The sequence below is a fragment of the Ruegeria sp. AA3 genome (assembly GCF_056542905.1).
Map to the genome: position 1 here is coordinate 167,476 of NZ_JBQGAQ010000005.1, position 55,410 is coordinate 222,885.

Annotated in this window: 57 protein-coding genes (2 of these 57 cut by a window edge); 25 read left to right on the top strand and 32 right to left on the bottom strand. The window is 56.4% G+C overall.

The genetic code is table 11. The features are described from left to right. Nucleotides 1-498, top strand: the 3' portion of a protein-coding gene (locus tag ACR0JR_RS10980) for a lysophospholipid acyltransferase family protein (protein WP_480456168.1). 243 nt of this gene lie to the left of the window's left edge; the window shows 498 of its 741 coding nt (coding positions 244-741); its start codon lies beyond the left edge, outside the window; its stop codon occupies nucleotides 496-498. After that, nucleotides 485-1,090, top strand: a complete 606-nt coding sequence (locus ACR0JR_RS10985) for a pyridoxamine 5'-phosphate oxidase family protein (protein ID WP_480456169.1) — start codon at nucleotides 485-487, stop codon at nucleotides 1,088-1,090. The genes ACR0JR_RS10980 and ACR0JR_RS10985 overlap by 14 nt, the downstream gene beginning before the upstream one ends. 21 nt (nucleotides 1,091-1,111) lie before the next feature. On the opposite strand, the gene ACR0JR_RS10990 is transcribed toward ACR0JR_RS10985, so the two are convergent. Next, nucleotides 1,112-1,705: an NAD(P)H-dependent oxidoreductase gene (locus tag ACR0JR_RS10990; protein WP_480456171.1), complete on the bottom strand. Its 594-nt coding sequence runs from the start codon at nucleotides 1,703-1,705 to the stop codon at nucleotides 1,112-1,114. Between the two features lie 102 nt (nucleotides 1,706-1,807). Between ACR0JR_RS10990 and ACR0JR_RS10995 the strand changes: the two genes are divergently transcribed. Further along, nucleotides 1,808-2,386: a TetR/AcrR family transcriptional regulator gene (locus ACR0JR_RS10995; RefSeq protein ID WP_170781239.1), complete on the top strand. Its 579-nt coding sequence runs from the start codon at nucleotides 1,808-1,810 to the stop codon at nucleotides 2,384-2,386. Nucleotides 2,387-2,403: 17 nt separating this feature from the next. Here ACR0JR_RS10995 and lpdA read toward each other — a convergent pair whose 3' ends face one another. From lpdA to mdh, 8 genes are all read right to left on the bottom strand, one after another. Next, nucleotides 2,404-3,792 (bottom strand): dihydrolipoyl dehydrogenase, encoded by a 1,389-nt coding sequence (gene lpdA / locus ACR0JR_RS11000; RefSeq protein WP_170474220.1) that lies wholly within the window; start codon nucleotides 3,790-3,792, stop codon nucleotides 2,404-2,406. 71 nt (nucleotides 3,793-3,863) lie between these two features. Continuing rightward, on the bottom strand, nucleotides 3,864-4,133 hold the full coding sequence (locus ACR0JR_RS11005) for a hypothetical protein (protein ID WP_010443693.1): 270 nt from the start codon (nucleotides 4,131-4,133) through the stop codon (nucleotides 3,864-3,866). A gap of 1 nt (nucleotide 4,134) precedes the next feature. Then, nucleotides 4,135-5,652, bottom strand: a complete 1,518-nt coding sequence (odhB, locus tag ACR0JR_RS11010) for a 2-oxoglutarate dehydrogenase complex dihydrolipoyllysine-residue succinyltransferase (protein ID WP_480456172.1) — start codon at nucleotides 5,650-5,652, stop codon at nucleotides 4,135-4,137. 3 nt (nucleotides 5,653-5,655) lie between these two features. Next, a complete protein-coding gene (locus tag ACR0JR_RS11015; protein ID WP_480456173.1) occupies nucleotides 5,656-8,613 on the bottom strand; it encodes a 2-oxoglutarate dehydrogenase E1 component in 2,958 nt (985 codons plus the stop codon). After that, nucleotides 8,610-9,149, bottom strand: a complete 540-nt coding sequence (locus ACR0JR_RS11020) for a DUF805 domain-containing protein (protein ID WP_480456174.1) — start codon at nucleotides 9,147-9,149, stop codon at nucleotides 8,610-8,612. Before ACR0JR_RS11020 ends, ACR0JR_RS11015 begins: the two co-directional genes overlap by 4 nt. A 34-nt stretch (nucleotides 9,150-9,183) precedes the next feature. Next, a complete protein-coding gene (sucD, locus tag ACR0JR_RS11025) occupies nucleotides 9,184-10,065 on the bottom strand; it encodes a succinate--CoA ligase subunit alpha (protein WP_480456175.1) in 882 nt (293 codons plus the stop codon). A gap of 83 nt (nucleotides 10,066-10,148) precedes the next feature. After that, a complete protein-coding gene (gene sucC, locus ACR0JR_RS11030; RefSeq protein ID WP_480456176.1) occupies nucleotides 10,149-11,342 on the bottom strand; it encodes an ADP-forming succinate--CoA ligase subunit beta in 1,194 nt (397 codons plus the stop codon). 307 nt (nucleotides 11,343-11,649) lie between these two features. Continuing rightward, nucleotides 11,650-12,612 carry a malate dehydrogenase gene (gene mdh / locus ACR0JR_RS11035; protein WP_480456177.1) on the bottom strand — a complete coding sequence of 321 codons (963 nt, stop codon included), beginning with the start codon at nucleotides 12,610-12,612 and terminating at the stop codon, nucleotides 11,650-11,652. A gap of 161 nt (nucleotides 12,613-12,773) precedes the next feature. On the opposite strand from mdh, the gene ACR0JR_RS11040 reads away from it, so the two are divergent. Beyond that, complete coding sequence (locus ACR0JR_RS11040) at nucleotides 12,774-13,529, top strand: sulfite exporter TauE/SafE family protein (protein ID WP_170474238.1); 756 nt, start codon at nucleotides 12,774-12,776, stop codon at nucleotides 13,527-13,529. Here ACR0JR_RS11040 and ACR0JR_RS11045 read toward each other — a convergent pair. Continuing rightward, nucleotides 13,526-13,825 (bottom strand): hypothetical protein, encoded by a 300-nt coding sequence (locus ACR0JR_RS11045; RefSeq protein ID WP_480456178.1) that lies wholly within the window; start codon nucleotides 13,823-13,825, stop codon nucleotides 13,526-13,528. The two genes, ACR0JR_RS11040 and ACR0JR_RS11045, sit on opposite strands and share 4 nt — an antisense overlap. 177 nt (nucleotides 13,826-14,002) lie before the next feature. Here ACR0JR_RS11045 and ACR0JR_RS11050 point away from each other — a divergent pair, with 177 nt between their 5' ends. The 10 genes from ACR0JR_RS11050 (at nucleotide 14,003) to ACR0JR_RS11095 (ending at nucleotide 22,433) form a co-directional block, all read left to right on the top strand. Continuing rightward, nucleotides 14,003-14,860: an HpcH/HpaI aldolase/citrate lyase family protein gene (locus ACR0JR_RS11050; protein WP_480456179.1), complete on the top strand. Its 858-nt coding sequence runs from the start codon at nucleotides 14,003-14,005 to the stop codon at nucleotides 14,858-14,860. A gap of 6 nt (nucleotides 14,861-14,866) precedes the next feature. Beyond that, complete coding sequence (locus tag ACR0JR_RS11055; protein WP_480456180.1) at nucleotides 14,867-15,421, top strand: NnrU family protein; 555 nt, start codon at nucleotides 14,867-14,869, stop codon at nucleotides 15,419-15,421. A gap of 12 nt (nucleotides 15,422-15,433) precedes the next feature. Then, nucleotides 15,434-15,640: a DUF1737 domain-containing protein gene (locus ACR0JR_RS11060; protein WP_480456181.1), complete on the top strand. Its 207-nt coding sequence runs from the start codon at nucleotides 15,434-15,436 to the stop codon at nucleotides 15,638-15,640. Next, nucleotides 15,640-16,668, top strand: coding sequence for a MaoC family dehydratase (locus tag ACR0JR_RS11065; RefSeq protein WP_480456182.1), 1,029 nt, complete (start codon nucleotides 15,640-15,642; stop codon nucleotides 16,666-16,668). The genes ACR0JR_RS11060 and ACR0JR_RS11065 overlap by 1 nt, the downstream gene beginning before the upstream one ends. 66 nt (nucleotides 16,669-16,734) lie before the next feature. Continuing rightward, nucleotides 16,735-17,409, top strand: coding sequence for a DUF1194 domain-containing protein (locus ACR0JR_RS11070; protein WP_480456183.1), 675 nt, complete (start codon nucleotides 16,735-16,737; stop codon nucleotides 17,407-17,409). 204 nt (nucleotides 17,410-17,613) lie between these two features. Then, a complete protein-coding gene (sdhC, locus tag ACR0JR_RS11075) occupies nucleotides 17,614-17,997 on the top strand; it encodes a succinate dehydrogenase, cytochrome b556 subunit (protein ID WP_010442835.1) in 384 nt (127 codons plus the stop codon). Between the two features lie 12 nt (nucleotides 17,998-18,009). Next, on the top strand, nucleotides 18,010-18,393 hold the full coding sequence (locus ACR0JR_RS11080; protein ID WP_480456184.1) for a succinate dehydrogenase, hydrophobic membrane anchor protein: 384 nt from the start codon (nucleotides 18,010-18,012) through the stop codon (nucleotides 18,391-18,393). 12 nt (nucleotides 18,394-18,405) lie between these two features. Then, nucleotides 18,406-20,214, top strand: a complete 1,809-nt coding sequence (gene sdhA / locus ACR0JR_RS11085; RefSeq protein ID WP_170771937.1) for a succinate dehydrogenase flavoprotein subunit — start codon at nucleotides 18,406-18,408, stop codon at nucleotides 20,212-20,214. A gap of 12 nt (nucleotides 20,215-20,226) precedes the next feature. Beyond that, nucleotides 20,227-21,006 (top strand): succinate dehydrogenase iron-sulfur subunit, encoded by a 780-nt coding sequence (locus tag ACR0JR_RS11090; RefSeq protein WP_480456185.1) that lies wholly within the window; start codon nucleotides 20,227-20,229, stop codon nucleotides 21,004-21,006. A gap of 563 nt (nucleotides 21,007-21,569) precedes the next feature. Next, entirely contained in the window at nucleotides 21,570-22,433 is an 864-nt protein-coding gene (locus ACR0JR_RS11095) for an urea carboxylase-associated family protein (protein ID WP_480456186.1), read from the top strand. Between the two features lie 13 nt (nucleotides 22,434-22,446). Here ACR0JR_RS11095 and deoD read toward each other — a convergent pair whose 3' ends face one another. The 3 genes from deoD to ACR0JR_RS11110 all read right to left on the bottom strand — a co-directional run bounded on the left by deoD (nucleotide 22,447) and on the right by ACR0JR_RS11110 (nucleotide 25,571). Further along, nucleotides 22,447-23,157, bottom strand: coding sequence for a purine-nucleoside phosphorylase (gene deoD, locus ACR0JR_RS11100; RefSeq protein ID WP_480456187.1), 711 nt, complete (start codon nucleotides 23,155-23,157; stop codon nucleotides 22,447-22,449). Between the two features lie 17 nt (nucleotides 23,158-23,174). Next, nucleotides 23,175-23,492, bottom strand: coding sequence for an H-NS histone family protein (locus ACR0JR_RS11105; protein ID WP_480456188.1), 318 nt, complete (start codon nucleotides 23,490-23,492; stop codon nucleotides 23,175-23,177). Between the two features lie 111 nt (nucleotides 23,493-23,603). Further along, nucleotides 23,604-25,571, bottom strand: a complete 1,968-nt coding sequence (locus ACR0JR_RS11110) for a methylmalonyl-CoA mutase family protein (protein ID WP_480456190.1) — start codon at nucleotides 25,569-25,571, stop codon at nucleotides 23,604-23,606. Nucleotides 25,572-25,716: 145 nt separating this feature from the next. On the opposite strand from ACR0JR_RS11110, the gene ACR0JR_RS11115 reads away from it, so the two are divergent. From ACR0JR_RS11115 to ACR0JR_RS11140, 6 genes are all read left to right on the top strand, one after another. Beyond that, nucleotides 25,717-27,099, top strand: a complete 1,383-nt coding sequence (locus tag ACR0JR_RS11115; RefSeq protein ID WP_480456192.1) for a 1-acyl-sn-glycerol-3-phosphate acyltransferase — start codon at nucleotides 25,717-25,719, stop codon at nucleotides 27,097-27,099. Nucleotides 27,100-27,211: 112 nt separating this feature from the next. Then, a complete protein-coding gene (gene ccrA, locus ACR0JR_RS11120) occupies nucleotides 27,212-28,498 on the top strand; it encodes a crotonyl-CoA carboxylase/reductase (RefSeq protein WP_010442845.1) in 1,287 nt (428 codons plus the stop codon). 367 nt (nucleotides 28,499-28,865) lie between these two features. Then, on the top strand, nucleotides 28,866-29,585 hold the full coding sequence (locus tag ACR0JR_RS11125; RefSeq protein ID WP_170544573.1) for a helix-turn-helix transcriptional regulator: 720 nt from the start codon (nucleotides 28,866-28,868) through the stop codon (nucleotides 29,583-29,585). Between the two features lie 83 nt (nucleotides 29,586-29,668). After that, nucleotides 29,669-30,307: an acyl-homoserine-lactone synthase gene (locus ACR0JR_RS11130; RefSeq protein WP_480456193.1), complete on the top strand. Its 639-nt coding sequence runs from the start codon at nucleotides 29,669-29,671 to the stop codon at nucleotides 30,305-30,307. Nucleotides 30,308-30,367: 60 nt separating this feature from the next. Continuing rightward, entirely contained in the window at nucleotides 30,368-31,900 is a 1,533-nt protein-coding gene (locus ACR0JR_RS11135; RefSeq protein ID WP_480456194.1) for an ATP-dependent DNA helicase, read from the top strand. Further along, complete coding sequence (locus tag ACR0JR_RS11140; RefSeq protein ID WP_480456195.1) at nucleotides 31,897-32,625, top strand: SDR family oxidoreductase; 729 nt, start codon at nucleotides 31,897-31,899, stop codon at nucleotides 32,623-32,625. The genes ACR0JR_RS11135 and ACR0JR_RS11140 overlap by 4 nt, the downstream gene beginning before the upstream one ends. Before the next feature lie 2 nt (nucleotides 32,626-32,627). Here ACR0JR_RS11140 and ACR0JR_RS11145 read toward each other — a convergent pair whose 3' ends face one another. The 14 genes from ACR0JR_RS11145 to ACR0JR_RS11210 all read right to left on the bottom strand — a co-directional run bounded on the left by ACR0JR_RS11145 (nucleotide 32,628) and on the right by ACR0JR_RS11210 (nucleotide 44,393). Continuing rightward, nucleotides 32,628-33,392 (bottom strand): TIGR02186 family protein, encoded by a 765-nt coding sequence (locus tag ACR0JR_RS11145; RefSeq protein ID WP_170544560.1) that lies wholly within the window; start codon nucleotides 33,390-33,392, stop codon nucleotides 32,628-32,630. Between the two features lies 1 nt (nucleotide 33,393). Continuing rightward, nucleotides 33,394-34,314: a sulfite exporter TauE/SafE family protein gene (locus tag ACR0JR_RS11150; RefSeq protein WP_010442851.1), complete on the bottom strand. Its 921-nt coding sequence runs from the start codon at nucleotides 34,312-34,314 to the stop codon at nucleotides 33,394-33,396. Between the two features lie 91 nt (nucleotides 34,315-34,405). Further along, nucleotides 34,406-35,329 (bottom strand): sulfite exporter TauE/SafE family protein, encoded by a 924-nt coding sequence (locus ACR0JR_RS11155; RefSeq protein ID WP_480456196.1) that lies wholly within the window; start codon nucleotides 35,327-35,329, stop codon nucleotides 34,406-34,408. Nucleotides 35,330-35,419: 90 nt separating this feature from the next. Next, the gene (locus ACR0JR_RS11160; RefSeq protein ID WP_010442853.1) at nucleotides 35,420-36,388 is read right to left on the bottom strand and encodes an ABC transporter permease; all 969 of its coding nucleotides are present in this window, start codon (nucleotides 36,386-36,388) and stop codon (nucleotides 35,420-35,422) included. Further along, nucleotides 36,388-37,482: an ABC transporter permease gene (locus ACR0JR_RS11165; RefSeq protein WP_010442854.1), complete on the bottom strand. Its 1,095-nt coding sequence runs from the start codon at nucleotides 37,480-37,482 to the stop codon at nucleotides 36,388-36,390. The genes ACR0JR_RS11160 and ACR0JR_RS11165 overlap by 1 nt, the downstream gene beginning before the upstream one ends. A 3-nt stretch (nucleotides 37,483-37,485) precedes the next feature. Next, nucleotides 37,486-39,015 (bottom strand): ABC transporter ATP-binding protein, encoded by a 1,530-nt coding sequence (locus ACR0JR_RS11170; RefSeq protein WP_170474311.1) that lies wholly within the window; start codon nucleotides 39,013-39,015, stop codon nucleotides 37,486-37,488. A gap of 88 nt (nucleotides 39,016-39,103) precedes the next feature. Next, nucleotides 39,104-40,102, bottom strand: coding sequence for a BMP family lipoprotein (locus tag ACR0JR_RS11175; protein ID WP_010442856.1), 999 nt, complete (start codon nucleotides 40,100-40,102; stop codon nucleotides 39,104-39,106). A gap of 147 nt (nucleotides 40,103-40,249) precedes the next feature. After that, entirely contained in the window at nucleotides 40,250-40,669 is a 420-nt protein-coding gene (locus ACR0JR_RS11180) for a GNAT family N-acetyltransferase (protein WP_480456197.1), read from the bottom strand. Next, nucleotides 40,666-41,256 carry a tRNA (adenosine(37)-N6)-threonylcarbamoyltransferase complex dimerization subunit type 1 TsaB gene (gene tsaB / locus ACR0JR_RS11185; RefSeq protein WP_480456198.1) on the bottom strand — a complete coding sequence of 197 codons (591 nt, stop codon included), beginning with the start codon at nucleotides 41,254-41,256 and terminating at the stop codon, nucleotides 40,666-40,668. Before tsaB ends, ACR0JR_RS11180 begins: the two co-directional genes overlap by 4 nt. Then, complete coding sequence (locus ACR0JR_RS11190; RefSeq protein ID WP_170474317.1) at nucleotides 41,246-41,809, bottom strand: NifU family protein; 564 nt, start codon at nucleotides 41,807-41,809, stop codon at nucleotides 41,246-41,248. The genes tsaB and ACR0JR_RS11190 overlap by 11 nt, the downstream gene beginning before the upstream one ends. Before the next feature lie 69 nt (nucleotides 41,810-41,878). Then, nucleotides 41,879-42,472: a DsbA family protein gene (locus ACR0JR_RS11195; RefSeq protein ID WP_480456199.1), complete on the bottom strand. Its 594-nt coding sequence runs from the start codon at nucleotides 42,470-42,472 to the stop codon at nucleotides 41,879-41,881. Nucleotides 42,473-42,480: 8 nt separating this feature from the next. Next, complete coding sequence (locus tag ACR0JR_RS11200) at nucleotides 42,481-42,936, bottom strand: universal stress protein (protein WP_010442861.1); 456 nt, start codon at nucleotides 42,934-42,936, stop codon at nucleotides 42,481-42,483. 73 nt (nucleotides 42,937-43,009) lie between these two features. Then, nucleotides 43,010-43,873 (bottom strand): branched-chain amino acid aminotransferase, encoded by an 864-nt coding sequence (locus ACR0JR_RS11205; RefSeq protein ID WP_480456200.1) that lies wholly within the window; start codon nucleotides 43,871-43,873, stop codon nucleotides 43,010-43,012. 67 nt (nucleotides 43,874-43,940) lie between these two features. Further along, nucleotides 43,941-44,393: an Lrp/AsnC family transcriptional regulator gene (locus ACR0JR_RS11210; RefSeq protein WP_010442863.1), complete on the bottom strand. Its 453-nt coding sequence runs from the start codon at nucleotides 44,391-44,393 to the stop codon at nucleotides 43,941-43,943. Nucleotides 44,394-44,522: 129 nt separating this feature from the next. Between ACR0JR_RS11210 and ACR0JR_RS11215 the strand changes: the two genes are divergently transcribed. Further along, the gene (locus ACR0JR_RS11215) at nucleotides 44,523-45,572 is read left to right on the top strand and encodes a Leu/Phe/Val dehydrogenase (RefSeq protein WP_480456201.1); all 1,050 of its coding nucleotides are present in this window, start codon (nucleotides 44,523-44,525) and stop codon (nucleotides 45,570-45,572) included. A 62-nt stretch (nucleotides 45,573-45,634) separates the two neighbouring features. On the opposite strand, the gene trpS is transcribed toward ACR0JR_RS11215, so the two are convergent. Continuing rightward, nucleotides 45,635-46,663, bottom strand: a complete 1,029-nt coding sequence (gene trpS / locus ACR0JR_RS11220; protein WP_170474329.1) for a tryptophan--tRNA ligase — start codon at nucleotides 46,661-46,663, stop codon at nucleotides 45,635-45,637. A gap of 86 nt (nucleotides 46,664-46,749) precedes the next feature. Here trpS and ACR0JR_RS11225 point away from each other — a divergent pair, with 86 nt between their 5' ends. After that, on the top strand, nucleotides 46,750-47,436 hold the full coding sequence (locus ACR0JR_RS11225; protein ID WP_480456202.1) for a rhomboid family intramembrane serine protease: 687 nt from the start codon (nucleotides 46,750-46,752) through the stop codon (nucleotides 47,434-47,436). 7 nt (nucleotides 47,437-47,443) lie between these two features. Here ACR0JR_RS11225 and murJ read toward each other — a convergent pair whose 3' ends face one another. Genes murJ through ACR0JR_RS11240 form a run of 3 tightly spaced genes read right to left on the bottom strand, consistent with a single transcriptional unit; the run spans nucleotide 47,444 to nucleotide 52,933 of the window. Beyond that, complete coding sequence (murJ, locus tag ACR0JR_RS11230; protein ID WP_480456203.1) at nucleotides 47,444-48,985, bottom strand: murein biosynthesis integral membrane protein MurJ; 1,542 nt, start codon at nucleotides 48,983-48,985, stop codon at nucleotides 47,444-47,446. Beyond that, nucleotides 48,982-51,801, bottom strand: a complete 2,820-nt coding sequence (locus ACR0JR_RS11235) for a [protein-PII] uridylyltransferase (protein WP_480456204.1) — start codon at nucleotides 51,799-51,801, stop codon at nucleotides 48,982-48,984. The genes murJ and ACR0JR_RS11235 overlap by 4 nt, the downstream gene beginning before the upstream one ends. Then, nucleotides 51,761-52,933: a penicillin-binding protein activator gene (locus tag ACR0JR_RS11240; RefSeq protein ID WP_010442869.1), complete on the bottom strand. Its 1,173-nt coding sequence runs from the start codon at nucleotides 52,931-52,933 to the stop codon at nucleotides 51,761-51,763. Before ACR0JR_RS11240 ends, ACR0JR_RS11235 begins: the two co-directional genes overlap by 41 nt. Nucleotides 52,934-53,020: 87 nt before the next feature. Here ACR0JR_RS11240 and rsmI point away from each other — a divergent pair, with 87 nt between their 5' ends. From rsmI to gshB, 3 genes are all read left to right on the top strand, one after another. After that, nucleotides 53,021-53,878: a 16S rRNA (cytidine(1402)-2'-O)-methyltransferase gene (rsmI, locus tag ACR0JR_RS11245; protein WP_010442870.1), complete on the top strand. Its 858-nt coding sequence runs from the start codon at nucleotides 53,021-53,023 to the stop codon at nucleotides 53,876-53,878. 4 nt (nucleotides 53,879-53,882) lie between these two features. Continuing rightward, nucleotides 53,883-54,251, top strand: coding sequence for a YraN family protein (locus tag ACR0JR_RS11250; protein ID WP_480456205.1), 369 nt, complete (start codon nucleotides 53,883-53,885; stop codon nucleotides 54,249-54,251). Between the two features lie 61 nt (nucleotides 54,252-54,312). After that, nucleotides 54,313-55,245, top strand: coding sequence for a glutathione synthase (gene gshB / locus ACR0JR_RS11255; RefSeq protein ID WP_480456206.1), 933 nt, complete (start codon nucleotides 54,313-54,315; stop codon nucleotides 55,243-55,245). On the opposite strand, the gene ACR0JR_RS11260 is transcribed toward gshB, so the two are convergent. Next, on the bottom strand, nucleotides 55,242-55,410 hold the 3' portion of the coding sequence (locus ACR0JR_RS11260) for a YifB family Mg chelatase-like AAA ATPase (protein ID WP_480456207.1). The gene runs 1,346 nt beyond the window's last position; the window shows 169 of its 1,515 coding nt (coding positions 1,347-1,515); its start codon lies beyond the right edge, outside the window; the stop codon is at nucleotides 55,242-55,244. The two genes, gshB and ACR0JR_RS11260, sit on opposite strands and share 4 nt — an antisense overlap.

Consider the following 55,410-nt stretch of genomic DNA (forward strand, 5'->3'; position numbering starts at 1 on the left):
TTTCTGGACATCATCATAATCTTCGACGCCATCCCGCACGGCAAATTCATCATGAAGCGCGAGCTTTTGTGGACGCCGGTCATTGGCATGTATGCGCGCCGTCTGGGCTGTATCCCGGTCAATCGCGGCAAACGAGGGGCGGCGGTGGCTAAGATGGTCAAAGATGTTGCGCGCGAGTTCAGCGAACCCGGACAGTTGGTGATCTACCCGCAGGGAACGCGCGTCGCGCCGGGTGTGCACAAGCCCTACAAGGTCGGAACGGCGGTTCTGTATGAAGGCCTCGGGTTCCCGTGCGTGCCCGTTGCCACCAATGCGGGCGTCTTCTGGCCCAGAACCGGTGTCATGCGCAAGCCGGGTAACGCGATTGTCGATTTCCTTAATCCAATCGAGCCCGGCGTCGCACGAAATGACTTTCTTGAGCGGCTGGAAAACGTGATCGAGACTCGGTCGAACGAATTGATGCAGGAAGTGGGATTTGATCCGGATGGAGTTCATTAAGGACATCGCTACGCTCGAGGCGCTCTACGGGACGCCCGGTGCGCCATCTATACGCAAGGTGGCGCGGCAAATTACTCCGCTCTATCGCAAGTGGATCATGGCCTCGCGCCTGTGCATTCTTAGCACCGTCGGCCCCGAAGGTGTCGATGGCAGCCCGCGCGGAGACGACGGATCAGTCGTATTGGAACTGAATCCGGGCACTTTGGCCCTGCCGGATTGGCGAGGAAACAACCGTCTGGATTCACTGCGAAACATCGTTCAGGACCCCCGAGTGTCGCTGATGTTTTTGGTGCCCGGCTCGAACAACGTGGTTCGGGTAAATGGGAATGCTCAGTTGACCGATGACGACGACCTGCGCGCCCGTTTCGAGAAAAACGGAAAGCGCCCTGCGACCGTGATTTTGATTGAGTTATCCGAGGTCTACACCCAATGCGCCCGCGCCCTGATCCGAGCCGGAACCTGGAGCGGTCGCGATGAAACCGATGGCCTTCCGAGTGTTGGCGAGATTCTGTCTGAAATGACATCGGGTGAAGAGGGCGGCGCACAATATGATCAGGAATGGGGTGCCCGCGCCGCAAAGACTATGTGGTAGCAGCTTTGCCGCATAGTAACTTCAAAGCGCGGCGGCTCCCATTCTGGCCACTTTGCCGATCCAACGTTCAACGCTTCCGGGTTTCGGATAGCTTGCGCTGGCAAAATAGGTAAAGCGGGTAGGCTTGAACCCAACAAAGCCTAGAACCTGATCGCGAAGCTGCCGCAGCAGCGCCTGCCGATAGATTATACGCATGAACCAGCCTGGCGTATCTGACGTCAGGATCACCCTTGCGGTGCGTCCGCTCAGCATCGGTGCTGGCAAACCGATCATTGTTGTGTTCCGCGTATCGAACGTCCGTCCTGGGATGAATGTCCGGTCGATCAGGCCCTTCAGCTTGGCTGGCAGACCGCCCCACCACATCGGTGTCGTCAGGACCAGGTGCTCGCTCCACTCGATGTCCTGCAATACCTGTTCAAGCACGGGCTCAAGCGGTTTGAAATCTTCATAATTTCCCTGACCAAAGTCGTGATCGAACTGCAGATCACTCAGATGCACCATGCGAACCTCGTGACCTTTGGCAATGGCTGCGTCTGCATAGGTTTGTGCAAAGGTGCGCGACAGGCTGCTTTCGGCAGGGTGCCCATTGAGGACGAGTATCTTCTTAGCTGGCATTGCGAATCTCCTAAAATTGACCGTGGTCACTTTGTAAGCGCAGAAAATGACCGCGGTCAATAATAAATTTGACCATGGTCAAAAAATATGCAAACAAGCACTATGCAGAGACCAATTCAAAAACGAACTCTTAAAACCCGAGCACGCCTGATCTCAGCCGCCGAGGACGTGATTCAGAAGGGCGGGTACGAAGCTCTGCGCGTGGAAGAGGTGGTTCAGGCTGCAGGCGTGGCCAAGGGGACATTCTTTGCGCATTTTCGCGACAAAGACGCGCTAATGGAAATCCTGCTGGCGGAAAAACTGAATGCCTGCCTTGATCAGGCAGAGGCCGGAAAGCCCCCAAAATCAGTGCCACAAATCATCGCGGCCCTAGAGCCCGTGCACAACTTCATGACGGTTGAACGCTATGTATTCGACCTGCTCATCAGGTATTCCGGCGCAACGGCAATAGCCGAGATTGGTCCAATCGCATATTTCTTTGAACGATACTTCCGTGTCGTGATGATGTGGCTCGAAGATGCGAATGTTCGCCAGGACGTTCCTTCGGAGCTTTTGGCCGAAGGAGTGCAGGCATTTGCAATTCAGGCCATGTCGCTAAAGTTCTGTGCGCTGCATGCCTCAAAAAGCTTCAGCGAAAGGCTTAAGGTTTATCTTGAGGCGTGGTTGACCCCGGCGAGATAACCACCGGGGTCGTTTATTCAGCTATGAATTGGTCCGTCACCACAGGCTAGAGCGGCCTCGCGCACCGCTTCGGAATAGGTCGGGTGCGCATGGCAGGTCAGGGCTAGATCTTCGGCCGAGGCGCCGAACTCCATCGCCACGCAGACCTCGTGGATCAGGTCGCCGGCCGCAGGGCCGATGATATGTGCGCCCAGAATGCGATCAGTATCTTTGTCTGCCAGAATCTTGACGAATCCGTCGGCCGCAAAATTTGCCTTGGCTCGGCCATTGCCCATGAACATGAACTTGCCGACCTTGTAGGCGCGGCCCTGTTCCTTGAGTGTCGCTTCGGTCTCACCCACATTGGCCACCTCGGGCCAGGTGTAGATGACCCCCGGAATGACGCCATAGTTTACGTGACCGTGTTTGCCAGCGACCTGTTCAGCTGCGGCCATGCCCTCGTCTTCAGCCTTGTGCGCCAGCATTGGGCCTTCGGTCACGTCGCCGATGGCGTAGATACCCGGCACATTGGTCTGCCAATCGGCCCCAACCTTGATCTGGCCGCGCGGGGTCATCTCGATGCCCAGAGCGTCCAGCCCCAGACCATCCGAGTACGGCTTGCGCCCGGTTGCCACCAGCACGGTATCGGCGTCGATCACATGCTCACTGTCGTCTTTGAGCAGCTTGTAGGTCACCTTGGCCTTGGTCTTGGTCGCCTCGGTCTTTTGCACGGCAGCGCCCATGACGAATTTCAAGCCCTGTTTCTTCAGGATGCGCTGGAAGGTCTTCTGCACCTCCGGGTCCATGCCCGGCGTGATTTCCTTGAGGAATTCGATTACCGTCACCTCGGCGCCCAAACGACTGTAGACCGAACCCAGCTCAAGCCCGATCACACCGGCACCGATCACAATCATTTTCTTGGGAACTTTGCCCAGAGACAGCGCTCCGGTCGAAGTCACTACGACCTTTTCGTCAACCTCGACGCCGGGCAGCGCCGACGGCTCAGAGCCCGACGCGATGATGATGTTCTTGGCCTCATGCACCTCATCGCCAACCTTGACCTTGCCCGCAGCGGGGATCGAGCCCCAACCTTTCAGCCAATCGATCTTGTTCTTCTTGAACAAGAACTCGATGCCCTTGGTGTTGCCATCGATGACTTCATCCTTATAGGCCTGCATCTGCTTCCAATCGACCGAAGGCGATTTCCCCTTCAGACCCATCTTGGCAAAGTTATGTTCAGCTTCGTGCAACTGGTGACTGGCATGCAGCAAAGCTTTCGAGGGGATGCAGCCCACGTTAAGGCATGTCCCGCCCAGCGTCTCGCGCCCTTCGACCACAGCGGTCTTTAGACCCAGTTGAGCGCAGCGAATTGCGCAGACATAGCCGCCGGGCCCGGCGCCGATTACGATGACGTCATAATTTGCCATTACATTCTCCTAAATCGACCGGTCGCCCGGTACTTCCCCGACCCGATTTCGTGGGTCAGAAATATCTTTTGTCAAACGGGTTCCAGCAGCTTGATCGAGATATGCGCAATCCCACCACGCTCGTGATGCATCGCCAGTTCCTCGGACCCGAAAAAGGCACGGGCCTTGTCTAGGTTCACGACCTCGAACATTGCAATCGCATGGTCCTTCTGATCGGGATCACGCCAGACATGCAGGTCGCGGATACCCGCGGCCTTACGCATCGGCATATCCTCGCGGAACACTTTTAGCCAGGCGTCGAAATCGGCCACATCGGCCTGCCAGAGTACATGTGTTGCCATCTTATAGATCCATCAACAGGCGGCGTGGGTCTTCAAGCGCTTCTTTCACGCGAACCAGGAAGGTCACCGCACCCTTGCCGTCAACAATACGGTGGTCATAGGACAGAGCCAGATACATCATCGGGCGGATCTTGATCTCGCCATTGATGACCATCGGGCGGTCCTGAATCTTGTGCATTCCCAGAATACCTGATTGCGGCGGGTTCAGGATCGGTGAAGACATCAACGAGCCATAGACGCCACCGTTCGAGATCGTGAACGTACCGCCCTGCATTTCAGCCATCGAAAGCTTGCCGTCGCGGGCGCGCTTGCCCTTTTCAGCAATGGCTTTCTCGATCGCTGCGAAGGACATGCTGTCGGCGTCGCGGATCACCGGAACCACCAGTCCCTGAGGCGTACCAGCGGCGACGCCCATATGCACAAAGTTCTTGTAGACGATGTCATTGCCGTCGATCTCGGCATTCACTTCGGGCACTTCTTTCAGCGCATGACAGCAGGCCTTGGTGAAGAAGGACATAAAGCCCAGACGCACGCCGTGCTTTTTCTCGAACTGGTCTTTGTATTGATTACGCAGGGCCATCACCTCGGTCATGTCCACCTCGTTATAGGTGGTCAGGATGGCCGCTGTGTTCTGCGCGTCCTTCAGGCGCTTGGCGATGGTCTGGCGCAGACGGGTCATGCGCACGCGCTCTTCGCGGCTTGCATCCTCGGCAGCCACAGGAGCGCGTGGAGCTTGGGCAGCGGGGGCGGGCGCAGCCGCCGTAGGCGCTGGGGCTGTAGCTGCTGCAGCAACTGCCTTTGCCACGTCTTCTTTCATGATACGCCCATCGCGACCGGTGCCGGTGACCTGATCGGCGGTCAGACCGGCTTCGGCCATCGCTTTCTCAGCTGATGGTGCGTTGGCCACGTCTTTACCTGTGCTGGCTGCAGTCGGAGCGGCAGCGGCCGCAACCGGAGCGCTTGCCACACCTGCGGTCGAGCCCGAGATCACCGCCAGCTTGGCAGACGCATCGACCGTGCTGCCTTCGGGCGCAACGATCTCAGCCAGAACGCCTGCCGCCGGGGCCGGAACTTCGACCGAGACCTTGTCGGTTTCCAGCTCGCACAGCATTTCGTCCTGCGCGACGTTGTCACCAACCTGTTTGAACCATGTCGAAACAGTTGCCTCGGTCACGGATTCGCCCAGCGTCGGCACCATGACGTCCACGCTGCCACCTGCCGCAGCCGGCGCTGCTGCAGCTGGGGCCGGGGCCGCCGCTGCCGGAGCAGGCGCTGCCCCTTCGCCAGCGGTGATGGTGGCCAGCAATGCATCGACACCCACCGTCTCACCTTCGGTAGCGACAATCTCGCCCATCACACCTGCGGTAGGCGAGGGCACTTCGACCGTCACCTTGTCAGTTTCCAGCTCACACAGCATTTCATCAACTGCAACGGCGTCGCCGGGTTTCTTGAACCATGTCGCAACGGTGGCTTCGGTGACAGACTCGCCCAGCGTGGGAACACGAACTTCAATCGTCATCGTTTACTTTCCTTCAATGCTCAGCGCTTCGTTCACCAGCGCTTCTTGTTGGGCTTTGTGTTGGCTGGCCAGACCCGTTGCAGGCGAGGCCGAGGTTGCGCGACCGGCATAGACCGGACGGGTGTGTTTTGCGCCAATGCGGGTCAGAACCCATTCGATATTGGGTTCGATAAAGGTCCAGGCCCCCTGGTTCTTGGGCTCTTCCTGACACCAGACCATCTCGGCACCTTTGAAACGCTCAAGTTCGTTGATCAGCGAATGCGCAGGGAAGGGATAGTATTGCTCGATTCGCATCAGGTAGATGTCATCGATGCCGCGCGCATCGCGTTCTTCCAGCAAGTCAAAGTAAACCTTGCCCGAACACATCACCACACGCTTGATCTTGTCATCCGCCACCAGCTTGGTGTCTGAATTTCCCTTCTGCGCGTCATCCCACAGCACCCGGTGGAAGCTGGAGCCTGTGGTGAAGTCATCCGCCGTGCTGACCGCCAGTTTATGACGCAGCAGCGACTTTGGCGTCACCAGGATCAGAGGCTTGCGGAAAGTCCGGTGCAACTGACGGCGCAGGATGTGGAAATAGTTCGCGGGCGTTGTACAGTTCGCCACGATCCAGTTGTCCTGACCGCACATCTGCAGGAACCGTTCCAGGCGCGCGGATGAGTGTTCCGGGCCCTGCCCCTCGAAACCATGCGGCAGCAGCGTGACCAAACCGGACATCCGCAGCCACTTGCTCTCACCCGAGCTGATGAACTGATCGAACATGATCTGCGCCCCGTTGGCGAAGTCGCCAAACTGTGCTTCCCAAAGGACCAGCGCGTTTGGCTCGGCCAGAGAGTATCCGTACTCGAAACCCAAGACCGCATACTCGCTGAGCATCGAGTCAATCACGTCATAATGAGATTGACCCTTGCGGATGTTGTTCAGCGGGTAGTAGCGCTCTTCGGTTTCCTGATGGACAAATCCGGAATGGCGTTGGCTGAATGTACCTCGCGTCGCGTCCTGTCCGGCCAGACGCACTGGGTAGCCCTCGGTCAGCAGCGAGCCAAACGCCAGAGCCTCGCCAGTTGCCCAGTCAAATCCGGTCCCGTTTTCGAACATCTGTTTCTTGTGTTCCAGCAATCGTCCGACGGTTTTATGCATCGCAAAACCTTCGGGTGCTGTGGTCAGGGCGGTCCCGATCTCGGCCAGCGTATCCGCTGAGATCGCGGTTTCGCCGCGCATGTATTCTTCTTTGTTCTTGTCCAGATGCGACCAGCGCCCATCCAGCCAATCGGCTTTGTTGGGCTTATAGTCTCTCCCGGCGTCGAACTCTTCGTTCAGATGGGCCTGAAAGGCGGCCTTCATATCCTCGATCTCGCCTTCGGGGATCAGGCCGTCTTTGACCAGACGTTCCGTGTACAGCGACAGCGTAGTCTTATGCGTCTTGATTTTCTTGTACATGATTGGGTTGGTGAACATGGGCTCATCGCCCTCGTTATGACCAAACCGGCGGTAGCAGAAGATATCAAGCACCACGTCCTTGTGGAACTTCTGACGGAATTCGGTCGCCACCTTGGCGGCATGCACCACCGCCTCGGGGTCGTCACCGTTCACATGGAAGATCGGCGCTTCAACCATCAGCGCGATATCCGTCGGATAAGGGCTGGAGCGCGAGAAATGCGGTGCGGTGGTAAAGCCGATCTGGTTGTTCACCACAATATGCATGGTGCCGCCGGTCTTGTGCCCTTTCAGACCCGACAGGCCGAACCCTTCAGCCACCACACCTTGTCCGGCAAAGGCCGCATCGCCGTGCAGCAGAATGCCCATCACCTTGGTGCGGTCTTCGTCGTTCAGCTGATCCTGCTTGGCGCGGACCTTGCCCAGAACCACCGGGTTCACTGCCTCAAGGTGCGAGGGGTTGGCGGTCAGCGATAGGTGCACTGAGTTGCCGTCAAACTCCCGGTCACTGGAGGCGCCGAGGTGATACTTTACGTCACCCGATCCATCCACATCCTCAGGCTTGAAGCTGCCGCCCTGGAATTCATTGAATATGGCGCGATAGGGTTTGCCCATCACATTGGCCAAAATGTTCAGACGCCCCCGGTGTGGCATCCCGATGACGATGTCCTGCAATCCCAGCGCACCGCCGCGCTTGATGATCTGTTCCATTGCAGGGATCAGGCTTTCACCACCGTCTAAACCGAACCGCTTGGTGCCCATGTACTTGACATGCAGAAATTTCTCGAAGCCCTCGGCCTGGACCATCTTATTCAGGATCGCCTTGCGGCCCTCTTTGGTGAAGGCGATTTCCTTGCCGTACCCTTCGATCCTTTCCTTCAGCCAAGCGGCCTCTTCAGGGTTCGAGATATGCATATATTGCAGCGCGAAGGTGCCACAGTAAGTCCGCTTCACGATCTCGACGATCTGGCGCATGCTGGCCATCTGCAGGCCCAGAACATTGTCGATAAAGATCGGGCGGTCCATATCCGCATCGGTAAAGCCGTAGGTCTTTGGATCCAGTTCAGGATGCGTGCTTGCGGCGCGCATCCCCAGCGGATCCAGATCAGCGGCCAGATGTCCCCGGATGCGATAGGCCCGGATCAGCATCAGCGCCCGCAAACTGTCCAGCACCGCGCGCTTGATCTGGTCGTCGCTGACCTCAACGCCCTTGGTCGCGGCCTTGTCCTTGATCTTCTTGCCCGCCGCCTTGGCATCGATCTCGGCCCATTCCCCAGTCAACGCACCCGTCAGATCATCCGCTGGCATCGGAGGCCAATCACTGCGCGCCCAGGATGGCCCCTCGGCCTCGCGCTGCACATCCGGCGCATCGTCGCCCATGGCCTTGAAAAACTCGACCCAGGCTGCGTCGACCGCGCCGGGGTTCTTGGTGTACTGGGCATAAAGCTGCTCCAGATATTCGGCATTATGCCCCTGCATGAAGCTGGAGGCATGAAAGGCTGAGTTGGGCGAGTGTTCGGTCATTGGGCTACCTCATATGGGTTGGGACCGTATTGGTTGGTGCCTGGTTCGCTGGGGCGGGTAAGCCACCACAGAACCAGGAGGGGCGACACGATGAGAACCAACAGTGTCGGAATGACGATAAGAAGTGTTGCGCGGGTGAACAGGATATCCAACGTGCCGCCATGGAACTGGTTGGCGAGGCCGATGCCAAAGATCAGAACGGCCAGCGCACCGAGGATCAGCAAGATCGGCAACAACGCATAAAGCCCACTCCGCCCAGTATCATGCATCCGCCGCCACGCGACAGCCAGATGCGGGAAAAAGACGATCAGGCTGACGATGCTCTGCACCGGGCCTGTCGAGGTGGCCGTAACGGATTTGGTAGTCTCCGTTTCGGTCACTGCGACCTGAGTGAAGAACTGCCAGTCAATGATCCCGGCAATAATGCTCCAGATCACGATGAACAGGAAAAAAAACCAGTATTCGGGCCGCGAGGCACGGCCCGAAAAGGTGAAAAACTTGGAGAAACAGGTTTTAATGGCTTCGCCGAAAGTCATGTTTACCGCTCCTCTCAAAGCAGTCAAATTCTGGTTAACCGATGGCTTCCAGCACAGCCTCACCCAGCTGCGCCGGGCTTTCGGCCACGACAATACCGGCCGAGCGCATGGCTTCGATCTTGTCTTCGGCGCCACCTTTGCCGCCGGCGACAATCGCGCCCGCGTGACCCATGCGGCGGCCCGGAGGGGCGGTGCGACCTGCTATGAAACCAGCGGTCGGCTTTTTGCGCCCCTTCTTGGCCTCGTCCGCCAGGAACTGCGCAGCCTCTTCCTCGGCTGAGCCACCGATCTCACCAATCATGATAATCGATTCGGTTTCGTCATCGGCCAGGAACCACTCCAGCACGTCGATATGCTCGGTGCCCTTGATCGGGTCGCCGCCGATGCCCACGCAGGTGGACTGGCCTAGACCCACATCGGTGGTCTGCTTGACGGCCTCATAGGTCAGGGTGCCCGAACGGGACACAACGCCGACCGAACCGCGCTTGTGAATGTGGCCGGGCATGATGCCGATCTTGCAGGCATCAGGCGTGATGACACCGGGGCAGTTCGGCCCGATCAAGCGCGAGTTCGAGCCTTCCAGCGCACGCTTCACCTTCATCATGTCCAGAACCGGAATGCCTTCGGTGATGCAGACGATCACCTCCATCTCGGCATCAATCGCCTCGAGGATCGAGTCAGCCGCAAACGGCGGCGGAACATAGATCACCGAGGCGTTGGCTTCGGTCAAATGCTTGGCCTCGTGGACCGAGTTGAACACGGGCAGGTCAAGATGTGTCATCCCGCCTTTGCCGGGCGTCACTCCGCCTACCATCTTGGTGCCATAAGCAATGGCCTGTTCAGAGTGGAATGTGCCCTGCGAGCCGGTAAAGCCCTGACAGATCACTTTGGTATTTTCGTCGATGAGGACTGCCATCTGGCGTTCTCCTTTGTAGGGCGGGCTTCAGCCCGCCGAAATCTTGGGAAAGGTGGGCTGCAGCCCACCCTACGGGATGACACTCAGCCTTTGACGGCCTTCACAATCTTCTCGGCACCGTCTTTCAGGTTGTCCGCCGCGATCACGTCCAGGCCAGAGGTGTTGATGATCTCTTTGCCTTTCTCAACGTTTGTGCCTTCCAGACGCACGACCAGCGGAACCTGCAGGCCGACCTCTTTGACGGCAGCAACAACGCCCTCGGCGATGACGTCACAGCGCATGATACCGCCGAAGATGTTGACCAGAATGCCTTTGACCTGTGGGTCCGAGGTGATGATCTTGAACGCCTCGGTAACTTTCTCTTTGGTCGCGCCGCCGCCCACGTCGAGGAAGTTGGCAGGCTCGGCACCGTAAAGCTTGATGATGTCCATCGTTGCCATCGCCAGACCGGCGCCATTGACCATGCAGCCGATCTCACCATCCAGGGCGATGTAGTTCAGGTCGTATTTCGACGCTTCCAGTTCCTTGGGGTCTTCCTCGGTCGTGTCACGCAGTTCGGCGATATCCGGGTGGCGGTAGACCGCGTTGCCATCAAAGCCGACTTTCGCGTCCAGCACTTTCAGGTCGCCACTGTCGGAAACGATCAGCGGGTTGATCTCCAGCATCTCCATGTCCTTCTCTACGAAGGCGCTATAGAGCTGGTTCATCAGCTTGACGCATTGCTTGACCTGCGCGCCTTGCAGACCCAGCGAAAAGGCGATGCGGCGACCATGGTAAGGCTGATAGCCCGTCGCAGGGTCAACCGAGAAGGACAGGATTTTCTCGGGCGTGGCGGCGGCCACTTCTTCGATGTCCATGCCGCCTTCGGTCGAGCAGACAAACGAGATGCGGCTAGTCTGGCGATCCACCAGCAGGGCCAGATACAGCTCGCGTTCGATGCCGGACCCGGCCTCGATATAGATGCGGTTGACCTGTTTGCCCGCGGGGCCGGTCTGATGTGTGACCAGCGTGCGGCCTAGCATCTTTTTGGCTTCTTCGGCGGCCTCTTCCACCGACTTGGTCAGACGGACACCGCCCTTTTCACCGGCGTCGGCTTCTTTGAAGCTGCCTTTACCGCGCCCACCTGCGTGGATTTGTGCTTTTACAACCCACAAAGGGCCATCCAGTTCACCGGCTGCGGTTTTGGCTTCCTCGGCGCGCAAAACCGCGCGACCGTCGGAGACCGGAGCGCCATAGCTGCGCAAAAGAGCTTTGGCCTGATATTCGTGAATGTTCATCGAAATTGTCCCGTCTGACTACGATTACCCTGTTATAGGCGTGTCTAAGCGCCAAAATTAAAGAGTTTTTTGACGTGTCACGGGAAATTGTCGAAGATTTTCAGGATTTGTGATCACAGGTTTTTGGGGTGTGATCACAAAGTTTGAGCAAAGCGTAAGCTTGATTCGATGATGCAGGTTCGCGCGAAGAAAACACATTCATACATGTGACTTTCGGCGATTGCGCCAACATCTCTGACTCATGATGTATGGCATAAAAGAAAACCGGCCCACCAAGAGCCGGTTTCAAATTCTTCACTGCTGACGATTAGGCCAGCGAGTTATCGATGCCTTTGCAAGCTTCGATCAAACCCTTCACAGCATTCACCGAGTTGTCGAAACCTGCCTGCTCTTCTTCGTTCAGCTTGATGTTGACGACCCGTTCGACGCCGCCGGCACCGATCACGGTAGGAACGCCGACATACATGCCTTCGACTCCAAGCTCGCCATCGCAATAAGCGGCGCAAGGCAGAACACGTTTCTGGTCTTTCAGATAGGCCTCGGCCATTTCAATCGCCGAAGTGGCGGGCGCGTAGAAGGCTGAACCGGTTTTCAACAGGCCGACGATTTCAGCACCGCCGTCACGGGTGCGCTGAACGATGGCGTCCAGTTTCTCTTGTGTGGTCCAGCCCATCTCAACCAGATCAGGCAGCGGGATACCGGCGACGGTCGAGTAACGAACCGACGGCACCATGGTGTCGCCGTGGCCACCCAGAACAAACGCTGTGACGTCGCGCATCGAGACGTTGAACTCTTCCGAAAGGAAGTGCGCAAAACGGCCCGAATCCAGAACGCCCGCCATGCCGCAAACCTTGTTATGCGGCAGGCCCGAGAATTCACGTAAGGCCCAGACCATCGCGTCCAGCGGGTTGGTGATGCAGATGACGAACGCGTCAGGCGCATTGGCGGCGATGCCTTCGCCAACCGATTTCATGACTTTCAGGTTGATGCCCAGCAGATCATCGCGGCTCATGCCCGGTTTGCGTGGCACACCAGCGGTGACGATGCAAACGTCTGCGCCTGCGATATCTTCATAGGACTGGGTGCCTTTCAGCTTGGCATCAAAGCCTTCCGAGGGGCCGGATTCGGCGATATCCAGCGCCTTGCCTTCCGGGGTGCCTTCGGCGATGTCGAACAGGACAACGTCACCAAGTTCTTTCATTGCAGCGAGGTGGGCGAGCGTGCCGCCGATCTGACCTGCGCCGATCAGCGCGATCTTGGGTCTGGCCATTTGGAATATCTCCGATGGGTTTTGAAATCGCGGTTTTGCTAGTCGTAAATGCGGCGTCGCGCAAGCCTCCTGCGACGCGGCATGCCACCGCATACCGTTTGCATGTCATGTGCTGATTGCGCTAAACCGCCTGTGACTCATGCATATTTCCGGGGCGCCAGATGTTCGAGATGAACCTGATGTTTTTTGCCGTGGCGATCCCAGCAGTGATCTTCGCGGGTATCTCGAAAGGTGGGTTCGGCTCGGGCGTGGCCTTTGCGTCGTCGTCGATTCTGGCGCTGATCCTGACGCCTGGGCAGGCGTTGGCGTTGATGCTTCCGATCCTCATGGTGATCGATGTCGCCACGTTAAAGCCCTATTGGAAACGCTGGAACTGGCCGGATTCGCGTCTGCTGATTCTGGGTGCAGTGCCCGGCATTGCGTTGGGCGCGTGGCTCTATCGTGTCACCGATGACGATCTGCTGCGCCTGCTGATTGGTGGGATATCGGTCGGCTTTGTGATCTGGCATGTTGCCCAGACAAGTGGCTGGGTACGCGGCTTTGCCAACCGCCTGCCGCCTTCGGCAGGATTGTTTGCCGGGCTGGTTGCCGGGTTCACCAGCTTTGTCAGCCATGCAGGCGGTCCGCCCGCCGCCGTCTATCTGCTGTCCCAACGCCTGACGAAAACCGAATTTCAGGCCTCAACCGTACTGGTCTTCTGGGTGATCAATGCCGTGAAATTCGTACCGTTCGCCTATCTGGGTCTATTCACATGGCACACGGCACTAGCCGATCTGTTGCTAACCCCGTTTGCGATCCTCGGGGCCTGGCTCGGCGTCCGGGCACATTTCATGCTGTCCGAACGCCTGTTCTTTGGCATCGCCTATGTCCTGCTAACACTGACTGGCAGTAAATTGATCTGGGACGCATTGGTCTAAGCGTTGGGCGGCAATGCCTCAGCTAGCACCTCAAAGGATTGGCCCGAGGCGATCAGGCAGGTCACTCCCTCGGGCAAGGTCACAACAATGGTCCAACTGCCGGTTCGATCCGAGGCAAAAACCTCCATCACCGCCCCTTGACGCGCAATCCCGATGCCGCGCCGGGTTTCGCCATAGGTCTTTGCCAAACGCTTGATCACATCCTCGCGCGGCGCGCAGTTCTGAGCGCTGACCTGTTGCGCAGCCAACACCATGATGCCCAACCCGATCGTCAAATTCAGCAATATCGTCTTCATCAGTCACCCCTTTCGATTCCTTCTTGAAAACAGCGTGCTGCAGGCTGAAAGAAATCGCGTTAAGGCAACGAGCGTTGCGTCACGATGCCAGAATGCTGCGTTGCGGCGATTTTGTGCTTGAACTTTCCGTCAAAAAATGCCCCATTCCGCGCAACATTATTTCAATGGGAGAGTCCCGTGGATCCGCGCCAACGCCCTTATCGTTCTGTTCTCTATATCCCCGGCTCGCGTGATCGGGCGCTGGATAAAGCGCGCACGCTGCCGGTGGATGCCATCATCTTTGATCTTGAAGACGCGGTTGCAGCTGATGAGAAAGAGAACGCGCGCGAAACGCTCAAGGAAGCGTTGGCCGCCGGCGGGTACGGCGCGCGGGGCAAGATCGTGCGGATTAACAGTTTGGATACCGAATGGGGTCGCGCCGATGCCGAAGCTGTGCGTGAGATGGATGCGGACGCCGTTCTTCTGCCCAAGGTAAACTCGGCCGCGGATGTGGATGCGCTGGCGGCGATCACCGGTGATCTGCCGATCTGGGCCATGATGGAAACCCCACGTGGCATGTTGAACGCGGCCGAAATCGCCGCACATCCGCTGATGGCTGGCTTCGTCATGGGGACCAACGATCTAGCGAAAGAGCTGCAGACGCGCTACCGCCCCGACCGTTTGCCGATGATGACCTCGCTGGGCCTGTGCTTGCTGGCCGCAAAGGCCGAAGGGCTGATCATCGTGGATGGCGTCTATAATGCATTCAAGGACGAAGACGGGCTGCGGACCGAATGCACGCAAGGTCGTGATATGGGCTTTGACGGCAAGACACTGATCCACCCCGCGCAGGTCGAGATTGCAAATACTGCCTTTGCGCCTTCGGACACCGAGATCGAATTGGCCCGCCGCCAGATCGCAGCCTTTGAAGAGACCGAGGCACAAGGTCAGGGGGTCGCCGTTGTCGATGGCAAGATTGTCGAAAACCTACACGTTGTAACTGCCCGCGAAACTCTGGCAAAAGCAGAGGCGATATTAGCTTTGCAAGCGGGGTAAGCCAGCATGGGCTTTGTTCTTCTGATTCTTGGTGTGGCGTTGTGGTGGGCCGCACATCTCTTCAAGCGCGTGATGCCGGAACGCCGTGCCGCCATGGGCGATGCGGGCAAGGGCGTCGTGGTGCTGGCTTTGGCGGGTGCGATCCTTCTGATGATTTTCGGCTATCGCATCACCGATTTCATCTATGTCTGGGCACCGCCGACCTTCCTGATCCACATTAACAACCTGCTGGTGTTGATTGCGTTCTACTTGATGAGCCCGGCAGGACAGAAAGGCCGTCTGCTGAATAGAGTGCGCCACCCGATGCTGGGTGGCTTTAAACTCTGGGCCTTTGCGCATTTGCTGGTAAATGGCGATCTGGCCTCGATTGTGCTGTTTGGTGGCCTGCTGGCCTGGGCGATCGTCGAAGTCATCGTGATCAACAAGTCCGAGCCTGACTGGACCCCGGGTGAACCCGGCACCTATGGCAAGGATGCGATGTTCTTTGTCGGCTCAATCGTGCTGTTGGGTGTCGTGGGCTATATTCACGGGCTGGTTGGCCCATCTCCGTTCGGTGGCTAAAGGACCAAATCAATGGCGAAACTTTATCGTTTGTTGACCGAGGAAGACACATCTGCCTTCTGCCACAAAGTCTCGGACGCGCTGGCCAATGGTTGGGAGCTTTATGGAGACCCGTCTTATGCCTTTGACGCTGTCAACAACATGATGCGCTGCGCGCAGGCTGTCACCAAAGAGGTCGAGGCCGACTATTCTGCGGACATGAAACTGGGACAGCAATAATGGCAAAAACCAATCCGGGTAACTTTTTCGAGGATTATTCCGTTGGGCAGGTCCTGCATCACGCAGTACCCCGCACCGTGACGGATGGCGAGCGGGCGCTCTATCACGCGCTTTATCCAGCTCGCCATGCGCTTTATTCCTCGGATGAGTTTGCCCGGAATTGCGGCCTGCCGCAAAGCCCGATTGACGATCTGGCTGCGTTTCATGTGGTGTTCGGCAAAACGGTTCCCGATATCTCGCTGAACGCCGTGGCCAATCTGGGCTATGCCGAGGGTCGCTGGCTGCGACCGGTCTATCCCGGCGATACGCTGCGCGCTGTATCTGAGGTGATTGGCCTTAAGCAGAACTCAAACGGCAAAACCGGAGTGGTTTGGGTGCGTACGCTCGGTTTGAACCAGCGCGACGAAGTGGTGATCGAATATGTGCGCTGGGTGATGGTGCGCAAATCTAACCTAGATGCGCCCGCGCCTGAGACCGTTGTGCCCGACCTGAAGAAGGTGCTGGATGTTGGCGATCTGGTCGTGCCGCAGGGCCTCGATTTCTCGAAATACGATTTTGTACAATCCGGCGAAAACCACCGCTGGGATGCGTACAACACGGGAGAAACGATAAATCATGTCGATGGCGTGACCGTCGAAGAGGCCGAGCACATGCTGGCTACGCGCTTGTGGCAGAACACGGCCAAAGTGCATTTCGATCTCACCTTCCGCCCCGACGGTCGGCTTATCTATGGCGGCCACGTGATCTCGATGGCGCGCGCGTTGTCGTTCAACGGTTTGGCGAATGCGCAGATGATCGTCGGCCTGAACGGCGGCGCCCACGCCAACCCCTGTTTTGCGGGCGACACGATCAAGGTCTGGTCCGAGGTTCTGGACAAGGCCGAGACCGGAACACCGGGAATCGGTGCACTACGATTGCGGCTTGTGGCGACCAAGGGTGGGGAGCCATTTGAGCTGCGCAATGAGGATGGGAAGTACCTGCCCAACGTGCTATTGGATCTGGATTACTGGGCCTTGATGCCCATGTAAATCGGGCTGCCCGTTTGCTGACATTGAAGTGATCGCGGTCGGTGAAATCCGTGCTAGGCTCGGCGTATGACGATGTTACGCGCACTCATGGTCAGTTTGTTTCTGGCACCGCAAGCATTTGCCTGTGATCTTGCTCTTGCTCTGGCCGTCGATGTGTCAGGCTCGGTGGATTCCGAGGAATACCGCATCCAGATGGACGGTCTTGCCGCAGGGCTGCGTGATCCCATCGTATCCGAGGCGTTGGTGCGCGGGCAGGCCAGGCTGATGCTAGTGCAATGGACTGGTAGTTCGCGCCAGAGGATCACGCTTCCATGGACACGGATCGACAGCTTTGCCACTTTGGACGATTTTGCCGAACAGGTTGCTGCTGATCCGCGTGTCTGGCGTAATTTCTCTACAGCAATTGGTGAAGCGCTTGAGATGACCGTGACAAGCTTCGACGAGGTGCGCGATTGCAAAAGACATCTGATTGATCTTTCAGGTGACGGAATTTCGAATGAAGGTATCGAACCTTCGACGATCCACGCCAAATTGCGTGAGAGTGGAATCACAGTGAACGCGATTGCTATAGAAGAAAGCGAACCGGACCTGACAGCCTATTTCTTCGAGAATGTTATCGTGGGTGAGGGGGCCTTTGTCGTCTCTGCCGCGGGCTTTGCTGATTACCCTGAGCGTATTCGCAAAAAGCTTTTGCGCGAGGTGACGCAGCAGACTGCAGGGCTGTCTCAAACTCAGCCATAGATTCGTGATCACATTGCTTTTCCGTTGAAAACGCTAACATTGGTGGTATCGAATGTATTTTGTGATCACGAGATTATTTTGTGTGATCACAAATACTGCTTATAGGCGATTTTGCGTCAAATTTACTGGATTTTGCACCTGCAGCGCGTGACAGAGTCGTAAAAAACAGTAAAACGTTCGGTAGCCAACCGAAAAGGAGCCAACATGGCCGATGTAAATCGGGGCAACCGCCCGCTCTCTCCGCATTTGACGATCTATCGTCCGCAGATGACGTCCATCTCTTCGATTATGGTGCGCATCACGGGTCTAGCGTCCTTTGGTTTGGCTTTGTTGGTCGTCTGGTGGTTGCTGGCGGCAGCCACATCAGCAGGCGCCTATGACCTGATCAATGGTCTGATGACCAGTTTCCTGGGTGATCTGGTCATGTTCGGCGCAGCGTGGGCAATTTTCTATCACATGCTGGGCCGTTTGCGGCACGTCATCTGGGATCTCGGATATTGCGTGAATGTCGAAGTGTCCGAGAAGATGGGCATTGGCATGTTTGTTCTGGCGACGGTTCTTGCCTTGATCACAGCCGTGGCGCTTTAGAGGGAGGTTGGTATGCAGTTTCTAACAGACCGTAAACGCGCACAGGGCATGGGAGCCGGACGCGTAGGTACACATCATCATTGGCAGATGATGCTCAGCTCAGCGGCGCTGGTCATTCTTGTTCCGCTGTTTGTATTCACCTTCGGGCGCGCGTTGGGTGGCAACTACGAAGAAGCTCTGGCGTATTACAGCCGACCATTCCCGGCGATTGTCATGGGTCTGACATTGGTTGTTGTCGTCCCGCATCTGCTGCGCGAAGCGCAGGAGGCGATTGAGGACTATGTGCACGGCGTTGCAGAAAAGCTGGCGCTGATGGCCGCACGGGCGTTTGCCTACACACTGATTGCTGCGGGTCTTTTTGCTCTCGCACGGCTTGCCCTCGGTTATGCGCAGTAAGGAACAAGAACAATGACAGCAGCATATGAATACGAAACCCACGAATATGACGTGGTGGTTGTTGGTGCCGGAGGCGCGGGTTTGCGTGCAACTTTGGGTATGGCAGAACAGGGCCTGCGCACCGCTTGTGTGACCAAGGTATTCCCGACCCGTTCACACACCGTGGCGGCGCAGGGCGGCATCGCGGCGTCCTTGTCGAATATGGGGCCAGACCATTGGCAGTGGCATATGTATGACACCGTCAAAGGCTCGGATTGGCTGGGCGATACGGATGCGATGGAATATCTCGCGCGCGAGGCTCCAAAGGCGGTCTATGAGCTGGAACATTATGGTGTGCCATTCAGCCGGACCGAAGAAGGCAAGATCTATCAGCGCCCATTTGGTGGCCACACCACCGAATTTGGCGAAGGCCCCGCCGTGCAGCGGACCTGTGCCGCCGCCGACCGGACGGGCCATGCGATCCTGCATACGCTTTATGGTCAGTCGCTGAAGAACAACGCCGAGTTCTACATCGAGTATTTCGCAATCGACTTGATAATGTCCGAAGACGGGCAATGTCAGGGCGTCGTCTGCTGGAAGCTGGACGATGGCACCATGCACGTCTTCAACGCCAAGATGGTGGTGCTGGCGACCGGTGGTTATGGTCGAGCATATTTCAGTGCGACTTCGGCACACACCTGCACTGGCGACGGCGGGGGCATGGTGGCCCGCGCCGGCCTGGCGCTTCAGGATATGGAGTTTGTGCAGTTTCACCCGACCGGTATCTACGGTTCGGGTTGCCTGATCACCGAAGGTGCGCGCGGCGAGGGCGGCTATCTGACCAACTCGGAAGGTGAGCGGTTCATGGAGCGCTATGCGCCCCAGTACAAAGACCTTGCGCCGCGCGACTATGTCAGCCGTTCGATGACCATGGAAATCCGCGAAGGGCGCGGCGTTGGTGGCGAAGGGGATCACATCCACCTGAACCTGAGCCACTTGCCTGCTGAAGCTCTGGCGGAACGACTGCCGGGCATTTCGGAATCGGCCAAGATTTTCGCAGGCGTGGACGTCACCAAAGAGCCGATCCCGGTTCTGCCTACCGTCCACTACAACATGGGCGGTATCCCAACGAACTATTGGGGTGAGGTTCTGAACCCAACGGCCGATGATCCGACCGCGGTTGTGACGGGTTTGATGGCTGTGGGTGAGGCCGGTTGTGCCTCGGTGCACGGAGCAAACCGGTTGGGCTCAAACTCTCTGATCGACCTCGTTGTCTTTGGTCGTGCGGCAGCTATCCGCGCGGGTAAGGTCGTGGATGCCGAGGCTCCGAACCCGGTGCTGAACCAAGCATCGGTCGACAAGGCGTTTGACCGCTTCGATGCGGCGCGTAACGCCAGCGGTGCGATCCCAACTGCTGATTTGCGGCTTGAGATGCAAAAAACCATGCAGGCGGACGCGGCTGTTTTCCGCACCGCGAAGACGATGGCCGAAGGCGTTGAAAAGATGACGGCGATCGCTGCCAAGATGGATGATCTGCAAGTCACCGACCGTTCGCTGGTTTGGAACAGCGACCTGATGGAAACGCTGGAACTGGCGAACCTAATGCCCAACGCTCTGGCCACTATCGTTGGGGCCGAGGCGCGCAAGGAAAGCCGTGGAGCCCACGCACACGAAGACTTTTCAGAGCGTGACGATGAAAACTGGCGCGTTCACACGGTGTCTCGCGTCGATGGAACACAGGTCGATCTCAGTTATCGCCCAGTGATCGTCGACCCGCTGAGCACCGAGGCCGAAGGCGGCATCAGCCTGAAGAAAATCGCGCCCAAAGCGCGGACGTTCTAAGGAGAGGAACCCATGGTACAATTGACCCTCCCCAAGAATTCCCGGATCACCACCGGCAAGACATGGCCCAAGCCCGATGGCGCGACCAATGTGCGCAAGTTTCAGATCTATCGCTGGAACCCGGATGATGGCCAGAACCCGCGTGTCGATACCTATTTCGTCGACATGGACACTTGCGGCCCGATGATTCTGGACGCGCTGATTAAGATCAAGAACGAGATCGACCCGACCCTGACTTTCCGCCGGTCCTGCCGCGAGGGCATCTGTGGCTCCTGCGCGATGAATATCGATGGTATCAACACGCTGGCCTGTATCTATGGCATGGATGAGATCAAGGGCGACGTGAAAATCTATCCACTGCCGCATATGCCGGTGGTCAAGGACCTGATCCCGGATCTCACGCATTTCTACGCCCAGCATGCCTCGATCATGCCGTGGCTGGAAACCAAGACCAACCGTCCGGCGAAAGAGTGGAAGCAGTCCATCGAAGACCGTAAAAAGCTGGATGGTCTCTATGAATGCGTGATGTGCGCCAGCTGCTCGACCTCCTGCCCCAGCTATTGGTGGAACGGTGATCGTTACCTCGGCCCCGCCGCGTTGCTGCACGCTTATCGCTGGATCATCGACAGCCGGGATGAGGCAACGGGTGAGCGTCTGGATGAATTGGAAGATCCCTTCAAGCTGTATCGCTGCCACACCATCATGAACTGTGCCAAGACCTGCCCCAAGGGTCTGAATCCGGCCAAGGCGATTGCCGAAATCAAGAAGATGATGGTGGATCGCGCGGTCTGATCGCGCACCAAACCAAAGCACTTGCCGGTTTGCGGCAAGTGCATGACGCCTCTGCAAAACTATGCGATGCGTTTGCCGCTGAGCGGATTTAAGTTTCGTATAGGGAGGAGTGATGAATCGAATAGAGGTCACTCCAATGAACAAACAAACCTAAAAATTCGATGCAGCCGAAGCGCTCAGGTTATTGGAGCAGGCTTGGGCCTATTATTCGCCCGAACCGGTCGTTCCGAACAAAAACGAAACTCCCGAACTGTTTGAGTACGCAAACGCGGCCTGACCGTCTTACACGGGCTTGAAAACTTTGGTGCAATCGGCAAAGCAGAGACATGCCTATTCTCCTGCTTCTGCTTGCCGCTGGTGTGTTCGCCTATTTCCTTTGGCGGTCCCGCACGTCTTCACTGTCGCGAGACTGCAGATGGCGGCAGCACCGAAGCGAGGGCAAATGGCGTTGTGCCTTTTGCGGCGCGGTTTCGCAATCCGTTGCCGAACCGAAACAATGCCAGAAAGGGCAATGACAAAAGTTTGGGGTTTCCCGCCTGGATGAACTGAGCCAGTCTCGGCCCATGACAGAATCCCAGACCACTCCCCGACCTCCCGCTGATGCAGATGCCCGCCGCGCGATTGCACCAGTGATTTGCTACCCGAACGAAGGGCTGCCTCAACCTAGTCTTGAGCTTTATCAAAATGCCCGCGCAGGTGCTCAGAAAACAGGTGAGGTTTTGGTTCCACCGCGCGACGCACGATGCTTTGAGGTGCCTGCCGGACATTTCTTTCGGATCACGTCTGTCGAGGGGTCTCAGGTTGGTGATCTCAACATGTGGAGCCTCACTGATTTGTCGGAACGGTTTTACTCTGGCAAGACGCGCGCTCTGCACGGTACGCACCTCACAACGGGTGAGCGAATGTGGTCGAGCTTTCCACATATGCGGCCCATGGCAACCATCATTGCCGATACGCTGTGCTGGTATGGAATCGATGAATTTGGCGGATCGGTCCATGATGTGATCGGGACGCGTTGCGACCCCTACACCGGGAATCTTCTATCCGGAACGCAGTACCATCACTGTTGTCATTCAAACCTTACACGCGCGTTGGCGGATCATTTAGGCATCTCGTTGGCCGAAGCTGAGCCCGCCGTGCATGATGTATTGAATGTGTTCATGTGCACCGGGTTCACGCGGGACACGGGTCAATACTTCATGAAGGCGTCACCCGTGCGACCTGGTGATTATCTTGAGTTTTTTGCCGAGATCGACTTGCTTGGAAATCTCAGCGCGTGCCCCGGCGGTGATTGCTCGTCGGAGCACTCATCGGATACGGCGGCGTGTTATCCCTTGTTGGTGGAGACATTCGCCCCGACCGAGGGTGCCCTGGAAGGATGGAGCAGCCCTGCGCGCAACGGATATGATGGCACGCATGGGCGTTAAGCTCTGGTATTGTTCAACTGTCTGGAAACGCTGCTTGAAGCGCAATCTCAACCATCTCGCCAAAGCTGCTCTCCCGATCTGACGAGGGCAGGGCTTCGCCGGTCAGCAAGTGGTCTGAAACGGTGAGTACCGCCAATGCCCGGCACTTGTGACGTGCAGCGAGTATATAGAGCTCGGCCGCTTCCATCTCGACGCCCAAGATGCCGTGGCGAACCATTTGTTCGTTCAGATCTGGACGCTCGTCATAGAAGACATCGGATGAATAAATACCGCCCACATGCGTCGGTGTACTTTTGGATTGCGCCGCTTGCGCCGCGGCCTGCAGCAATCCCCAATCGGCGCAAGGGGCGAAGTTCATCTCTTTCATGATGCCGCGCGACGGTGTGCTGAGCGTGGTCGAGGTCATCGCCAGAATGACATCACGCACATTCACGCTGTCCTGCATGCCTCCACAAGACCCAATCCGGATCAGTGTTTTTGCACCATAGTCGCGGATTAGTTCGTTCACATAGATTGACAGGGAAGGCATCCCCATGCCGCTGCCTTGAATCGTAACACGGTTTCCTTTCCAGGTGCCGGTAAATCCCAGCATGCCGCGTACTTCGTTGACCAGCTTAACATCATCCAGAAATGTCTCAGCCGCCCATTTCGCGCGATAGGGATCGCCGGGCAAAAGAACAGTTTCGGCGATATCCCCTATTTTGGCTCCAATATGAATTGTCATTTTGGCATTACCTCAACTCAGATCTCGAGGTCAGAAATATCGATGCCTGCATTCAAAGCGTCGTGAACCCATTGCGGTTTACGACCGCGCCCTGTCCAGGTTTGTGTTGGGTCGTTAGGGTTTTGGTACTTTGGCTTGGCCTTAGAGCCTTTCGCCGGCTTTGAACCATCGCCCGACAATTCAGACAGCGAGAAGCCAAACTCGGCTGCAGCCTCTTGGGCCGCCTTCAAAGCTGCTTTTCGCTCACGCGTTTCAGCGTTTTTAAGTGCTTTTTCGACCTGGTCGCGCAGTTTGAGCAATTCTTTTCGCGACATTTTCTCTAGATCGATTGCCATTTATCTCTCCAATCCGGTTATTCCGCTGCAGAACGCAATGGGAATTCAATTCATCCGAATATCTCTATTCCATCCCATTGGGAATTAGAATTGGAAATTCATTTTTTATTTCTACTCAGCCGCGATTTCCTTGGGGTCAACCAAGGTCACAATATCACCCATGATCAAATTTAATTCGAAGTTTTTTGGCGTATAGATTTTGGCCACGCCCATGGAACGCAATTGCTCTGCATCTTCATCGGGAATAATGCCGCCTACGATGACAGGTATGTCGCTCAGACCCGCTTCGATCAGACGCGTCATCACATCCTTCACCAGCGGCAGGTGGCTGCCCGAAAGAATGGACAGACCAATAACATGTGCATTTGTCTCTTGGACCGCTGACACGATTTCCTCTGGCGTAAGGCGAATACCTTCATAACTGATGTCCATTCCACAATCGCGTGCGCGGAAAGCAATCTGTTCGGCTCCGTTTGAGTGGCCGTCCAAACCGGGCTTGCCGACAAGGAACTTCAAGCGGCGTCCTAGACGGTCGCTGACTGCATCGACAGCGGCTCGCAAATCCTCTAACCCTTCGGTTTTGTTCGAAACCGAACCGGAAACACCTGTCGGCCCACGATAGGTGCCGTATGCTTTGCGCATCTCTTCGGCCCATTCACCGGTTGTAACCCCGGCCTTGGCCGCGGCGATTGAAGGTTCCATCACATTAGCACCTGATTGCGCCGCTTCGCGTAAGGCCTGCAGCGCGGCGCTAACCGCAGCGTTATCCCGCATTGTACGCCAGTCATTGAGCCGCCCGATTTGTTCCTGTTCAACCGCCGGGTCGACAACCATGATGCCGCCATCTTCAGTTTGCAGGGGTGAGGCTTCACCCTCGGTCCATTTATTGACCCCAACAACAACGGTCTCGTTGCGTTCAATCCGGTTCAGGCGTTCGGCGTTGGATTCGACCAGGCGGGATTTCATGTATTCGATCGACGCAACAGCGCCCCCCATCGACTCGAGGTTGGCCAATTCGGCCCGCGCACCATTCTTGAGTTCTTCGACTTTGGCATCGACTACCGGGTTGCCGTCGAACAGATCGCCATATTCCAGCAGGTCGGTTTCATAGGCGAGAATCTGTTGCATCCGCATCGACCATTGCTGATCCCAAGGGCGCGGCAGACCCAGCGCTTCATTCCAGGCGGGCAATTGAACCGCACGGGCGCGGGCGCGTTTTGACAGGGTGACCGCCAGCATTTCGATCAGAATGCGATAGACGTTGTTTTCCGGCTGCTGTTCAGTCAACCCCAGCGAGTTCACCTGAACGCCGTAGCGAAAGCGGCGGAACTTGGGGTCTTCGACACCATAGCGTTGCTGCAGAATCTCATCCCAAAGATCCACAAATGCGCGCATTTTGCACATTTCGGTGACAAACCGGATGCCCGCATTCACAAAAAACGAAATCCGTCCGCAGAGTGCGGGGAAGTCTTCCGCTGGAACGCGCGGGCGCAGTTCGTCCAGAACCGCGATGGCGGTGGCCAGCGCATAGGCCAGCTCTTGCTCGGGCGTCGCGCCTGCCTCTTGCAGGTGGTACGAGCACACGTTCATCGGGTTCCATTTGGGCACGTTTTCGTAGCAATACTCGGCCACGTCCGCGATCATCTTCAGGGATGGCTTGGGCGGGCATACATAGGTGCCGCGGCTCAAATATTCCTTGATCAGATCGTTCTGGACTGTGCCCTGCAGTTTAGAGACATCAGCACCCTGTTCCTCGGCCACCGCGATATAAAGCGCCAAAAGCCATGGGGCTGTGGCATTGATCGTCATCGAGGTGTTCATCTGTTCCAGCGGGATTTGATCGAACAGATTCCGCATATCCCCAAGATGGCAGATTGGCACACCGACCTTACCAACCTCTCCACGCGCCAACGTATGGTCGCTGTCATATCCGGTTTGGGTTGGCAGATCGAAAGCCACAGATAGTCCGGTCTGGCCTTTAGCCAGGTTTGCACGATAAAGCGCGTTTGACGCTTTGGCCGTCGAGTGACCGGCATAGGTACGGATTAGCCAGGGGCGGTCTTTCTGCAACTGCGTCATGGGTCGGGCCTCGCGGATCGGTGGGTAACAAAATTACGTTCTATTGGCATAAATCGCAATTTTTAGTATATGTCAATTCGCTGCGTTGCGGCATCGCGAGTTTCTTCAGATTGTGGGTGTTTGCGATTGATGGCACTGTGCCCAAATGATGCAGACTGTGGAAATACCGATTTGGTTGTTTGTACTGATTGTGCTGTTTGCCACGGTCACCTTTGCCTCGCATTTCTTATTTCCTTCAGTGCGGTGGTTTTTCCGCCGCCGCCTTGAACGTGCTGTTGCGCGGCTGAACAAACGCCTGCAGCGTCCGATCCAGCCGTTCAAACTGGCCGGGCGCCACGATATGATTCAGAGGCTTATCTATGACCCTCAAGTCAGCAAGGCCGTACAGAAGCATGCCAAAGAGGAGGGTGTGCCCGATGCCGTCGCCTCGGAACAGGCCCAACGCTATGCACGAGAGATCGCCCCGTCTTTTTCAACAGTTGCGTATTTCAGCATAGCCATTCGATTTGCGCGAATGCTCAGCAACGCGTTCTACAAGGTCCAGTTGGGGTATGAGGACAAGTCGGCCCTAGACAATATCGATCCCGAAGCGACGGTCGTTTACGTCATGAACCACCGCAGCAATATGGACTATGTGCTTGTTACCTATCTGGCGGCGGATCATTCGACACTTTCCTACGCTGTGGGCGAATGGGCCCGTGTTTGGCCGCTGAGTCGTTTGATACGTGCAATGGGGGCCTACTTCATTCGACGTAAATCGGGCAGCGATTTGTATCGTCAAGTGCTGGCAAACTATGTGCGTCACGCGACCGAAGCGGGTGTTACACAGGCCATGTTCCCAGAGGGCGGGTTGAGCCTGACAGGTAAACTGGGCCGCCCTAAGCTGGGTTTGCTCAAATACATCATCGATGGCGTGGATCCGAAGGGGCGGGATGTTGTATTCGTACCTGTCGCCCTGAATTACGATCGCGTTTTGGAAGATACAGTCCTGACGGCTGCGGCGCAGGACAGTGAACGCCGGTTTCGTGCACGTATTGGGGTCATCACGCGCTGGACACTAAAGCAAATCTGGCGGCGTCTTGTTGGGCGTTACAAAAAGTTTGGGATTGCATCAGTCCAATATGCAACGCCGATATCCTTAAAGGAATTTCGCGCTTCGCATGAGCGGGATTTGACGACTGATTTGGCGCGCGAGCTCATGCGTAGAATCGGCGCTGCGATACCCTTTGTGCCGGTCCCCGCAGCTTGTCGGCTGCTGCAGGACGAAGGGCAGATGTCAGAAGAGGACCTGAAATCTCGATTGCTGGAAATGGGTGGTAAAGCCGTCGCCAACGGCGAAGGTGAGGCAATTGATGATGCGATCAACCAATTAGTTGAGCGCCGGATATTGCGGCGAGAAAGTGGAGTGCTGCGCCCTTCAGGCGAGCGGACCGAGTTGCTTGCATATTATGCGGCTGCGTCCGAACCTGTTGATCGCGCAGGGCATGATGCAGTTGCAGAAAGTAATTCTGCGACTGCTGGGTCATAAAATTACAAAAATACATCAAAAACGGTTGCAATATTACTCAGGGATCAATATTCCATCTGAGGAAAGCCGCGATTCTGCGGCGCGGCAATAGATAAGAACAAAGGAGGCCAACATGGCTTTGGATGTCGATAGCGGTATCGCGTCGTATGAGGCACCGGAAAAGGACCTCTATGAAATGGGTGAGATCCCTCCAATGGGATATGTACCCAAGCAAATGTATGCTTGGGCCATCCGGAAAGAGCGTCATGGCGAGCCAGACACGGCGATGCAGCTCGAGGTGGTTGATGTCCCCAAGCTGGACAGCCACGAAGTTCTGGTTCTCGTTATGGCGGCGGGTGTGAACTACAACGGCGTCTGGGCATCGCTTGGCAAACCCATCAGCCCGTTTGACGGACACAAAGCCCCTTACCATATTGCGGGCTCGGATGCTTCGGGCATCGTCTGGGCCGTGGGTGAGAAAGTCACACGCTGGAAGGTCGGCGACGAAGTGGTCATTCATTGCAACCAGGATGATGGCGATGATGAGCACTGTAACGGCGGCGATCCGATGTACTCGGACAGCCAGCGCATTTGGGGATATGAGACACCAGATGGGTCGTTCGCGCAGTTTACAAATGTACAAGCACAGCAGCTGATGCCGCGCCCCAAGCATCTGACTTGGGAAGAAAGCGCCTGCTACACTCTTACACTGGCAACGGCTTATCGGATGCTGTTTGGTCACGAGCCGCATGACCTGAAACCTGGCCAGAATGTTCTGGTCTGGGGTGCGTCGGGCGGTCTGGGCTCTTACGCAATCCAGCTGATCAATACGGCGGGAGCTAACGCGATCGGCGTGATCTCGGACGAAAGCAAACGTGACTTTGTTATGGGGCTGGGCGCCAAAGGCGTTCTGAACCGCAAGGACTTCAACTGCTGGGGCCAGTTGCCCACGGTCAATACGCCTGAATATGCCGAATGGTTCAAAGAGGCCCGCAAGTTTGGCAAGGCCATCTGGGACATCACCGGCAAAGGTGTGAACGTCGACATGGTGTTCGAGCATCCGGGTGAAAGCACATTCCCGGTATCGACCTTTGTGGTGAAAAAAGGCGGCATGGTTGTGATTTGTGCCGGGACCACTGGCTATAACCTGACCTTCGATGTGCGCTACATGTGGATGCATCAGAAACGTTTGCAGGGCTCGCACTTTGCCCATCTCAAACAAGCCGCCGCAGCGAATAAGCTGATGGTAGAACGCCGATTGGATCCATGCATGTCCGAGGTATTTACCTGGAAGGAGCTGCCCGAGGCGCATATGAAGATGATGCGAAATGAACACAAGCCGGGCAATATGTCGGTGTTAGTTCAGGCTCCGTATACGGGTATGCGCACCCTTGAGGAAGTATTAGCCGCCCGCGACTAACGGTCTCAGTTTTTTGAACAGCTTCATCACCCGCAAGGCATAGCTTCGCCCTTGCGGGTGATTTGCGATTCCCGGTTATCAATTTTTTTCAATACGTTAGAAATCCGGCCCCCACTATTTCTGGGGAGTAGAAAGCAGTGAATAGGCCGAAATAGACTGCACATGTTATGGTTGTGTTAACCCTTCGTTAACTATTTCGGAGACACCCTGATGGCGCAAAATGAGTGGATATTGGACGTATTGTCGGATCTCAACGCCTTTGCGGTGGCAAATGGGTTGAGCGCACTTGCCGAGCAGCTTGATGATACAAGGCTAATCGCAGCGGCCGAGATTGCGTCCTCAAAGGATGAGGCTTGCGCGCCCGCGAATGGGAACAAAGTTCGATTTGAGTCAGATCCTCGAGGATTTGGAAAGCACCAGCACGCTTGAAGAGCTTGCGACTATACTCATCCAGCTGCGTGACACGCTGCGCATCGACCATGTAACCTATCACTGGGTCGATGGTGCCGGTGACCAGTATGGGTTTACGACATATTCAGATGCCTGGGACAAGCAGTATCGCGATAAAAACTACCACCGGATTGATCCGGTTATCCTGGGTTGTTTTCAGCGCTTCCATGCAGTGGATTGGAAACAACTGAATTGGTCGGGCAAAGCCGTCAGAGCTTTTTTGGAAGACGCGCAAGATCATGGCGTTGGCAATCAGGGATATTCGATCCCATTGCGCGGACCCAGCGGGCAATTCGCGTTGTTCACCGTGAATAACACGTGCGACGATGCGGCCTGGCAGACGTTCAAAGACGCCCATGGTCGCGATCTGATCTTAGTGGCGCATTTTCTTAACCGAAAAGCACTGGAATTTGCCAAAAATCGACAACCGGAAACGACGCGCGGGCTTTCACCTCGCGAGATAGATGCGATGACACTGCTGGCGCTGGGTTACAGTAGGGCGCAAGTGGCACATTCGCTTTCGATCTCGGAGCATACGCTCAGGGCCTATATCGAAAGTGCGCGTTCGAAACTCGGAGCGCAGAACACGACTCATGCAATCGCCACCGCGCTCAGCAGAGGATTAATAGTGGTTTAACCACCGTACGGTGACCTCATTCAAAATTAACCACGTGTTTGTACCCCTTTTGTTCCAGATATGGACGACAAGGGGAATACATCATGTTGCGTTATCTTTATGCTGATGAGCTGCATAAATTTCCGGCATTGGCCGAAGGAATGTTCAGAGATCGCGCCGATCAATTCAAAACCCGGCTTGGTTGGGATGTAAAGCTTAACGAAAGGGGGGAAGAGCGGGATCAATACGATGACCTCAATCCGCTCTATGTGATCTGGGAAGAAGCGGATGGCAGTCACGGAGGGTCGATGCGGATATTGCCGACAACCGGTCCGGTTATGGTGAACGACGTTTTTGGCCATCTCACCGGGGGCAGCCCGATCAGTAGCCCGCTTATTTGGGAGGTCACGCGCTTTTGCCTTTCTCGAACTGCCAGCGCCCATACCGCCGGGGCTATCATGCTAAGTGGGGGCGAGGTTATGGAGGGATTTGGACTAACCCATATCGCTGGCGTTTTTGATGCCCGTATGATCCGGATTTACCGAATGATTGGGTCATCACCTGTGGTTCTGGGATCAGAAGGCAAAGGTCGTGATCAGATTTCGGTAGGCCTATGGCCTTATTCCGCAGAGGATTGCAACCGAGTCGCTGCCCGTGCTGGCATCCCGAGAGAGTTATCGCGTTTGTGGTTCAATACCGCATTTGGGAAGGGGAAGCAGCATCGGTTCGCTCTCTCTGCCTGACAGCGCGGAAATCGTATTCCGCCTCTGGTGGCGCACGGCGCGTCCTTGTAGGGTCGCGCCATGTCTCTGCCTCAAGTCACCTTTTCCGATGATCAAGCCACCGCTTTCGACAACATTGCCGAGATGTTGCGCTCGGCCGGAGTTGATCTTGAGGATGACGCTCTGTTGAAACTTCCCGGAAACGGGAAATCGGGTGTCATGGCCGTGGTTGGCAAGGCGGGATCTGGTAAAACCCTTTTGCTGGCGGAACTTTACAAGGCTCTGGCCGAAACGGGAGTCAACCTGATCTCGGGCGATTTTGAAAGCCGCAAGTCCCGCGACAAACGCAGCCTTGCGATCCTTGCTCCGACGAACAAGGCAGCCAGTGTTTTAAGATTGCGTGGAGTGCCTGCAACGACAATCCACCGTATCCTTTATACACCCGTTTATGACCCGGAATATGAGCGGATTGCCGAATGGCTGGCGGGCAATGACGAACGACCCGAGATTGAAGGGTTGACCGACGAAGCGCTGGACCGGGCGGCGGCGTTTTATGCCAATAACAAATCCATTCCCGGCGCTCTGGCCGCTGCTGGTCTGCGTGGATCTGACTTTATCACTGGCTGGAAACGCCGCGATGAACCCCTCGATATTGGCTTTGTGGACGAAGCCTCGATGCTGGATGACCGGCAATTTGAAGATCTCAAAGAAATCTTCCCGACGCTGTTGCTGTTTGGTGATCCGGCGCAGTTGGCACCAGTCAATCAATCGGGTTCGATGGTTTTTGACGGGTTGCCAGAGCCGCGTAAGCAGATCTTGCATCGTGTACATAGGCAGACGGCTGATAACCCAATACTTGATCTAGCCCACGCTCTATCCGATCCCGCCATGGGCTTTGAGGATTTTGAGCGTCTGATTGAGGACACCGCCCGCAAGGATGATCGCGTTGTCTGGGGTCAACGGGTCGAAGTCGATCTGATGGCGCGCAGCCCTGTTCTGGTTTGGCGCAACGCGACCCGCATCCGTTTGATACAGGCGTTCCGCAACGTGCATGGTGCGCCGGAAACTGAACTGCTGGAAGGTGAACCGCTGATCTGTGACGGCATTGAATTGCCATTGAAGCACCGCAAGAAACGGCTGGATCTTGAAGCGCGCGGGCTAATCAAAGGGGCACAGGTTATCTACCTTGGCCCTGGTCGCAAACCCGGGTTTTCGCGCTTACATGTTATGGGAGCTGAGGACCCGCAGGTCTCGGCTGCATCAATTGTGCAAATCGAAAAGCCTGATGAGGAAGAGCCGTTCATTCCCTTTGCCGCGCGGATGGGGGCGACGTTTCTGCACGGTGCTGCGGTGACAATTCACAAGGCGCAGGGCTCTCAATGGGATACCGTGCAGGTGTTTGCACCGGATATTTATGCCGCCGCGCGTATGGGACGGACCGAGGCGGGGCAGCCGCTTTGGAAGCGTCTTGCCTATGTGGCTATTACCCGTGCGCAGGAGCGATTGAACTGGGTGGTGCGGAACAGATTGTCAAAGCCAACACATCCCTTAAGGGTAGATGACCTGCGGGCCGTCGCGGCGCCGTCGCTGACATTGGAGTCGGAAGTCACATGAAGACAATCATCGTAACTGGCGCAAGTTCGGGCATTGGTCGCGCGACCGCCGAGTTGTTTCTGGCAGAAGGTTGGACAGTTGGTCTATTGGCCCGCAGCGCCGACACACTTGAAGCAATGGCGCAGGGCAGCGACAAGGCGATCCCTTTGGTTGCCGATGTGACCGATGCAGAAGCGGTCACTCAAGCTTTCACCAACTTTGTAAAACAAACCGGCCGTCTGGATGCCCTGTTCAACAACGCTGGCATTTTTGCGCCGGGTGGCACGATTGATGAGATCGCGCTTGAGGAATGGTACAACTCGGTCAATGTGAATCTGAACGGGATGTTCCATTGCGCGCGCGCCGCGTTTGCCACGATGCGATCGCAGAAGCCGCAGGGCGGGCGGATCATCAACAATGGGTCAATCGCGGCCCATGTACCACGCCCGAATTCAGTGCACTACTCGGCAACAAAACATGCGATCACGGGCCTGACACGCAGCTTGTCGCTGGATGGGCGGGATTTTGGAATTGCCTGTGGGCAGATTGATATCGGCAACGCCCGCACGCCCATGGTGCAAGAGCTGGTCGAGCACGCCATCGCTGATGGTCGTCAGCCCGATCCGACGATGGCTGTTGGCGATGCCGCCCGGTCTGTGCTGCATATGGCCCAGCTACCGCTAGAAGCAAATGTGCAGTTCATGACCGTGATGGCGACAAAGATGCCCTATATCGGCCGCGGCTGAGCCTAGTTTTCGCGCAACAGTCGGAAAGCGGTCGATGCACCCCACCCTGCTGCAATCGCTATCGCCAGCGACATAAGCCCGTACCAGATCGGCTGTTCGCGGGACATGCTGTAGAGGAACCTTTCCAGCCCGACCTTGCGTACATCAATAGATGTTTCGAAAGTTGAGACAACCATACCACCCCGCGTCAGGAAAATACGGGCGGCATAGCTACCTTCTGTAAGGTCTGACGGCATTTCGATCGAAGTTCGGAACAGAGTTTGTTCGTCAACCGCCACAGTGTCTTCACGGATGGAATACAAACCTTCATCCTCTCGGATGCGAATGACGGCTTCGGAAAAGTCCTGAGCGCCCTGAATATTCATATCGGCACCCACCGAGCGGATGGCGCGTTCGATTGAAACCTTGTACCGCAGATCTTCGGTTTGAGTCAGTACTTCACCGAACGGGGCGCTCGTGGCTACGGCATAAAAACTAGGGGCCAGATCAACAACCAGGCTATCGGTGTTTACCCAGATGCCAAATCGCTTTTCCTTGCGCCGAACGGTTACGGGTTCGGATGGACCAGCGACAGCGACAACAACCTCAAGCGGGGGGCCTTCCGGTATGGGGGCTTCGCGTTTTACAGCTCCGAATACCAGAATCTCGGAGCCGTCGAAATTGGCCGTGATTGATACGCGATCCTGGCTTAATCCCAGAACAACTTGTTCTTCGGCGGCAAAAGCGGGCAGGCAAATCAGAGATAGAAGGACAATCAAACGCAACATCTTAGTGTCCTCCATCCGTGCCCAGCGAGTACAGCTCGGAAGGTTGCAGCAACAAATCAAGCGCCAGCTTGCCGCAGACGACAAGCACAAGCGCGGCAAGCAGAACACGCAGCTGCTCGGCTGGCATCCGGGCCCCAATAACAGTTCCCACCTGAGCCCCGACTACGCCACCGACCAGCAGCAGAACGGCCAGCACGACGTCAACCGTATAGTTGGTCGTGGCATGCAGCATGGTGGTGAAGGCGGTCACAAAGATGATCTGAAACAGGGAAGTTCCTACAACCACCTTGGTTGGCATGCCCAAAAGGTAGATCATCGCAGGCACCATAATAAACCCGCCGCCAACCCCCATAATGGCTGACAAGACACCGACGAACAGACCAACGATCACTGGTGGAATGACCGAGATATACAGACCCGAAGTCCGGAATCGCATCTTGAACGGCATGGCATGAACCCATCCACGCTGGCGCCGCTTCGGTGGAGGTGTACCGCCTTTTCGGGTTTTGCGAATTGCATTCAGGCTTTCGACGAACATCAGGCTGCCGATGATGCCCAGAAAGATAACGTAACAAAGTTTGACCAGCAGATCGACCTGACCAAGACTTTTGAGATAATTAAAGACGACGACGCCCAATGCAGCACCTGCCAACCCGCCAACCAATAGGACTGTCCCCATTCTCAGATCAACGGTTCGGCGTCTGAAATGCGCCAGAACCCCTGAGAATGAAGAGGCAACAATTTGGTTGGCTTCGGTAGCAACGGCCACGGCGGGAGGAATGCCGATAAAGAACAGCAAAGGGGTCATCAGGAAACCGCCCCCAACGCCGAACATCCCCGACAAAATGCCGACCATTCCGCCCAGTCCCAACAACAGGAAGGCGTTTACGGAGACTTCGGCTATGGGCAGGTAAATATGCATGATACCGTCACGTTATTACTGGCGTTACCGGGCTTGGACCGGCCCGTTCTCTTGCGGTCGGGGTGGCTTGCGGGCAGAGCTTGCAACACGGCTAAACTCCTCCGGGTTCTGAGAGAGAAAAATAGTCAGGCGGCGTCAGGAGCAGGTCAAACCCGATTTTTGCAGCAACTGCAATGACCAAAAGAGCCAACAGAATGCGTAATTGCTCGGCCTTCAAACGTGCGCCGATTTGGGTGCCCAATTGTGCGCCCACAACCCCCCCGATCAAAAGAAGAACCGCAAGAAGCACATCGACGCTGTAGTTTGTCGAGGCATGTATCATCGTCGTGAACCCAGCCACAAATATGATCTGAAACAGGGATGTGCCGATCACGACTTTTGTGGGCATACCAAGGATATAGATCATCGCGGGCACCATGATAAATCCGCCGCCAACTCCCATGATCGCTGACAGGATACCAACGCCGAACCCGACCAGTGCGGGTGGGATCACTGAAATATAAAGGCTCGAAGCACGAAAGCGCATTTTGAAGGGTAACGCGTGGACCCATGTCCGTTGCCGGCGCTTGGCGACAGGGGTACTTCCTGACTGCGTTGCGCGACGGATAGCGTTCAGGCTTTCGACAAACATCAAGCTGCCGATCACGCCTAGGAACACGACATAACAAAGCTGAACCGCCAGATCGACCTGGCCGAGATGTTTCAGAAAGTTAAAAACAACCATTCCCAAGGCCGCACCGAGCAGCCCTCCGCCAAGCAGGACGGTGCCCATCTCAAGGTCAACGGTCTTGCGTTTCAGGTGCGCCATCAGCCCAGAGAACGATGAGGCCACAACCTGATTGGCCGATGTGGCCACCGCCACAGCCGGGGGTATGCCGATGAAAAAAAGCATAGGGGTGATCAGGAACCCCCCGCCTACGCCAAACATACCGGACAAAACACCAACCAACCCGCCAATTCCAAGCAGCAGGAAAGGGTTGACCGAAACTTCGGCTATGGGGAGGTATACGTGCATACCCCCTTAGAACGGTTGCGACATACAAAATCAACTCTGTATGCCGCTCTGCAGCAAACAGGACTGAGGGGCAGTCCTGAACTGGCTCTATCAGCGTTCTTTGACGTAGGGTTCACCCCCCGCGCGTGGTGGAATGGCTTTCCCAACAAAGCCTGCAAGAATCACCACGGTCAGAATGTAGGGCAGAGCGTCCATCACCTGGACCGGGATTACGACCCCACCCAGATCGATGTTCTGGAACCGCAGCGCAATCGCCTGCAACAACCCGAACAACAGGCAGGCCCACATCGCGTGCCAAGGGCGCCACTTTGCGAATATTAGCGCAGCCAATGCGATGAATCCGCGACCCGCTGTCATTTCTTTTACGAATCCGGCTTGCAAGGCTGTCGCCAGATACGCACCAGCAATACCGCAGAGAATGCCGCAGATGGCCACGGCCGCAAATCGCAGACCAACGACCGAGACCCCGGCTGTATCAACCGCCGCAGGATTTTCGCCTACTGCACGCAAGCGCAGCCCGAACCTAGTGCGGAACAAGATCCACCAGGTGAGTGGTACGAACAGGAACGCCACATAGACGAGGATTGAATGGCCTGACAGCAGCTCGGAATATATCGGGCCGATGAATGGCACACCTTCCAGCGCTTCTGCGAAGGGGAAGTTGATCGGCTCAAACCGGCCGCCGCCAAACAGAGACGGAGTGCGTCCACCCTGTTGAAACCAGCTTTGCGCGATCAGAACCGTCATACCGGACGCGAGGAAATTGATGGCGACACCCGAGATCAGTTGATTGCCCCGAAACGTGATCGAAGCCAATCCGTGCAGCGCTGATAAAACCAGTGACGCTCCGATTCCAGCCAGAAGCCCTAACCAGACCGAACCCGTTACTGCGGCGATAGCAGCCGAGAAGAAAGCCGCCATAAGCATCTTGCCTTCAAGCCCGATGTCAAAAATGCCAGCGCGTTCGGAATACAAACCTGCCAGACAAGCCAGCAACAGTGGCGTGGCCAGTCGAACTGTAGAATCGAGGACCTGAATGAGGGTAACGAAAAATTCCATCACTCTGCCCCCTTCCGGAAACTCAGGAAGATCTTTTCAAGCGGCATGCGCACCATATTATCGAGCGCACCGGTGAATAGGATGACCAGCGCCTGAATGACCACGATCAGTTCACGTGGGATCGACGTCCACAACGCCAATTCAGCGCCGCCTTGGTACAGAAATCCGAACAGGATCGCAGCAAGGAAAACGCCAAATGGATGGGAACGACCCATAAGAGCCACGGCAATCCCAATAAATCCGGCACCCTCGGTCGAATTGAGGACAAGTCGTTCTGCTTCGCCCATGACATTATTGATAGCCATCATGCCTGCAAGGGCACCCGAGATCAGCATTGCGATGATCGTGATGCGCACGGGTGAGATACCGGCATAGACGGCTCCCGTTTCCGAATGGCCATAGGCGCGGATTTCGTATCCCAGTCGCGTGCGCCAGATCAGGGCCCAAACCACGATGCAGGCAAGTATCGCCACGAAGAACGAGATATTGGCCGGTGCCCCCCGGAAGACGATGTTTTCGGCGCTCGAAAACATCGACTGGAATGTTGGCAGGTGTACCGCCTCGGGGAACCGCGCCGTGGCCGGGTCTTGCGATCCTTGCGGGCGCATCACATTGACCAGCATGTAGTTAAGGAAAGCTGCGGCGATAAAGTTGAACATGATCGTGGTGATCACGATATGACTGCCCCGTTTGGCCTGCAGATAGGCCGGGATCGCGGCCCAGGCCGCGCCAAAGATCATCGAAGCGGCACAGGCGGCCAGTAAGGCGATGGTCCAATGCGGCCAAGGGACCGATAGACAGACGATTGCAACGCCCAGTCCGCCGAGCATGGCCTGACCCTCACCACCAATGTTGAACAGCCGCGCGTGAAAGGCCACGGCAACGGCCAGACCGGTGAAGATGAAATTCGTAGCGTAATAAAGCGTATAGCCCCAGCCATAGGTTGAACCCAAGGCCCCTGTGACCATCAGGTTGACCGCCTCGACCGGGTTTTCCCCAATGGCCAGAATAACGATTGCCGAAAGGATTGTGGCCAACAGCAGGCTGATGATCGGGATCAGCACCACATCGGCCCATTTGGGCATTTTTTCCATGGTTCAGGCGGCCTCTCCTGCAACACCGGCCATCAGCAGGCCCAGTTCTTTTTCATCCGTCTCGGCGGGCAGACGCTCGCCCATTATGTGTCCGTCAAACATCACCGCGATCCGGTCGGACAGCGAGAAGATCTCTTCCAGCTCGACCGAAACCAGCAGGATCGCTTTGCCCTGATCTCTCAGGGCCACGATCTGTTTATGAATGAATTCGATGGCACCGATATCCACACCGCGTGTGGGTTGGCCCACCAGCAGCAGGTCCGGGTTCCGCTCAATCTCGCGCGCGACGACGATCTTCTGCTGGTTGCCACCCGAGAAGCTTTTTGCGGTCAGCCAGCCATTGGGCGGGCGTACGTCGAATTTCTCAATCTTGGCTTCGGTGTCGGCGCGCAGTGCGGCATTGTCCATGAACAGCCCGCGCTTATACGCAGGGTCGCGGTGATAGCCGAAGGCCACATTCTCCCACGCGTAGAAATCCATGATCAAGCCTTCGCGCTGGCGATCCTCGGGCACATGCGCGATGTGTTGCGCGCGCCGTGCCTGACCGTCCGAGCCGGGGCCGTGCAATGGCAGAGGTTCCCCGTTCAGTTTGATTGATCCCTGTCCGGGACGCATTCCGCCCAGAACCTCCAGCAGTTCCGATTGCCCGTTTCCTGCAACGCCAGCAATCCCCACGATTTCACCCGCGCGAACAGTCAGGTCGATGCCTTTGACGCGCTCGACACCTGCCGAATCGGTGACGCTGAGCTTTTCGATCTCCAGAACCGGTTTGCCCGGTTGCGCGGGCACCTTGTCGACCTGCAGCAGAACCTTGCGGCCCACCATAAGTTCGGCCAGTTCCTGTGGGTTGGTCTCAGCAGTTTTGACCGTCGCGGTCATCTCACCGCGGCGCATCACCGAGACGGTATCAGTATTTTCCATGATCTCGCGCAGCTTGTGCGTGATCACGATGATCGTTTTGCCCTCGGACCGCAGCCGGTCAAGTATGCGGAACAATTGATCCGCCTCGGCGGGGGTCAGCACTCCGGTCGGCTCGTCGAGAATTAAAATTTCTGCCTTGCGATAGAGCGCTTTGAGGATCTCAACCCGCTGCTGCATGCCAACGCCAATTTCGTCGATGCGCTTATCGGGGTCCACGAACAGTTCGTATTCTTCTTCAAGCTCTTTCAGCTCTTTGCGGGCTTTCGCCAATGATGGGGCCAGCAGTCCGCCATCCTCGGCACCCAGAACGATGTTTTCTAGTACGGTGAAGTTTTCGACCAGTTTGAAATGCTGGAAAACCATCCCGATGCCTGCTGCAATCGCAGCCTGACTATCGGGGATGTCGGTCTTGGATCCGTTGATCCAGATCTCACCTTTGTCGGCTTTGTAGAAGCCGTAGAGAATGCTCATCAGCGTGGATTTGCCCGCACCGTTTTCTCCGATGATCCCATGGATCGTTCCGGGGGCGACGCTGATGGAAATGTCTTTGTTGGCCTGAACCGGCCCAAAGGCTTTGGAAATCCCTTTGAGCTCAATGGCGGGGACGGTCATGTCTTGTCCTCAATTGCCGAAAGGACCGCGATAAGTATCGCGGCAGAGTGCATTCGGGGCGAAGGTTAACCCTTCGCCCCGTGTGTTATCAGAACTGCAGTGCCGGGCAGCTGTCGTTCTCATAGTAGCTGACAACCGAAACATTGCCGTCGATGATGTCCTGACGAGCTTTGTCAACCGCAGCTTTCATATCGTCGGAAACCAGCGGAGCGTTGTTTTCGTCCATAGCATAGCCAACGCCATCTTCGGACAGGCCCATGACGAATACTCCGGTTTCGACGTCCTCACCCGCTTTCATCGCTTCATATACGGCGACGTCAACGCGCTTGAGCATCGAAGTCAGAACTTTACCCGGGTGCAAGTGGTTCTGGTTGCTGTCAACGCCGATCGACAGGATGCCTTCGTCTGCGGCGGTCTGCAGAACACCAACGCCAGTGCCGCCAGCTGCGGCGTAAACCACGTCAGCACCTTGGCTGATTTGTGCCTTGGTCAGCTCAGAGCCTTTTACCGGGTCGTTCCACGCTGCCGGAGTTGTACCAGTCATGTTGGCAACAACATTGATGTCGGGATTCACGGCTTTGGCACCTTGTGCGTATCCGCAACCAAAGTGGCGGATAAGTGGCACGTCCATACCGCCGATGAAGCCGACAGTGCCGGTCTTCGATGCCATCGCTGCCATCATGCCAACTAGGTATGAGCCTTCATGCTCGGCAAAGCCAACCTGGCGCAGGTTCGGGGCGTCGAGCCATGTCACGTCGACCACCACAAAGGTTGTGTCAGGGTAGTCAGCTGCAACCGCGGCCAGCGGGTCTGCCATGCCAAAGCCCATGGTGATGATCGGGTTCGAACCGGCTTCGGCGAAACGGCGCAGGGCCTGTTCGCGCTGTGCTTCGGACTGCATCTCAATCTCGCGGTATGTGCCGCCCGTTTCTTCGGCCCAGCGAGACGCGCCGTTATGGGCCGCTTCGTTGAATGACTTGTCGAACTTACCGCCCAGATCAAAGATCAGGGCCGGTTCTGCCAGGGCTGCGCCTGCTGTCAGTGCAACCGCAGCGGCTGCGCCCATCAAAGATTTCATAAGGGTCATTTGTTACTCCCGTTGGCTATTATCGGTCCGGGGCTGAATCCCCCGATACCCACTCAGAGCGAGCATACATGTTGTGATGGCGGGAATTGAAGCTGTTTGCAACAGCTTCGGTCAATAGAAATTTGACCATATGGTCTAAAAAAGTGATTAATTGCTGTGAAAACGACATTCCATGACGATTGCGTCGACGTTTGGACCGTTCTCGCGCAGGTAATAGCGCTTGCGTGTACCGCATGCTTCGTATCCACATGCTTCGTAAAGAGCGATTGCCGCATCATTGTCCGAGGCAACATCCAGAAACGCCCGCGAAGCCCCAGCCTGATCCGCGTAGGCGTGGAATTCTACCATTATCTTTCGCGCCAATCCCTTCCTTTGGTGATCTGGATGGGTTGCTATCGTCAGTAGTTCCGCTTCGTCGGCAATCACCTGAACCAGCGCAAATGATCTTGTGTCCCCAATTGCATGGATGAAGCGATTTGCCAAAAGCTCGGCAAACTCATCAGCAACCCAGGGGCGGCTCTGATGGAACGCGGCGGCATGGATATGAGCCATTTCCTGTGGCGTCATTCGTCAAGCAAGACCGGAGGTACGTCGCGCGAAGGCGCGGCATCTGCAGGGCGAACATATAAAGGCGCGGGTGGAGTGGGCGTCGAGGCCAAACGCCGCGACGCCAATCGAGCAATAGTGCGAACCTGACGATCAGGCTGATCGCAAAGATATAGTCTGCCCAATGATTCTGCGTCGTGTCGCGTGACCAGTCGCGCTTCTGCCCCATCCGGCATCAAATAAACTTGGTCGCGCGGGGCAGGAATCGCAGGTAAGTGGCCTTTGGGGACCAACTCGGCCAACGCATCGAAGCCCGATACACCGACCGCGGGAACGTCCAGACCAAGCGCCAGTCCTCGGGCAGCCGAGACCGAGATTCGAATCCCGGTGAAGTTTCCGGGGCCAACCCCGACACCAATCGCATCAAGATCTCGCCAGTTGCATCCGTTCTCTTCCAACAACTCTTCCAGTAAAGGCATCAACCTCTCAGCCTGCCCGCGCGACATGGGCTCAACGCAGGACGCAACAATCACACCGTTTTGCAACAAAGCGGCCGCGCAATGCGCGGCCGATGTGTCGAATGCCAGGATGGTTGGATCAGATCGCAACGGGGCGAACCTCGATCACTTCCGGGATGTAATGCCGTAGCAGGTTTTCGATACCCATTTTCAGAGTGATCGTGGACGATGGACATCCCGCACAGGCCCCTTGCATGTGAAGATAAACAATCCCCTTGTCGAAGCCATGGAATGTTATGTCGCCGCCATCCTGTGCTACAGCAGGTCGCACTCGACTGTCCAACAAATCTTTGATTTGGTGTACAATTTCAGCGTCTTCGCCGGTATGTTCGGCGTGCCCTGCGCCTGCATCAACGTTTGCGCCCATGACGGGCTGACCGGATTGGTAGTGCTCCATTACAGCGCCAAGGATGGCGGGTTTGATGTGATCCCATTGGACATCATCGGATTTTGTCACCGTGACAAAATCATTGCCAAAGAACACTCCTGTCACACCCGCGACGCCAAAGATACGAGTGGCGAGCGGAGATTTCTCGGCCGCCTCAGCGTTTGGAAAATCTGCAGTACCCGCTTCCAGAACCGTCTGACCGGGCAAAAACTTCAGAGTTGCCGGGTTGGGTGTGGATTCAGTTTGGATAAACATGGCGCGGCTCCGTTTAAGGTGTATCTGATATGCGCGTCCGGACGGGGGAAGTCAAGATTTGGAATCGTTCTAAATTGATGCGACAAAGGAAATCGCGTCATCCAATCGGTCGTCACCCCAGAACAATTCATCTTTGGCGATAAAGCTTGGTGCGCCGAAGATGTGCAGAGCCTTGGCGCGAGCGACCTGTTCGAACAGCGCGGATTTGTTCTGGGGGCTACCAATCTGTTCCATCACATCTTGCGAAACGCCTGAACTGGCAAGGCATTCCGCCAGAACCCTGAGGTCCGAGATGTCTTGTCCCGCTCCGAATTGTGCAGAATAGACTGCGCGTACAAATGCACCACGTTGATTAGTTGATCCGATTGCCATTGCCAGACGCGCCGCTTGCAGGCTGTTTTGCGGAAAATTTTTGGGCTGCTGAAATGGTAGATCGCGCGCTGCACAGAGCCGTTCCATATCCCGCCACATGTACCGGCCCTTTGCGGGATACAGATTGAACGGCGAGTTGTTCCATCCCTGTTCAGCAAAGATCGGGCCCAGAAGAAATGGGTGCCATTCCACGGCGACTCTCTTTTCTGCGGCCGCCTGTTGGATGCGCACAGCGCTGAGATAGGAATAGGTCGACGCGAAATCGAACCAAAATTGCAATGTTGCTGGCATAATGTGCCTCAGGTGATGGCTTCCAGCTTTTCCTTGCTTAAGTCGCCGGGCACAATAGTGACCGGAATAGGCAGACTGCCAGAGTTCCGGGTTAGCTGGGTTACCAATGGTCCGGGGCCCTTCTTGTCAGTGCCAGCGCCCAGCACCAAAACGCCAATTTCAGAGTCGGACTGGACGTGTTCGATGATTTGAGGAACCGGGTCGCCTTCGCGAATGGCCAATTCGGGCTCGACACCCTGCTTGTCACGCATCCATTTGGCGAACACTTCAAAATGCGCGTGAATACGCTCGCGTGCTTCTTCACGCATCACCTCAGCGACGCCGATCCAATGGTTGAATTCATCCGGCGGAATTACCGAAAGAACCGTTACCCCGCCGCCCGTATGGGCCGCGCGCATTGCGGCAAAGCGCATGGCGTTCAGGCATTCACGGCTGTCGTCAAGAACGACTAGGAACTTGCGCATGTTTGTCCTCGTTTGTTTTCGGGATCATGCCCCACAGGATGCGCAGAGGCAACTGAAACGGGCAGGGAGTCGATCAGCGATTGCTTGCAGCCCAATCCCAGTACATCTCGCGTGCGCGACGGGCAATTGGACCCACCTGATACTGGGTGTCATCCAGCGCGGTGATTGGGGTCACTTTGCTCATGTTACCGGTCATGAAAACTTCGTCAGCATCGTGAAAGTCCTCAAAGCTCAGCACAGATTCATGCACTTTCACCCCATCGGCGCGCAGATTCTTGATGTGTCGCGCCCGGGTGATGCCGGCAAGGAACGTTCCATTGGGAATCGGGGTGAAAACTTCTCCATCGCGAACCATGAAAATATTGGCGGTTGCGGTTTCCGCCACGTGCCCCATCGCGTCGGCAACCAACGCGTTTGAGAAACCTTTGCTACGCGCCTCCTGCAACATCCGGGCGTTGTTCGGATAGAGGCAGCCCGCTTTGGCGTTAACCACGGCAGATTCCAGAACGGGGCGACGGAAGCGGGTTGTCGTCAGCGTGGCCGAGGCGGATTCGGGCGCCATCGGGATTTCTTCCAGGCAAATGGCGAAACCAGTGCTGTCTTCCTGGGGGATGATTGCGGTTGGGTCTCCGTCGATGCCCCAATACATAGGACGAATGTAAACTGCAGTATCTGTTGGATAACTTTGTAGCCCCTCCTGAACCAGTTCGACCATCTGTTCCGCAGTCACCGAAGGCGTTAGCATCAGAGCTTCGGCCGAGCAATTGACCCGAGCGCAATGGGCATCCAGATCCGGGGTCATTCCATCAAAGAAGCGGGCGCCGTCAAATACAGACGAGCCAAGCCATGCGCCATGGTCGGCTGCGCGCATGATCGGGGCGTCCCCATCATGCCATTGACCTTCGAAATAGGTGCGGATGTTTTTGCCGACTGCCATTGCGCCCTCCCTCAAGCTTCGGGAAACCTAGGTTGGGGCCGAGGCAAGGTCCAGCAGATTATCCGCGTTACAGAGGCAGCGACTCACGTTTGACCATGGTGCGCAAGGCAAAGTTTGAACGCAGATTTCTGATGCCTTGTATTTTCATCAGTCGGTTTTCTAAGAAGGCGTCAAATGCGTTGAGGTCTTTGGCCACGACGCGCAGCAAGATGTCACGCGAGCCTGTCATGAGATAGCACTCCATCACCTCATCACACCGCCGAATTGCCTTTTCAAAGGAATCGATGGCGCTGCGATCCTGTTTCTCCAACTCGACAGAGACAAAAATCGTAACGCCGAAGCCAAGCTGCTCGGGGTCTACCTGAGCGGCGTACCCGGTGATGATCCCATCTCGTTGCAATCGATCCAAGCGCCGCGCGCAAGGTGTCGGGGACAGCCCGACATGGTCTGCTAGATCGATAACAGTCATGCGGCCATCATTCTGGAGGGCACGGATTATCTTGGAGTCGATGTCATCCATAGTGAAAAACACCATCATTTTTGAGTTGGCTGAAGAATACCCCTAAAATACTTCTGCTGGTAGCGATAAATAGGTGAAATTCACTCGTCGACAGATGGCAAACTCCACTGGGTAGCCCGGAGGAGAAGAATGGACATCACCATCATAGACGCGCCAGATTACGAGCGCGTGGTCGAATTCAAGGACAGCGCACTTGGTCTATTGGGCTATATTGCAATTCACTCGACGCAACGCGGTCCTGCTGCTGGCGGTGTGCGGATGCGCCCCTACGGGCATGCCGCTGAGGCATTGAATGATGCCTTGCAATTGGCGCGGGGCATGACCTTCAAGAACGCTGCAGCTGATCTTCCTCTGGGGGGTGGCAAGGCCGTTATTATTGGTGACCCGCACGTCGATAAATCACCCGATCTTCTGCGTTCCTTCGGTCAAGCGGTGCAAAGCCTGAGCGGCCAGTACTGGACCGCAGAAGACATGGGTATGACGCCCGCTGACATGGCCCATATCGGGTCCCGGACTGACTTTGTGGCAGGGCTGGCAGACGGGGAATTTGCGAGCGGTGATCCATCCCCCATCACGGCGCGCGGAATATTCAACGCGATCCGGGTGGCTGCGCAGCACCGTTTTGGGCGAACTGATCTGGATGGCCTGACCATATCGGTTCAGGGGCTTGGTCATGTAGGCGCGCATTTGTGTCAGTTGCTTCATGATGCAGGCGCACGGTTGATCGTCACAGATATCGATGCCCGCCAATCGGCACGTGTTGCTGAACAGCATGCGGCTCAGGCTGTGGCCCCCGATGTAATTTATGGTGTTGAAGCCGACATATTTGCCCCCTGTGCCATCGGGGGTATCCTTAACGAAACAAGCATTCCGTTGTTGCAGGTCGGCGCCGTGGCTGGGGGCGCAAATAACCAGTTGGCCAGTGCTGGCGATGCGCAGTTGCTTCACCAGCGCGGCATTCTTTACGCACCCGACTTTGTCGCTAACGGGGGTGGCATCATAAATGTGGCAACAGAAATCCTGCGCTTAGTAGAGCGTGAAGCTTGGGTCGCTGATAGATTAAAGGCGCTTGAGCAGACGATGGATCGCATCCTAACGAGGGCCAAGATCGAAGCGGTTAGCCCGCATGAGGTCGCTGAATCCATTGTGCATGAAATGCTGCGCCCCAAGGCCGCATAATGGGCTGCCAAACAAAAAACGCCGCCCGGACTGGGCGGCGTTTCTAGATCGGGTTCTGATCATCAGGACTTGCCTGCTCCGACCATGCCCACAATCTCGTAGGTTTTTTGCAAGATCGGGGAGGCAAGCGCACGCGCCCGTTCAGCCCCGCGGGCAAGTATCTGGTCGATCTCAGCCTCTTCTCCCATCAGACGTGCCATCTCGGAGGAGATGGGTGACAGCTTCTCAACCGCCAATTCAGCCAGCATCGGCTTGAACTCACCGAATTGTTTGCCACCGACCTCTGCCAAAACCTGCTCGGCAGTCTGATCGCTAAGAGCAGCGTAGATGTTCACCAGATTTCGTGCCTCGGGCCGCTCTTCAAGTCCCTTCACTTCCGAGGGCAGTGCATCCGGGTCAGTCTTGGCCTTGCGGATTTTCTTGGCGATGGCGTCGGCATCGTCAGTCATATTGATCCGCGTCATATCGGACGGGTCCGAGGAAGACATCTTACGCGAGCCGTCGCGCAGGTTCATCACGCGTGGCGCTGGGCCACCGATGACCGGTTCGGTCACGGGGAAGAAATCGACGCCATAGTCATGGTTGAACTTGATTGCGATGTCGCGCGTCAGTTCGAGATGCTGCTTCTGGTCCTCACCGACCGGCACATGGGTCGCGTGATAGACCAGAATGTCCGCAGCCATCAGCGCTGGATACGCGAACAGACCCAGCGAGGCATTTTGTGCATTCTTACCGGCCTTGTCCTTGAATTGCGTCATCCGCTGCATCCAGCCGATCCGGGCGATACAGTTGAAAATCCAGGCCAACTGAGTGTGCTCGGGCACCTGGCTTTGATTGAACAGGATAGATTTCTCAGGGTCGAGGCCAGCAGCAATGAACCCCGCGCACACTTCGCGGGTTTTTTCGCGCAGGCGATCGGGATCTTGCCAGACGGTAATCGCGTGGAGGTCGACCATGCAGTAGACGGTCTCATACTCCGGCCCCTGCATATCCACGAAACGTTTGAGTGCACCCAGGTAGTTACCCAAGTGCAGGTTTCCTGAAGGCTGGATGCCGGAAAACACGCGCGGCGTGAATTGGGTCTCGGTCATCGAAGGAAACTCCTGTCTGGAAAAATCAGCCCCCGTCGCTTACCCATGAGGCAAAGGGACGTCAACAGCCGTGAAAGGCCAGCCCAATGAGCAGTGAGCATTATACACCGCCCGTGAACCCTCTGCCGCCAGTTGTGGTGGCGCTGGTTCTGTTCATCATCGGGATTGAACTGGTCTTCATGCTGGGCAGCCGCGGGTTGGTCGGTGGCCCGACAGCTGTTGGTTGGCGGCTGGATGCGCTGCAGCAATATACGTTTTCACCCGATATCTTCGATTGGATGGTCCAGAACGGGCGCTGGCCGTTCGAACATGTAATCCGCTTTGTCACCTATCCCTTTGTCCAGGCCAATTTCACGCAAGCTGTGTTTGTCTGCGTGTTTGTGCTGGCGATGGGTAAGATGGTTGCCGAGGTCTTTGGCAGTGTCGCCATGCTGATCATTTTCGTGCTGTCTGGCGTAGGCGGAGCGCTGGCTTACGCGGTGCTGCTGAACCTGCCCTATCCCCTGGTTGGCGGGTTCCCTCCGGTCTATGGTCTGATCGGCGCGTTCACGTGGCTGCTGTGGCGTAAGCTTTCACTGGTCGGCGAAAACCAATCCCGCGCTTTCAGCTTGATTGCGGTTCTTATGGGGATTCAGCTGCTGTTCGGCTTGATCTTCGGCGGCACGTCGGATTGGGTTGCCGATCTAGGTGGATTTGCCACCGGGTTCGGCTTGTCTTTCTTTCTGGCTCCGGGCGGTTGGGCGCGTATTCTTAGCAAAACAAGGCGTGATTAGTGCAAATTCAGCCTCGTTTTAGTGCATTTCGGAATTCCGAAAGCCTAAACGCGCCGAAGACGTGGCCCAACAAGAAATAGGCAATTGCTGCTGTAACGATGAGCATCAATAGCGCCAGGTAGCGCCAGCCGGGTATGCCAAACGCCCATCCAAACAAGTGGATCGCAGCAAACAACACAACGCCCATGCCCGCCGAGGCGGCCACGATCCGCCAGATTCTCTGTTTGAATCGGTCGTCAAACCGTGCCGCGTCCCCCATCCTCCGCGCGCCGATTGCCAGCAAAGCTACCATCGCCCAACCAGCGGTCGAGGCTGCGATCGCGGGCGCAATCCAACCGGCGACGGGGTACAGGCCAAAGGCAAGCCCGGCATTCACCGCCATCGCAAACACGGCGTATCTAAACGGTGATTTTGTATCCTCGCGGGCGAAGAACAGCGGCTGTAACAGTTTTTGCAACATGAACGCAGGTAACCCGATGCCATAGATAGAGACGGCAAGAGCGGTCGCTGCCGTATCCTCGGCGCTGAACTGGCCGCGTTGGAACAGAACCGAGACCAATGGGCCAGGAATGATGAGAAAGGCAACCGTTGAGGGTAGCGTCAAAAGCAATGTGAACTCACCGGCCCGAGAAAACGCGTTGCGGGCGCCGTCTTTGTCATCTGCGCGCAAACGGCGCGATAGATCAGGTAATAATACGATGCCAACTGCGATTCCGACCACTCCCAAAGGCAGCTGATACAAACGATCCGCTGCAAATAACCAACTGATGGCTTTTTCGGTTTTGGAAGCTACAAGCTGCCCCACTACCAAATTGACCTGCGTCACCCCCATGGCCAGCGCCGCTGGCACAGCGATCCGCACCATACGCCGCATTTCTGGGCTAAGCGTCGGCCAACCCGGCCGTATACAAATACCGGCGCGCTCAGTCGCAACCCAGACCAGAGCAAGCTGTGCGACACCAGCGACTGGGATGACTGCGATCAGCCAACGGATCACGTCCCCTCCCGACATGGCTCCAAAGATCAATGCGAAACAGGCGAAGATGTTCAGCAACACTGGTGCAGCAGCGGCGGCCGCAAATCGGCCGGTCGCGTTTAAAACACCGGAAAACAACGCGGCAAGAGACATGAATAGGATGTAGGGGAACACGACGTATCCATAGTCCACTGCCAGATCAAAGCGCTCGTCTCCGTAAAAACCTTCAGCGGTAATCCAGACCAAGCCGGGCATAAAAACCATCGCCAACCCGACCAAGGCCAGCACAGCCACCGCCAACAGATTGAATGCGTCCTGCGCAAAGCCCTCTGCGTTCTCATCGCCCTCCAGGCGTTTCGAGAACATTGGCACAAAGGCTGCATTAAATGCCCCTTCAGCAAAGAAGCGGCGGAACATGTTGGGCAGGCGGAACGCTGCGACAAAGGCATCCATAACCGGGCCCGGGCCGATTAAGGCGGTCAGCAGAATCTCCCTCAGGAAACCCAGTATACGGCTGGCGAGGGTCCAGAAGCCAACGGTGAAAAAGCCCGAGATCAGGCGGATCGGCTTCATGAGGCGGCCCGCTCCGCACCTTCGGCAATGGCATTACGAAGCTTGGCCTCCAAGCCACGCTGCTTGGCCTCAGAATGGTATTTCAGACCAAACATATCCTTGACGTAGAATGTATCAACCACCTGTTCGCCATAGGTCGCGATCACCGCATTCGCGATGTAAACATTGGCTGCCGCCAATGTTCGGGCCAGATCATAAAGTAGGCCGGGCCGATCACGCGTGTCGACCTCGATGATCGTGTAGATTTCCGAGCCTTCATTGTCGAAGGTGACGTGTGTTGGGACGTTGAAGGCGCGCTCACGTTTTTTGATCTTGTCGCGTGACTTCAGGGCATCCCTTGCCACCACTTCACCCTTCAGCGTCTTGTGGATCATCTGGGTCAGACGCGGAAGGCGAGATGCTTCGAACGGATGGCCTTCGGCGTCCTGTATCCAGAATGCGTCCGTCACATAACCGTCTTTTGTCGTATAGCTGCGTGCATCCACAACGTTGGCCCCAACCAGAGCCAGCGCCCCGGCTATCCGAGAAAAGATACCCGGGTGGTCGCCCATGGCAAAGCAAGCGCGGGTCGCGTCGCGATCTTCATCCGGATGCAATCGAATCTCGACCGCCGCGGGGTCACCGCTGTCTTCGAGAGATTTCAGCATCTCCGCAAATTCGACATGGGTCGCAAGGTTCAACCCTTGCCAATAAGGATCGTAGTGGCGCCCGGTTTCAGTCTTCAGATCGGCTTTGGACCAGTTTTCCAACTCAGCGCGCAACTGCTTTTTCGCCTCTGCGCCACGGTTGGCACGATTGAGAACCTCCATGCCGGATTCCAGCGCGCGCTTGGTGTCTGCGTGCAAGGCGCGCAGCAATGTGGCTTTCCAGTTGTTCCAGGTATTCGGCCCGACACCACGAATGTCACAGACCGTCAGCACCGTGAGCAAATCCAATCGCTTTACTGTTTCAACCGCTTTGGCGAAGTCGCGGATTGTGCGCGGATCAGAAATATCGCGCTTTTGTGCCATATCGGACATCAACAGATGGTATCGCACCAGCCATTCCACGGTTTCGGAATCTGCCTTGTTCAGTCCCAGACGCGGCGCCACCTTGCGAGCGATTTGAGCGCCGAGGATCGAGTGATCTTCAGGCCGCCCCTTCCCAATATCGTGTAGCAGCAAGGCAACGTATAAGACCTTGCGATTGACGTTTCGCTCAAGGATCGAGGACGCCAGCGGCAGCTCTTCGATTAGCTCTCCGCGTTCGATCTGGGCCAGATTTACGATGCACTGGATCGTGTGTTCGTCCACAGTATAGCTGTGATACATATTGAACTGCATCATCGCTACGATGTGTTCGAACTCGGGCAGGAAGGCCGACAGTACACCCAACTCGTTCATTCGGCGCAGGGCCCGTTCGGGGTTGCCGTGTTTCAGCATCAGATCAAGGAAAATGCGCCGCGCCTCTTTGTCGTTGCGCATGTCTTCGTCGATCAGGTTCAGGTTTGCCGTAACCAAACGCATGGCGTCAGGGTGGATCAACATGCCTGTGCGCAGGCCTTCCTCAAACAGCCGCAGCAGATTGACTTTGTCTGACAGGAATTTGTCGGGGTCCGCGATATCCAGACGGCCATGAACAACCCTGTACCCGGCCTTGATCCGACGTCGACGGCGAAAAATGCGTTCCAGTAACGGCGCGCCCTTCATATGGGACGCCTCCAGCTTGGTCAGGAATATGCGGGTCAACTCGCCCACACGTGTCGCCTCGCGGAAGTACCGCTGCATGAATACTTCGACGGCGCGCCGACCCGCGCGGTCTTCGTAGCCCATGCGATCCGCCACCTCGACCTGCAGATCGAAAGTCAGCTGTTCTGTCGCGCGACCGGTCACCAGATGCAGATGCGACCGGACTGCCCAAAGGAATTCTTCGGCCTGAACGAATTCACCGAACTCTTCCGGTGTGAACAAACCCATCGGGACCAGTTCGGCAACATCTTTCACGCTGTAGATATATTTTGCGATCCAGTAGAGCGACTGCAGGTCGCGCAGGCCGCCTTTGCCTTCTTTGACATTGGGCTCAACCATATAGCGCTCACCTTGTTTCAGGTGCCGCTCATCCCGTTCCTTCAGCTTGGCTTCGATAAATTCCCGCTCAGTACCCTTGAACAGCTCGCTTTTCAGGTGTTCTTCAAGCTCTTGCGCAAGCGTCTGATCCCCGACGAGATAACGCTGCTCCAGCATGGCGGTGCGAATGGTGAAATCATCTGCACCCAAGCGCAAACAGTCTTTGATCGTACGCGAAGAATGCCCGACCTTCAGTCGCAAATCCCAGAGGATGTAGAGCATGGATTCGATCACGCTCTCGGCCCAGGCGGTGATTTTGTAGGGCGTCAGAAACAGCAGGTCCACGTCGGAGGAGGGAGCCATTTCACCCCGGCCATAGCCTCCGACCGCCAATACGGCGATTTTTTCCCCACGAGTAGGATTGGCGAGCGGGTGCAAATGCTCGGTTGCGACCCGCATTGCGGTCCGCACCATCTGATCCGTCAGATAGGTATAAGAATGTGTCAGAGGGCGTGCGTCGAATGGGCGCTGTGAAAATGAATCGGAAATCGCCTTGCGTCCAGCCTTTTGGGCGTCTCGCAGAATACGCACTGTTTCTGCGCGCAGCGCAGCGTTGTCCGAGCTGTTTTTAATTGCATCGGACAATCTGGCATCGACGGAAACGCTGTCAAAAATCTCGTCGGCTGAACAGATCAGGTCGTCTTTAGACGCGGTGGCCAGCGCCAGTCGCTCAGAATCCGGCGCCAGAGAAGCTTTGTGGGGCAGGGTCAATCACAACCACCTGTTTGTTCTGGATCGTGGCAACTGCCAGACCGCGTTCATTCGTACCGTTAGGTCGCAGGCGGAAGATACCACCGACACCCTGAAATCCGGCGTTTTGGGTCAGAGCCGCCCCAGTCAGGGCATCGGATTTGCCTTGGCTCACCAACGCGCCAATGGCGGCAATCCCATCGTAGGCAAGCCCGCTGATCGGGTGCGGTGCTTCACCATAGGTATTGTTGTACCGCTGGCGATATGCCTGTGCCTTTGCAGGATCAGGTAGCGCGAACCATCCGCCTTGGACACCTGGTAATTCCAACGTCTGTGCCGGGATGTCCCAGCGCGTCAGGCCGATATATTGCGTTGTTGCTGGTGAAACGCCTGCCTCTGGTAGCAATTGGCTGTAGAGGGGCAGTGCGCCCGCCGTCGTCGCAGTCAAGAAGATCGAATCTGCACCAGTAGAGTCGACTGTCGCCTTGATGGTCGGAACCGAATCGATCACTCCCTGCTGAGATCGGTCATATCCAACGGTACCCGCATTATTGACGCGGCTGTTGCTGAGCGCAGTGGCAATGGCAGACCGGCCCAACTGGCCTGCCGAGTCATTGCTATGCACTATGACAGTATTGTTCTTACCCTGCTGTCCGGCGTAGTTCACGAGCCTGTTGGCCGTGTTTTGGAATGTGGGCCCGAGCACATAAACATTGCCGCCCGCAATGCTGGTGTTGTTCGAGAAGGACAGCACGTTGACGTTGTTGCTTAGAACAGCAAGGCCCGCCGCATTGGCCGCCTGCGCATATACTGGACCAAGAATAATCTTAGCCCCATCCGCAACGGCTTGCTGTGCGACACTCGATGCTGTTCCTGCATTTCCAGCCGTGTCATATACCCGCAGGTCAATCTTGACGTTCGGCAAATCCGCGATCGCCAGACGTGCGGCATTCTCAAGGCTTCGCGCAAGGGCGGCATCACCAGATTGAGGCGATCCGCTTGGCACCAGAAGCGCAACCGGGACCGGGTCTGAGGCGTTGATCGAAGGACCTCCACCCAAGCCTCCGGCATCACAAGCAGCGAGGAATGCGGCCGTAGCCAGAGCGATGGCGGATTTCGCCAGTTTGCGTGCGGGCTTGCAAACGGTAAACATCTAAAAGAAAACTCCCTGATCCGGCGTCTGAGGGCACCTTGGTCTATTGATCCGCGATAATAAACGTCACGCTGTGAGGGTCCAGCTTTGAATTTCCAAAAGATCAGATTGGCCGCAGGGCTGTATTTTGTCGCCACTCCAATCGGGACAGCGCGCGACATTACGCTCAGGGCTTTGGATGTGCTGGCCTCGGCAGACATGATCGCTGCCGAGGATACCCGTAGTCTGCGTCGGTTGATGGAAATTCATGGCGTGCCGCTCGAGGGGCGTCGTATTTTGGCCTATCACGATCACAGCGGAGCTGGCGCACGTGGCAAGATCCTTGAGGCGCTCGCGCAGGGGCAATCGGTTGCCTATGCATCCGAGGCCGGAATGCCCCTGATTGCCGATCCCGGCTATGATCTGGGGCGTCAAGCAGCCGAGGCCGGGCATAACGTGACCTGTGCACCGGGCCCGTCTGCCGTATTGACCGCACTGACATTGGCCGGTCTACCGACCGACGCCTTCTTCTTTGCCGGTTTCCTGCCCAATGCTTCTGGCGCGCGGCGTTCGCGAATCGAGGCGCTGCGTAGTGTCCCCGGAACGCTGGTTTTCTACGAATCGCCGAAGCGTGTGGCGGGTTGTCTCGCGGATCTGGCCGCAGTGCTGGGTGGTGAGCGCCAGGCGGCGCTCTGCCGAGAATTGACGAAGAAGTTTGAAGAAACCCGAAGAGGGACGTTGGCGGATCTTGCCTCCGAGTATCAGGATGCATCCGTCAAGGGCGAAGTTGTCTTACTTGTAGATCGCGCCCATTCGCAATCTGTTAAGGAAACCGACGTAGAAGAGGCCTTGATAAGAGCCTTGGAAACGCATTCGGTACGGGATGCAGCAGATCTGGTATCAGAGATGTTCAGCCTGCCGCGCCGTCCGATTTATCAGAAGGCCCTGAAACTGGGAAAAGGATGAAAGCATGCGGCGATCTGTTCGGGGTTCGGTTTCATATCACGCCGGACGTTCGGCAGAGTTTTGCGTTGCCACTGAATACGAGCGCCGTGGGTATTCAATCGCGCAACGCAGATGGCGCGGCGCAGGTGGCGAGATTGATTTGATTGCGCGCAATGCGGATGGGTTGGTCTTCGTTGAGGTCAAGAAAAGCCGCAGTTTTGAAGCCGCCGCCGCTCGCATCAACCGTCGACAGATGGATCGAATTTGTGCATCTGCTGCGCAGTATCTTGAACAGGAACCCGGCGGGCAGTTGACAAACACGCGCTTTGACGCCGCTTTGGTGGATGATACCGGAACTGTTCAAATCATCGAAAACGCCTTCGGTATGAATTGATCACCATTGAACCCGTCGAGTCTCTGCGCCATGTATCAGGCGTGGAATTGAGGGATAGACCATGAAAATCGCCTTTCAAATGGACCCGATCGGGGCCGTGGATATCAATGCCGACAGCTCGTTTCGTTTGGCAGAAGAGGCTCAGGCCCGCGGCCACCAGCTTTTTTTCTATGGCCCGGATCAATTGGCGTATCAGGAGGGCAAAGTCACTGCGCGCGGGCACGACATGACAGTGCAAAGGGTCGCTGGCGACCCGGCTGTTCTGGGGCCAGAACGCGAAGTGGATCTAGCTGATTTCGATGTGGTCTGGTTGCGGCAAGACCCTCCGTTCGACATGCACTACATCACTTCGACCCATTTGCTGGACCGTCTCCGGGGGCAGACCTTGGTGGTGAATGACCCGTTTTGGGTGCGAAACTATCCGGAAAAGCTGCTGGTTTTGGACTTTCCTGAACTGACGCCGCCCACCACAATTGCGCGGGATCTGCACACCATCAAAGCGTTCAAAGAGAAACACGGCGATATCATCCTCAAGCCGCTCTATGGCAATGGGGGTGCTGGTGTGTTCCGCCTTGATGCGAATGATCGCAACCTGACATCGCTGCATGAGTTGTTCACGGGTTTCTCGCGTGAGCCGTTGATTGCACAGAAGTTTTTGCCGGATGTAAGAAACGGCGACAAACGTGTCATCCTCGTGGATGGCGAGCCGGTGGGGGCCATCAACCGCGTTCCAGCCGAGGGTGAAACCCGCTCGAACATGCATGTGGGTGGGCGCCCTGAGAAAATCGGCCTGTCTGACCGCGATATGGAAATCTGCGCTGCAATTGGGCCGTTGTTGAAAGAACGTGGACAGGTCTTTGTCGGAATCGATGTGATTGGCGACTACCTGACCGAGATCAATGTCACGTCACCCACCGGCATTCAGGAGCTTGAGCGGTTCAACGCTTTGAATATTGCCGAAAAAATCTGGCAGGCGATTGAGGCCAAGTTTTAAGCCCCTGCCTTTGCGCTGATGCGAAAGCTCAGCGCCTCGGCGACATGGGGGCGGCGCACGTCCGGCTCTCCATCGAGATCGGCGATGGTGCGGGCGACCCGCAGGATACGGTGGAAGGCGCGGGCCGAAAGGCCGAAACGCTCGGCAGCTTTTAGAAGCAACTCC

What these genes read in the sequence shown, in the direction of transcription:
- ACR0JR_RS10985 (WP_480456169.1), top strand. Translation starts at nt 485, where the DNA reads ATGGAGTTCATTAAGGACATCGCTACGCTCGAGGCGCTCTACGGGACG.
- ACR0JR_RS10990 (WP_480456171.1), bottom strand. Translation starts at nt 1,705, where the DNA reads ATGCCAGCTAAGAAGATACTCGTCCTCAATGGGCACCCTGCCGAAAGC.
- ACR0JR_RS10995 (WP_170781239.1), top strand. Translation starts at nt 1,808, where the DNA reads ATGCAGAGACCAATTCAAAAACGAACTCTTAAAACCCGAGCACGCCTG.
- lpdA (WP_170474220.1), bottom strand. Translation starts at nt 3,792, where the DNA reads ATGGCAAATTATGACGTCATCGTAATCGGCGCCGGGCCCGGCGGCTAT.
- ACR0JR_RS11005 (WP_010443693.1), bottom strand. Translation starts at nt 4,133, where the DNA reads ATGGCAACACATGTACTCTGGCAGGCCGATGTGGCCGATTTCGACGCC.
- odhB (WP_480456172.1), bottom strand. Translation starts at nt 5,652, where the DNA reads ATGACGATTGAAGTTCGTGTTCCCACGCTGGGCGAGTCTGTCACCGAA.
- ACR0JR_RS11015 (WP_480456173.1), bottom strand. Translation starts at nt 8,613, where the DNA reads ATGACCGAACACTCGCCCAACTCAGCCTTTCATGCCTCCAGCTTCATG.
- ACR0JR_RS11020 (WP_480456174.1), bottom strand. Translation starts at nt 9,149, where the DNA reads ATGACTTTCGGCGAAGCCATTAAAACCTGTTTCTCCAAGTTTTTCACC.
- sucD (WP_480456175.1), bottom strand. Translation starts at nt 10,065, where the DNA reads ATGGCAGTCCTCATCGACGAAAATACCAAAGTGATCTGTCAGGGCTTT.
- sucC (WP_480456176.1), bottom strand. Translation starts at nt 11,342, where the DNA reads ATGAACATTCACGAATATCAGGCCAAAGCTCTTTTGCGCAGCTATGGC.
- mdh (WP_480456177.1), bottom strand. Translation starts at nt 12,612, where the DNA reads ATGGCCAGACCCAAGATCGCGCTGATCGGCGCAGGTCAGATCGGCGGC.
- ACR0JR_RS11040 (WP_170474238.1), top strand. Translation starts at nt 12,774, where the DNA reads ATGTTCGAGATGAACCTGATGTTTTTTGCCGTGGCGATCCCAGCAGTG.
- ACR0JR_RS11045 (WP_480456178.1), bottom strand. Translation starts at nt 13,825, where the DNA reads ATGAAGACGATATTGCTGAATTTGACGATCGGGTTGGGCATCATGGTG.
- ACR0JR_RS11055 (WP_480456180.1), top strand. Translation starts at nt 14,867, where the DNA reads ATGGGCTTTGTTCTTCTGATTCTTGGTGTGGCGTTGTGGTGGGCCGCA.
- ACR0JR_RS11060 (WP_480456181.1), top strand. Translation starts at nt 15,434, where the DNA reads ATGGCGAAACTTTATCGTTTGTTGACCGAGGAAGACACATCTGCCTTC.
- ACR0JR_RS11065 (WP_480456182.1), top strand. Translation starts at nt 15,640, where the DNA reads ATGGCAAAAACCAATCCGGGTAACTTTTTCGAGGATTATTCCGTTGGG.
- ACR0JR_RS11070 (WP_480456183.1), top strand. Translation starts at nt 16,735, where the DNA reads ATGACGATGTTACGCGCACTCATGGTCAGTTTGTTTCTGGCACCGCAA.
- sdhC (WP_010442835.1), top strand. Translation starts at nt 17,614, where the DNA reads ATGGCCGATGTAAATCGGGGCAACCGCCCGCTCTCTCCGCATTTGACG.
- ACR0JR_RS11080 (WP_480456184.1), top strand. Translation starts at nt 18,010, where the DNA reads ATGCAGTTTCTAACAGACCGTAAACGCGCACAGGGCATGGGAGCCGGA.
- sdhA (WP_170771937.1), top strand. Translation starts at nt 18,406, where the DNA reads ATGACAGCAGCATATGAATACGAAACCCACGAATATGACGTGGTGGTT.
- ACR0JR_RS11090 (WP_480456185.1), top strand. Translation starts at nt 20,227, where the DNA reads ATGGTACAATTGACCCTCCCCAAGAATTCCCGGATCACCACCGGCAAG.
- ACR0JR_RS11095 (WP_480456186.1), top strand. Translation starts at nt 21,570, where the DNA reads ATGACAGAATCCCAGACCACTCCCCGACCTCCCGCTGATGCAGATGCC.
- deoD (WP_480456187.1), bottom strand. Translation starts at nt 23,157, where the DNA reads ATGACAATTCATATTGGAGCCAAAATAGGGGATATCGCCGAAACTGTT.
- ACR0JR_RS11105 (WP_480456188.1), bottom strand. Translation starts at nt 23,492, where the DNA reads ATGGCAATCGATCTAGAGAAAATGTCGCGAAAAGAATTGCTCAAACTG.
- ACR0JR_RS11110 (WP_480456190.1), bottom strand. Translation starts at nt 25,571, where the DNA reads ATGACGCAGTTGCAGAAAGACCGCCCCTGGCTAATCCGTACCTATGCC.
- ACR0JR_RS11115 (WP_480456192.1), top strand. Translation starts at nt 25,717, where the DNA reads ATGATGCAGACTGTGGAAATACCGATTTGGTTGTTTGTACTGATTGTG.
- ccrA (WP_010442845.1), top strand. Translation starts at nt 27,212, where the DNA reads ATGGCTTTGGATGTCGATAGCGGTATCGCGTCGTATGAGGCACCGGAA.
- ACR0JR_RS11125 (WP_170544573.1), top strand. Translation starts at nt 28,866, where the DNA reads ATGGGAACAAAGTTCGATTTGAGTCAGATCCTCGAGGATTTGGAAAGC.
- ACR0JR_RS11130 (WP_480456193.1), top strand. Translation starts at nt 29,669, where the DNA reads ATGTTGCGTTATCTTTATGCTGATGAGCTGCATAAATTTCCGGCATTG.
- ACR0JR_RS11135 (WP_480456194.1), top strand. Translation starts at nt 30,368, where the DNA reads ATGTCTCTGCCTCAAGTCACCTTTTCCGATGATCAAGCCACCGCTTTC.
- ACR0JR_RS11140 (WP_480456195.1), top strand. Translation starts at nt 31,897, where the DNA reads ATGAAGACAATCATCGTAACTGGCGCAAGTTCGGGCATTGGTCGCGCG.
- ACR0JR_RS11145 (WP_170544560.1), bottom strand. Translation starts at nt 33,392, where the DNA reads ATGTTGCGTTTGATTGTCCTTCTATCTCTGATTTGCCTGCCCGCTTTT.
- ACR0JR_RS11150 (WP_010442851.1), bottom strand. Translation starts at nt 34,314, where the DNA reads ATGCATATTTACCTGCCCATAGCCGAAGTCTCCGTAAACGCCTTCCTG.
- ACR0JR_RS11155 (WP_480456196.1), bottom strand. Translation starts at nt 35,329, where the DNA reads ATGCACGTATACCTCCCCATAGCCGAAGTTTCGGTCAACCCTTTCCTG.
- ACR0JR_RS11160 (WP_010442853.1), bottom strand. Translation starts at nt 36,388, where the DNA reads ATGGAATTTTTCGTTACCCTCATTCAGGTCCTCGATTCTACAGTTCGA.
- ACR0JR_RS11165 (WP_010442854.1), bottom strand. Translation starts at nt 37,482, where the DNA reads ATGGAAAAAATGCCCAAATGGGCCGATGTGGTGCTGATCCCGATCATC.
- ACR0JR_RS11170 (WP_170474311.1), bottom strand. Translation starts at nt 39,015, where the DNA reads ATGACCGTCCCCGCCATTGAGCTCAAAGGGATTTCCAAAGCCTTTGGG.
- ACR0JR_RS11175 (WP_010442856.1), bottom strand. Translation starts at nt 40,102, where the DNA reads ATGACCCTTATGAAATCTTTGATGGGCGCAGCCGCTGCGGTTGCACTG.
- ACR0JR_RS11180 (WP_480456197.1), bottom strand. Translation starts at nt 40,669, where the DNA reads ATGACGCCACAGGAAATGGCTCATATCCATGCCGCCGCGTTCCATCAG.
- ACR0JR_RS11190 (WP_170474317.1), bottom strand. Translation starts at nt 41,809, where the DNA reads ATGTTTATCCAAACTGAATCCACACCCAACCCGGCAACTCTGAAGTTT.
- ACR0JR_RS11195 (WP_480456199.1), bottom strand. Translation starts at nt 42,472, where the DNA reads ATGCCAGCAACATTGCAATTTTGGTTCGATTTCGCGTCGACCTATTCC.
- ACR0JR_RS11200 (WP_010442861.1), bottom strand. Translation starts at nt 42,936, where the DNA reads ATGCGCAAGTTCCTAGTCGTTCTTGACGACAGCCGTGAATGCCTGAAC.
- ACR0JR_RS11205 (WP_480456200.1), bottom strand. Translation starts at nt 43,873, where the DNA reads ATGGCAGTCGGCAAAAACATCCGCACCTATTTCGAAGGTCAATGGCAT.
- ACR0JR_RS11210 (WP_010442863.1), bottom strand. Translation starts at nt 44,393, where the DNA reads ATGGATGACATCGACTCCAAGATAATCCGTGCCCTCCAGAATGATGGC.
- ACR0JR_RS11215 (WP_480456201.1), top strand. Translation starts at nt 44,523, where the DNA reads ATGGACATCACCATCATAGACGCGCCAGATTACGAGCGCGTGGTCGAA.
- trpS (WP_170474329.1), bottom strand. Translation starts at nt 46,663, where the DNA reads ATGACCGAGACCCAATTCACGCCGCGCGTGTTTTCCGGCATCCAGCCT.
- ACR0JR_RS11225 (WP_480456202.1), top strand. Translation starts at nt 46,750, where the DNA reads ATGAGCAGTGAGCATTATACACCGCCCGTGAACCCTCTGCCGCCAGTT.
- murJ (WP_480456203.1), bottom strand. Translation starts at nt 48,985, where the DNA reads ATGAAGCCGATCCGCCTGATCTCGGGCTTTTTCACCGTTGGCTTCTGG.
- ACR0JR_RS11240 (WP_010442869.1), bottom strand. Translation starts at nt 52,933, where the DNA reads ATGTTTACCGTTTGCAAGCCCGCACGCAAACTGGCGAAATCCGCCATC.
- ACR0JR_RS11250 (WP_480456205.1), top strand. Translation starts at nt 53,883, where the DNA reads ATGCGGCGATCTGTTCGGGGTTCGGTTTCATATCACGCCGGACGTTCG.
- gshB (WP_480456206.1), top strand. Translation starts at nt 54,313, where the DNA reads ATGAAAATCGCCTTTCAAATGGACCCGATCGGGGCCGTGGATATCAAT.